This window comes from uncultured Sphingomonas sp., assembly GCF_913778135.1.
GTDB lineage: Bacteria > Pseudomonadota > Alphaproteobacteria > Sphingomonadales > Sphingomonadaceae > Sphingomonas.
The window spans coordinates 1-55,423 of the sequence record NZ_CAJYVU010000091.1 but is presented as its reverse complement, the minus strand read 5'-3'; the positions used below and the strand labels follow the sequence as shown (position 1 = coordinate 55,423).

Annotated in this window: 55 protein-coding genes, 1 tRNA gene and 1 pseudogene (1 of these 57 cut by a window edge); 19 read left to right on the top strand and 38 right to left on the bottom strand. The window is 67.5% G+C overall.

The genetic code is table 11. The features are described from left to right. The 4 genes from QZ847_RS08430 to QZ847_RS08415 form a co-directional block, all read left to right on the top strand. Window positions 1-784, top strand: the 3' portion of a protein-coding gene (locus tag QZ847_RS08430; protein WP_294355369.1) for an ATP-binding protein. It extends 572 nt beyond the left edge of the window; 784 of the gene's 1,356 nt are visible here — the last part of the coding sequence; the start codon falls outside the window, past its left edge; its stop codon occupies window positions 782-784. Window positions 785-879: 95 nt separating this feature from the next. After that, complete coding sequence (locus tag QZ847_RS08425) at window positions 880-1,527, top strand: DNA starvation/stationary phase protection protein (RefSeq protein ID WP_294355368.1); 648 nt, start codon at window positions 880-882, stop codon at window positions 1,525-1,527. After that, window positions 1,527-2,066 (top strand): DUF3833 family protein, encoded by a 540-nt coding sequence (locus QZ847_RS08420; protein WP_294190099.1) that lies wholly within the window; start codon window positions 1,527-1,529, stop codon window positions 2,064-2,066. Before QZ847_RS08425 ends, QZ847_RS08420 begins: the two co-directional genes overlap by 1 nt. Continuing rightward, window positions 2,063-2,800 (top strand): VIT family protein, encoded by a 738-nt coding sequence (locus tag QZ847_RS08415; RefSeq protein ID WP_294355363.1) that lies wholly within the window; start codon window positions 2,063-2,065, stop codon window positions 2,798-2,800. The genes QZ847_RS08420 and QZ847_RS08415 overlap by 4 nt, the downstream gene beginning before the upstream one ends. Before the next feature lie 67 nt (window positions 2,801-2,867). Here the strand turns inward: QZ847_RS08415 and QZ847_RS08410 are convergent. Beyond that, a tRNA-Ser gene (locus QZ847_RS08410) sits at window positions 2,868-2,958 on the bottom strand. 72 nt (window positions 2,959-3,030) lie between these two features. On the opposite strand from QZ847_RS08410, the gene QZ847_RS08405 reads away from it, so the two are divergent. Next, window positions 3,031-4,005, top strand: a complete 975-nt coding sequence (locus QZ847_RS08405; protein ID WP_294355360.1) for a peptidylprolyl isomerase — start codon at window positions 3,031-3,033, stop codon at window positions 4,003-4,005. 182 nt (window positions 4,006-4,187) lie between these two features. Here the strand turns inward: QZ847_RS08405 and QZ847_RS08400 are convergent, their stop codons facing one another. The 7 genes from QZ847_RS08400 to QZ847_RS08370 all read right to left on the bottom strand — a co-directional run bounded on the left by QZ847_RS08400 (window position 4,188) and on the right by QZ847_RS08370 (window position 13,616). After that, window positions 4,188-4,784, bottom strand: a complete 597-nt coding sequence (locus QZ847_RS08400) for an ABC-type transport auxiliary lipoprotein family protein (protein ID WP_294355357.1) — start codon at window positions 4,782-4,784, stop codon at window positions 4,188-4,190. A gap of 2 nt (window positions 4,785-4,786) precedes the next feature. Continuing rightward, window positions 4,787-5,749: an MlaD family protein gene (locus QZ847_RS08395; RefSeq protein WP_093007170.1), complete on the bottom strand. Its 963-nt coding sequence runs from the start codon at window positions 5,747-5,749 to the stop codon at window positions 4,787-4,789. Further along, a complete protein-coding gene (locus QZ847_RS08390; protein WP_294355354.1) occupies window positions 5,749-6,726 on the bottom strand; it encodes an ABC transporter ATP-binding protein in 978 nt (325 codons plus the stop codon). Before QZ847_RS08390 ends, QZ847_RS08395 begins: the two co-directional genes overlap by 1 nt. Next, window positions 6,726-7,823 carry an ABC transporter permease gene (locus QZ847_RS08385; RefSeq protein WP_294355351.1) on the bottom strand — a complete coding sequence of 366 codons (1,098 nt, stop codon included), beginning with the start codon at window positions 7,821-7,823 and terminating at the stop codon, window positions 6,726-6,728. Before QZ847_RS08385 ends, QZ847_RS08390 begins: the two co-directional genes overlap by 1 nt. Window positions 7,824-7,901: 78 nt before the next feature. Beyond that, the gene (locus QZ847_RS08380) at window positions 7,902-9,167 is read right to left on the bottom strand and encodes a DUF445 domain-containing protein (RefSeq protein WP_294355348.1); all 1,266 of its coding nucleotides are present in this window, start codon (window positions 9,165-9,167) and stop codon (window positions 7,902-7,904) included. A 57-nt stretch (window positions 9,168-9,224) separates the two neighbouring features. Then, the gene (locus QZ847_RS08375) at window positions 9,225-12,440 is read right to left on the bottom strand and encodes an efflux RND transporter permease subunit (RefSeq protein ID WP_294355346.1); all 3,216 of its coding nucleotides are present in this window, start codon (window positions 12,438-12,440) and stop codon (window positions 9,225-9,227) included. Between the two features lie 6 nt (window positions 12,441-12,446). Next, window positions 12,447-13,616: an efflux RND transporter periplasmic adaptor subunit gene (locus QZ847_RS08370; RefSeq protein WP_294355343.1), complete on the bottom strand. Its 1,170-nt coding sequence runs from the start codon at window positions 13,614-13,616 to the stop codon at window positions 12,447-12,449. Window positions 13,617-13,799: 183 nt separating this feature from the next. Between QZ847_RS08370 and QZ847_RS08365 the strand changes: the two genes are divergently transcribed. Continuing rightward, window positions 13,800-14,492, top strand: coding sequence for an SIMPL domain-containing protein (locus QZ847_RS08365; protein WP_294355394.1), 693 nt, complete (start codon window positions 13,800-13,802; stop codon window positions 14,490-14,492). A 61-nt stretch (window positions 14,493-14,553) separates the two neighbouring features. Here QZ847_RS08365 and QZ847_RS08360 read toward each other — a convergent pair whose 3' ends face one another. Beyond that, window positions 14,554-14,811 carry a GlsB/YeaQ/YmgE family stress response membrane protein gene (locus tag QZ847_RS08360; protein WP_174194814.1) on the bottom strand — a complete coding sequence of 86 codons (258 nt, stop codon included), beginning with the start codon at window positions 14,809-14,811 and terminating at the stop codon, window positions 14,554-14,556. Between the two features lie 91 nt (window positions 14,812-14,902). Continuing rightward, complete coding sequence (locus QZ847_RS08355; protein WP_019516291.1) at window positions 14,903-15,202, bottom strand: DUF1153 domain-containing protein; 300 nt, start codon at window positions 15,200-15,202, stop codon at window positions 14,903-14,905. Window positions 15,203-15,468: 266 nt separating this feature from the next. Here QZ847_RS08355 and mnmA point away from each other — a divergent pair, with 266 nt between their 5' ends. Then, window positions 15,469-16,569: a tRNA 2-thiouridine(34) synthase MnmA gene (gene mnmA / locus QZ847_RS08350; protein ID WP_294355339.1), complete on the top strand. Its 1,101-nt coding sequence runs from the start codon at window positions 15,469-15,471 to the stop codon at window positions 16,567-16,569. Between the two features lie 135 nt (window positions 16,570-16,704). Here mnmA and nudC read toward each other — a convergent pair whose 3' ends face one another. From nudC to QZ847_RS08335, 3 genes are read right to left on the bottom strand one after another with little or no spacing between them, the layout of a single operon-like run. Beyond that, window positions 16,705-17,595, bottom strand: a complete 891-nt coding sequence (gene nudC, locus QZ847_RS08345) for an NAD(+) diphosphatase (RefSeq protein ID WP_294355391.1) — start codon at window positions 17,593-17,595, stop codon at window positions 16,705-16,707. 2 nt (window positions 17,596-17,597) lie between these two features. Then, on the bottom strand, window positions 17,598-19,007 hold the full coding sequence (locus tag QZ847_RS08340) for a serine hydrolase (RefSeq protein ID WP_294355337.1): 1,410 nt from the start codon (window positions 19,005-19,007) through the stop codon (window positions 17,598-17,600). Continuing rightward, window positions 19,007-20,071 carry an A/G-specific adenine glycosylase gene (locus QZ847_RS08335; RefSeq protein WP_294355388.1) on the bottom strand — a complete coding sequence of 355 codons (1,065 nt, stop codon included), beginning with the start codon at window positions 20,069-20,071 and terminating at the stop codon, window positions 19,007-19,009. The genes QZ847_RS08340 and QZ847_RS08335 overlap by 1 nt, the downstream gene beginning before the upstream one ends. Window positions 20,072-20,127: 56 nt before the next feature. Here QZ847_RS08335 and QZ847_RS08330 point away from each other — a divergent pair, with 56 nt between their 5' ends. Genes QZ847_RS08330 through QZ847_RS08315 form a run of 4 tightly spaced genes read left to right on the top strand, consistent with a single transcriptional unit; the run spans window position 20,128 to window position 25,520 of the window. Then, window positions 20,128-20,640 carry a DciA family protein gene (locus QZ847_RS08330; RefSeq protein ID WP_294355336.1) on the top strand — a complete coding sequence of 171 codons (513 nt, stop codon included), beginning with the start codon at window positions 20,128-20,130 and terminating at the stop codon, window positions 20,638-20,640. 11 nt (window positions 20,641-20,651) lie between these two features. Then, entirely contained in the window at window positions 20,652-21,320 is a 669-nt protein-coding gene (locus tag QZ847_RS08325) for a thioredoxin domain-containing protein (protein ID WP_294355333.1), read from the top strand. Window positions 21,321-21,335: 15 nt separating this feature from the next. Further along, entirely contained in the window at window positions 21,336-22,064 is a 729-nt protein-coding gene (locus QZ847_RS08320; RefSeq protein ID WP_294355330.1) for a thioredoxin domain-containing protein, read from the top strand. 36 nt (window positions 22,065-22,100) lie between these two features. Next, window positions 22,101-25,520 carry an AAA family ATPase gene (locus tag QZ847_RS08315; RefSeq protein ID WP_294355327.1) on the top strand — a complete coding sequence of 1,140 codons (3,420 nt, stop codon included), beginning with the start codon at window positions 22,101-22,103 and terminating at the stop codon, window positions 25,518-25,520. On the opposite strand, the gene QZ847_RS08310 is transcribed toward QZ847_RS08315, so the two are convergent. Continuing rightward, window positions 25,462-26,727 (bottom strand): hypothetical protein, encoded by a 1,266-nt coding sequence (locus tag QZ847_RS08310; RefSeq protein ID WP_294355324.1) that lies wholly within the window; start codon window positions 26,725-26,727, stop codon window positions 25,462-25,464. The genes QZ847_RS08315 and QZ847_RS08310 overlap by 59 nt on opposite strands. 86 nt (window positions 26,728-26,813) lie before the next feature. On the opposite strand from QZ847_RS08310, the gene QZ847_RS08305 reads away from it, so the two are divergent. Beyond that, a complete protein-coding gene (locus QZ847_RS08305; protein ID WP_294355385.1) occupies window positions 26,814-28,061 on the top strand; it encodes a putative DNA modification/repair radical SAM protein in 1,248 nt (415 codons plus the stop codon). 4 nt (window positions 28,062-28,065) lie between these two features. On the opposite strand, the gene QZ847_RS08300 is transcribed toward QZ847_RS08305, so the two are convergent. After that, on the bottom strand, window positions 28,066-28,458 hold the full coding sequence (locus QZ847_RS08300; protein ID WP_294355323.1) for a GNAT family N-acetyltransferase: 393 nt from the start codon (window positions 28,456-28,458) through the stop codon (window positions 28,066-28,068). Between the two features lie 148 nt (window positions 28,459-28,606). Between QZ847_RS08300 and QZ847_RS08295 the strand changes: the two genes are divergently transcribed. After that, on the top strand, window positions 28,607-30,010 hold the full coding sequence (locus QZ847_RS08295) for a UdgX family uracil-DNA binding protein (protein WP_294355320.1): 1,404 nt from the start codon (window positions 28,607-28,609) through the stop codon (window positions 30,008-30,010). 52 nt (window positions 30,011-30,062) lie between these two features. Here QZ847_RS08295 and QZ847_RS08290 read toward each other — a convergent pair whose 3' ends face one another. Beyond that, window positions 30,063-30,857, bottom strand: a complete 795-nt coding sequence (locus QZ847_RS08290; RefSeq protein WP_294355317.1) for an aldo/keto reductase — start codon at window positions 30,855-30,857, stop codon at window positions 30,063-30,065. 93 nt (window positions 30,858-30,950) lie between these two features. On the opposite strand from QZ847_RS08290, the gene QZ847_RS08285 reads away from it, so the two are divergent. Continuing rightward, a complete protein-coding gene (locus QZ847_RS08285; RefSeq protein ID WP_294355315.1) occupies window positions 30,951-31,583 on the top strand; it encodes a DedA family protein in 633 nt (210 codons plus the stop codon). Window positions 31,584-31,609: 26 nt separating this feature from the next. Here the strand turns inward: QZ847_RS08285 and QZ847_RS08280 are convergent, their stop codons facing one another. The 9 genes from QZ847_RS08280 to QZ847_RS08240 all read right to left on the bottom strand — a co-directional run bounded on the left by QZ847_RS08280 (window position 31,610) and on the right by QZ847_RS08240 (window position 38,533). Beyond that, complete coding sequence (locus QZ847_RS08280; protein ID WP_294355312.1) at window positions 31,610-32,062, bottom strand: hypothetical protein; 453 nt, start codon at window positions 32,060-32,062, stop codon at window positions 31,610-31,612. A gap of 9 nt (window positions 32,063-32,071) precedes the next feature. Beyond that, complete coding sequence (locus QZ847_RS08275) at window positions 32,072-32,605, bottom strand: demethoxyubiquinone hydroxylase family protein (protein ID WP_294355309.1); 534 nt, start codon at window positions 32,603-32,605, stop codon at window positions 32,072-32,074. Next, complete coding sequence (locus tag QZ847_RS08270; protein WP_294355308.1) at window positions 32,602-33,096, bottom strand: disulfide bond formation protein B; 495 nt, start codon at window positions 33,094-33,096, stop codon at window positions 32,602-32,604. Before QZ847_RS08270 ends, QZ847_RS08275 begins: the two co-directional genes overlap by 4 nt. Continuing rightward, entirely contained in the window at window positions 33,093-34,478 is a 1,386-nt protein-coding gene (locus QZ847_RS08265; RefSeq protein WP_294355306.1) for a S41 family peptidase, read from the bottom strand. Before QZ847_RS08265 ends, QZ847_RS08270 begins: the two co-directional genes overlap by 4 nt. Window positions 34,479-34,593: 115 nt before the next feature. Beyond that, the gene (locus QZ847_RS08260) at window positions 34,594-35,736 is read right to left on the bottom strand and encodes a peptidoglycan DD-metalloendopeptidase family protein (RefSeq protein ID WP_294355303.1); all 1,143 of its coding nucleotides are present in this window, start codon (window positions 35,734-35,736) and stop codon (window positions 34,594-34,596) included. Between the two features lie 3 nt (window positions 35,737-35,739). Beyond that, on the bottom strand, window positions 35,740-36,162 hold the full coding sequence (locus tag QZ847_RS08255; RefSeq protein ID WP_294355383.1) for a 23S rRNA (pseudouridine(1915)-N(3))-methyltransferase RlmH: 423 nt from the start codon (window positions 36,160-36,162) through the stop codon (window positions 35,740-35,742). Between the two features lies 1 nt (window position 36,163). Then, window positions 36,164-36,577, bottom strand: coding sequence for a ribosome silencing factor (gene rsfS, locus QZ847_RS08250; RefSeq protein WP_294189929.1), 414 nt, complete (start codon window positions 36,575-36,577; stop codon window positions 36,164-36,166). A 23-nt stretch (window positions 36,578-36,600) separates the two neighbouring features. Beyond that, window positions 36,601-37,251: a nicotinate-nucleotide adenylyltransferase gene (locus QZ847_RS08245; protein ID WP_294355300.1), complete on the bottom strand. Its 651-nt coding sequence runs from the start codon at window positions 37,249-37,251 to the stop codon at window positions 36,601-36,603. Between the two features lie 19 nt (window positions 37,252-37,270). Next, the gene (locus QZ847_RS08240) at window positions 37,271-38,533 is read right to left on the bottom strand and encodes a glutamate-5-semialdehyde dehydrogenase (RefSeq protein WP_294355297.1); all 1,263 of its coding nucleotides are present in this window, start codon (window positions 38,531-38,533) and stop codon (window positions 37,271-37,273) included. Window positions 38,534-38,618: 85 nt separating this feature from the next. On the opposite strand from QZ847_RS08240, the gene msrB reads away from it, so the two are divergent. Further along, complete coding sequence (gene msrB, locus QZ847_RS08235; protein ID WP_294355295.1) at window positions 38,619-39,116, top strand: peptide-methionine (R)-S-oxide reductase MsrB; 498 nt, start codon at window positions 38,619-38,621, stop codon at window positions 39,114-39,116. Window positions 39,117-39,122: 6 nt separating this feature from the next. On the opposite strand, the gene QZ847_RS08230 is transcribed toward msrB, so the two are convergent. From QZ847_RS08230 to QZ847_RS08220, 3 genes are all read right to left on the bottom strand, one after another. Further along, entirely contained in the window at window positions 39,123-39,623 is a 501-nt protein-coding gene (locus QZ847_RS08230) for a CHAP domain-containing protein (RefSeq protein WP_294355292.1), read from the bottom strand. 219 nt (window positions 39,624-39,842) lie between these two features. Next, on the bottom strand, window positions 39,843-41,327 hold the full coding sequence (locus tag QZ847_RS08225) for an MFS transporter (protein WP_294355291.1): 1,485 nt from the start codon (window positions 41,325-41,327) through the stop codon (window positions 39,843-39,845). Further along, window positions 41,324-42,151, bottom strand: a complete 828-nt coding sequence (locus tag QZ847_RS08220) for an SDR family NAD(P)-dependent oxidoreductase (protein WP_294355288.1) — start codon at window positions 42,149-42,151, stop codon at window positions 41,324-41,326. The genes QZ847_RS08225 and QZ847_RS08220 overlap by 4 nt, the downstream gene beginning before the upstream one ends. A gap of 158 nt (window positions 42,152-42,309) precedes the next feature. Between QZ847_RS08220 and QZ847_RS08215 the strand changes: the two genes are divergently transcribed. Together QZ847_RS08215 and QZ847_RS08210 are read left to right on the top strand one after the other, a co-directional pair. Beyond that, entirely contained in the window at window positions 42,310-43,455 is a 1,146-nt protein-coding gene (locus QZ847_RS08215) for an acyl-CoA dehydrogenase family protein (RefSeq protein ID WP_294355284.1), read from the top strand. 39 nt (window positions 43,456-43,494) lie between these two features. Continuing rightward, the gene (locus QZ847_RS08210; protein WP_294355282.1) at window positions 43,495-44,283 is read left to right on the top strand and encodes an SDR family oxidoreductase; all 789 of its coding nucleotides are present in this window, start codon (window positions 43,495-43,497) and stop codon (window positions 44,281-44,283) included. 361 nt (window positions 44,284-44,644) lie between these two features. On the opposite strand, the gene QZ847_RS08205 is transcribed toward QZ847_RS08210, so the two are convergent. The 5 genes from QZ847_RS08205 to QZ847_RS08185 all read right to left on the bottom strand — a co-directional run bounded on the left by QZ847_RS08205 (window position 44,645) and on the right by QZ847_RS08185 (window position 48,941). Next, the gene (locus tag QZ847_RS08205) at window positions 44,645-45,610 is read right to left on the bottom strand and encodes a winged helix DNA-binding protein (protein ID WP_294355279.1); all 966 of its coding nucleotides are present in this window, start codon (window positions 45,608-45,610) and stop codon (window positions 44,645-44,647) included. Between the two features lie 90 nt (window positions 45,611-45,700). Then, a complete protein-coding gene (locus tag QZ847_RS08200; protein ID WP_294355277.1) occupies window positions 45,701-47,197 on the bottom strand; it encodes an NAD(P)(+) transhydrogenase (Re/Si-specific) subunit beta in 1,497 nt (498 codons plus the stop codon). A 58-nt stretch (window positions 47,198-47,255) separates the two neighbouring features. Next, complete coding sequence (locus tag QZ847_RS08195; protein WP_019516324.1) at window positions 47,256-47,555, bottom strand: NAD(P) transhydrogenase subunit alpha; 300 nt, start codon at window positions 47,553-47,555, stop codon at window positions 47,256-47,258. Window positions 47,556-47,686: 131 nt separating this feature from the next. Continuing rightward, entirely contained in the window at window positions 47,687-48,811 is a 1,125-nt protein-coding gene (locus QZ847_RS08190; protein ID WP_294355274.1) for an NAD(P) transhydrogenase subunit alpha, read from the bottom strand. Between the two features lie 4 nt (window positions 48,812-48,815). After that, window positions 48,816-48,941, bottom strand: coding sequence for an aa3-type cytochrome c oxidase subunit IV (locus tag QZ847_RS08185; RefSeq protein ID WP_245708525.1), 126 nt, complete (start codon window positions 48,939-48,941; stop codon window positions 48,816-48,818). A gap of 169 nt (window positions 48,942-49,110) precedes the next feature. On the opposite strand from QZ847_RS08185, the gene QZ847_RS08180 reads away from it, so the two are divergent. Both QZ847_RS08180 and QZ847_RS08175 read left to right on the top strand, forming a co-directional pair. Further along, a complete protein-coding gene (locus tag QZ847_RS08180; RefSeq protein ID WP_294355271.1) occupies window positions 49,111-50,526 on the top strand; it encodes a sigma-54 dependent transcriptional regulator in 1,416 nt (471 codons plus the stop codon). Window positions 50,527-50,547: 21 nt separating this feature from the next. Then, window positions 50,548-51,288 (top strand): SDR family oxidoreductase, encoded by a 741-nt coding sequence (locus QZ847_RS08175; protein ID WP_294355264.1) that lies wholly within the window; start codon window positions 50,548-50,550, stop codon window positions 51,286-51,288. 1 nt (window position 51,289) lies between these two features. Here the strand turns inward: QZ847_RS08175 and QZ847_RS08170 are convergent, their stop codons facing one another. The 5 genes and pseudogenes from QZ847_RS08170 to QZ847_RS08150 all read right to left on the bottom strand — a co-directional run. Next, a complete protein-coding gene (locus tag QZ847_RS08170; RefSeq protein ID WP_294355262.1) occupies window positions 51,290-52,174 on the bottom strand; it encodes a bestrophin family protein in 885 nt (294 codons plus the stop codon). Between the two features lie 134 nt (window positions 52,175-52,308). Then, entirely contained in the window at window positions 52,309-53,355 is a 1,047-nt protein-coding gene (gene folP, locus QZ847_RS08165; protein WP_294355260.1) for a dihydropteroate synthase, read from the bottom strand. 9 nt (window positions 53,356-53,364) lie between these two features. Beyond that, a complete protein-coding gene (locus tag QZ847_RS08160) occupies window positions 53,365-54,495 on the bottom strand; it encodes a site-specific DNA-methyltransferase (protein WP_294355258.1) in 1,131 nt (376 codons plus the stop codon). Window positions 54,496-54,646: 151 nt separating this feature from the next. After that, entirely contained in the window at window positions 54,647-55,300 is a 654-nt protein-coding gene (locus QZ847_RS08155; protein ID WP_294355255.1) for a ribonuclease HII, read from the bottom strand. Continuing rightward, window positions 55,300-55,423: pseudogene (locus QZ847_RS08150) on the bottom strand (bifunctional hydroxymethylpyrimidine kinase/phosphomethylpyrimidine kinase); the annotation flags it as partial. The pseudogene QZ847_RS08150 and the gene QZ847_RS08155, both read right to left, overlap by 1 nt.

The window sequence follows — 55,423 nt, the reverse complement described above, 5'->3', positions numbered from 1 at the left end:
GGTGACTGAGCGCGTCGTCGCCGGCAACCTAGCCGAGCGGCTGTCGATCTCGCACCGCCCCGACAGCTTCGACCTGCTGTCGTCGCACATCAACGCTATGCTCGACCGGTTGCAATCGCTCGTCGCCGACGTGCGCGCGGTCGGCGATGACATCGCGCACCAGCTGCGCACGCCGCTCACGCGACTGCGCGCCCGGATCGAGCGCGGCATGCGCGAGGCGGACGACGCGAGGGAGTTTCAGGCAGTGGCGGACGCCGCCCTGGTCGAGATCGACCAGTTGCTCGGCATCGTCGCCGCGCTGCTGCGCATCCGCGAACTGGAGGACCATGAACGCCGCAGCCGGTTCGCGTCCGTCGATCTGGCGCAGATCGCGGCCGACGCGTGCGACCTGTATCGCCCGACCGCGGAGGACCGCGGCGTCCGGCTGCACTGCGCGATCACGCCCGTCGCGATGGTCGAGGGTGATGCCAGCCTGTTGATCGAGGCGATCGCCAATCTGCTCGACAATGCGATCAAGTTCGGTCCGAAGGGTGGTTGCGTTACCGTGGCGACCCGGCAATCGGGTGACGGCGTCATCGTCACCGTTGCCGACGAGGGTGCGGGCATACCGCCGGGCGAGCGCGACCTCGTCACGCAGCGTTTCTACCGCGGGCGGCGCGACTGTCACGGTGTCGGGCTGGGATTGAGCCTCGTCAGGGCGATCGTCGACATGCACGGCTTCACGCTACGCTTCGCCGACCACGGAAGTGCGGTGTCGCTGATTGCGCCAGCGATGCTAACCTGAACGCGAATTTAGACAACCGCGCGAACGCCCGCACGTTCTCTGACCAGTCACCAGCCGGCACGATCCCGTGTCGGCGATCAGCCAGAGGATGATCGATGCGCGCTTCCCTTCGTTCCGCCACGCTGTTTCTCGCAGCGACGCTTGCCACGCCCGCATTGGCGCAAGGTCCGGCACCGACCGGCAGTTTTCCGACGAACAGCGTAACGACGCGTGAACACGGCGGGCCGCAGGCGGGTGCGCAACGCGCGTCGATCCAGTCGTTGCAGCAGACGCTGACCGAGCTCCAGCAGCTGCAATTGCAGACCAAGCAGGCGCATTGGAACGTGTCGGGCACCTTATACTATCCGCTGCACGAGCTGCTGCAGGAGCATTACGAGGGCGTCAGCAAATATGCCGACGAGGTCGCGGAGCGACTGCTCGCGGTTGGCGCATCGGCGGACGGGCGCGCCAACACGATCGTGCGCACCAGCCGCGTGCCCGAATATCCCGGCGGCTTCACCGACGACGCACAGGTGATCGGCTGGTTCGCGCGCTATTACAAGGTGGTGAGCGACGAGGTCGGCCAGGGGATCAAGTCGACCGAGGACGGCGATTCGACGACCTCGAACCTGTTGCAGGAAGTCCAGCACGCCATCGACAAATATCAGTGGCAGATGCGCGCGATGATCCAGCCGACGCCGACCGACCAGAACACCGGCGCCGACCTGAACGGTGGTCGCCCGATCATGGCACCAGGCGGCTGATGACGATCGCGCGTGGTCGGATCACGACCCGATTGATTGTAGCACTGGCCGTTCCGTTCGGAGCGGCCGGTTGCGTCTCGGGCACAGGTCCGCTGCCGCGCGCCGCGCCACAACCGGTGTTCGATCCGGCTGCATTCTTCGCGGACGAAACGCACGGCGTCGGCACGCTGCGCGTCGTGCTGCGCGGCGCGACCAGGACCGACGTGCACGGATTGGGTCGCGTCGATGCTGCCGGTACGATCACGCTTGATCAGGAGGTGGTACAGGGCGATGGATCGCCGAAGCATCGTCGCTGGCGGCTGCGTCACACCGGCCCGCTGCGCTACACCGGCACGCTGACCGACGCTGTCGGCCCGGTGACCGCCACCGCGCGTGGCAATATGCTCGAAATCCGCTTCACGATGCGGCACGGGTTGAAGGTCGAACAACGCCTGTTCCTGCAACCCGGCGGTCAGGTGGCGATCAACCGCATGACGGTTCGCAAGCTCGGCATCGTGGTTGCGCAACTGAACGAACGGATCGAGAAACAGCAGCGATGAACGAAACCGTCACCGTCACGCACGCCGGGTCGGCTGCTTCGCCAGCCTATACCGAGCATCATTTGGTCCATCGCACCGGATGGCTGCGCGCCGCAGTGCTGGGTGCGAATGACGGGATCATTTCAGTTTCCAGCCTGCTGGTGGGCGTTGCCGCCGCGCCGACCGCGACGATGTCGAGCGTCCTGCTAGCGGGCAGTGCGGCGTTGGTCGGCGGCGCGCTGTCGATGGCGGCAGGCGAATATGTCTCGGTCAGTTCGCAGAGCGATACCGAGCAGGCCGACCTCGCGCGCGAGCGACGCGAGTTGGCGCGCGCACCCGAGCAGGAGACGACCGAGCTTGCCGCAATCTACGAGACGCGCGGCGTCAGCGCCGATCTGGCGCGACAGGTGGCCGAGCAGATGATGGCGCACGACGCGCTCGGAGCGCACATGCGCGACGAACTCGGGCTGACGGACGAGCTGGCGGCGCGGCCAATTCAGGCTGCCTTGTCGTCTGCCGCTGCCTTCACCGCGGGCGCGGCGCTGCCGTTGCTGGTCGCAGTGACCGCGCCGCACGGCCTGACCGCAGTCGCGGTATTCGCCGCCGCGCTGGGGCTGCTGGCATTGTTGGGGGCGATCGGGGCGCGGGTCGGCGGCGCGCGCATGCTGCCAGCGATGACGCGGGTGGTCTTCTGGGGTGCGATCGCGATGGGCGTGACCGCACTGATCGGTCATTTCGTCGGGGCGTCAGTGTAGCAACACCTTACGGAAGCTACTCAGAAGCCTTGAGAGCACGCAGATTCATAAAGCTGCGCTTGCAGCATGGCGGAGCGGGAGGGATTCGAACCCTCGATACGGTTTTGCCGTATACTCACTTTCCAGGCGAGCGCCTTCGACCACTCGGCCACCGCTCCGCATATCGCTGGGTGGTGTCGCCTACCGAGCGCTGCGCACTTGTGCAAGCGGTTGCGTGGCATGGAGTGCGGATGCAGGATGCGGGCATGTCGCTCGCCACGCTCCTCGCACTGCTCGCCATGGCGGCCGCTCCGGCCGACACTTCTCCGCCGAGCCCCGGTCAGATTGCGCAGTCTGCCCCTGCGGGCGAGTGGGTGGCGATCCCCGCCGACGAGATGCTGGTGATGACGCTGGCGCCCGCGGCTGGGCAGACGGAGCCGCGCCGCGTGGTGATCCAGCTGGTGCCCTCGCCGCTGTCGAACGGATGGGTCGCGAACATTCGCCGGCTCGCCGCCGCGCACTGGTGGGACGGGACCAGCGTCAATCGCGTCCAGGACAATTACGTCGCACAATGGGGCGACGCGACCGAGAAGAAGCCGCTTCCACCGGGACTGCGGACGATGACGCCGGGTGACTATACGCTGGCGTGGCGGACGCTGGCGGCAGCGTCGCCGAAGTCGCTTGATCCGCTGACTGCTCGTGGGAAGAAGGGTCGCGTTGCCGACGTCTATGCCCCGCACGTCACGTGGTATCGCGACTTCCCGATCGCCACCGATGCCGCACCGGCTGCCAGCCGGCGGGTGTGGCCGATCCATTGCTACGGCAGCGTTGGTGTGGGACGCAATCTGGCGCCGGATGCGGGATCGGGTGCGGAATTGTACGCGGTGATCGGCCACGCGCCGCGCCACCTCGACCGCAACATCGCGGTGGTCGGGCGGGTCATCGATGGGATAGAGCAGCTGTCCAGCCTACCGCGTGGGACCGGCGATCTGGGCTTCTACGAGCAGCCGGCCGAGCGCACGACGATCATGAGTGTGCGGCTTGCAAGTGAATTGCCGGCCGCGGAGCGACCGCATTTCGCGTATCTGTCGACCAGCGGGACGACGTGGTCGCGCTACGTCGCGGCGCGTCAGAACCGTGAGCCGCCATTCTTTGAACAACCCGCCGGCGCCGCGGACGTGTGCAACATACCCGTACCGGTCAGGGCGGAGCCGGCAAACAGGTAGCTCGCCCGGCCGTCGGTTAAGGCACGGCTGGGGCTCCCCTGACACCGCGGACCGGTCCTGACGGTGCTGGCTCTGACGGAACCGTTCCGCGGCTACAGGGGTGCGCGAACCTCAGAGCTCCACCTTTGGGCTAGGTCAAAGCGACGTGCCCTGTCACCCGCCGCACTATCCTGGCCTGATCGTCAGCGCCCTCCGACCCAGGTCGCCACCTCGGCCGCGACCTGATTGGCGGCCTGGTTGAGCGACGGTCCAGCCGATGCCGCGTCGATCGCCGAGACCGGCACGCGCGCCTCGAAGCGGCGCTTCTCCACCGCGGTCGCGTTCACGCGGGTCAGCGCGGCGTCGTAGATCACCACGGCCTGCTGCGTGGTCGCATCGAGCCCGAAGGCGCGTAGTTCCCCTGCGAGATTGCCGCTCGGATCGCTGATCGATTGTACGGGCGAGAGCACGACGATATTCGCCTGCGCGGTCAGCGTGTCGGACAGCAACCGCGCGAACAGACGCGCGGGCGGCTCGGTCCATTGCGCATCCTTGACGTAAGCAATGGTGCCCGCAGTCGCCTGCACCGGCACACGCGCAGTGGACAGTGCGGTCGCAACTGACGGCGTCTGCACCACGATCGAGCGCGCGTCGGCTGAGGATTGCGTCCGGCCCGGCTGCGGCTGCGCGGTCGCGTTCAGCGTCAGCAGCGAGGGTGGCGGCTTCGCACCGAAGCTGATGCACCCCGACAGGGCAATCGCGGTCGCGATGGGCGAGAGACGGAGGAGAGAGTGCCGCACGCTTATTTCCCCTTGTAATCCGGCAGCTTCTGCTGACCGATCAGCGAGCTTGCCCCACCCTGCTCTACCCGTTCCGCGATGGTGGCGAGCGAGGCCGAGGTCACGCGCAGGTCACGCACCAGCTGGTTGATCTGCGGAATCGTCTGTTTCGAAAAGGTGGTTAGCCCCGGCCGCGCATCGCCGATCGCGCTGTTGAGCGTGTCCGCACTCGCCTGCGCCGATTTGATCGCGCCGTTCAGATTCTGGATCGTCGGCTGGATGTCGTTGGCCAGCACGCCGTTGGTCGTCTGCGCCAATTCGCCGATCTGCTGCGCGGCATTGCCCGCCTGCGCGATGGCGACGCGCGTCTGCGCCAGCGTCGCGGCGATCTCGGGTCCGCGATCGGCGAGCGCGGCCGACAACCGGTTGGTGTTGTCGAGGATGCCCGCAATCGACGCCTGGTTGCGATCGGACAGCATGCCGGTCAGTCGCTCGGTCAGCGTCGACAGCCGCTCGAGCAGCTGCGGCGCAGAATTCAGGATCGCGCCCAAACCGCCGGTCTTCGTCGGGATCACCGGCTTGCCGAGCGGGCAGACCTTGTTCGGATCAGGGTCGGGACAGGTGATCGGCGGCTGGCCCTTGACCGCGCCGTCGAGGCTGACCGTGCTGGTGCCGGTGAAGCTGCCCTGGATCGTCGCGGTCGTGCCGCGCAGCACCGGGATATCCTGCTTCAGGCTGACGCGGACGCGGACGTATTGCGGATCGGGCTGCCACAGCGAGATCGACTTCACCTGTCCCGCCGGCACGCCCGAGAAGGTTACCGACGATCCCGTCGCCAGCCCATCGACCGACTGGCGGAAGAAGATGTCGTATTCATGCTCCTCGGTGCCGCCGAAGCGCGCGATCCACACAGTGAAGATCGCCAGCATCGCCAGCAGGATCAGCACGACGGCACCGACGAGGACGTGGTTCGATCGCGTTTCCATCACTTGGTCCCTGTTGTGCGCGCGGCGTCGGTGCGCTCGAGCGTGCGCGCGGGCTCGTCCGCGGGCGCGCCGCGCGCGGCATTGTCGGCGAGCGTGCCCTGGGTGCGTTGGCCATCAACGGTTCGCGCAACCTCGGTCGGGTGCGCGGCCGCGTCGGCGACGGCCGATCGCGCCTGCCCCTCCATCTTGTCTCCGGCCTTCTGCTGCGCGTCCACTGCGGCGCGCCCGCGCGGCCCGTTGAAATATTCCTGTATCCACGGGTGGTCGGTGGCGAGCAGTTCGGGGATCGTGCCGACGGCGATCACCTTTTTATCGGCGAGCACCGCGACACGGTCGCAGATGGCGTAGAGCGTATCGAGATCGTGCGTGATCAGGAACACGGTCAGGCCCAGCGTGCGCTGCAACCCTTGCGTCAGCTGGTCGAACGCCGCCGCGCCGATCGGGTCGAGCCCCGCGGTCGGCTCGTCGAGGAACAGCAGCTCGGGATCGAGCGCCAGAGCGCGCGCCAGCCCGGCGCGCTTGCGCATGCCGCCCGACAGTTCGGCCGGATATTTGGGGCCGGCGTCGGCGGGTAGACCCGTCATCACCACCTTGTACGACGCGATCTCGTCGAGCAGCGCGAGGTCGAGGTCGGGGTAGAATTCGCGCAGCGGCACCTGCACGTTTTCGGCGACCGTCAGCGTTGAGAACAGCGCACCACCCTGGAACAGCACGCCCCAGCGCCGGCGGATGTCGAGCGTCTCTGTCTCGTCGCGGCCGAGCGTCGGCTCGCCGAACACCTCGACCTCGCCCGCCTCGGGCGTCTGCAATCCGATGATCGAGCGCATCAGCACCGATTTGCCGGTGCCCGATCCGCCGACGACGCCCAATATCTCGCCGCGGCGCACGTCGAGGTCGAGCCCGTCATGGACGGTCTGCTCGCCGAAGCGGTTACACAGGTTCTTGATGCGGATGATGTGATCGTCGCTGTTCGCCATCACAGCCACCCGATCTGTTCGAAGAACACGGCGAAAAAAGCATCGAGCACGATCACCATGAAGATCGCCTGCACCACCGCGGAGGTGGTGCGTAGCCCCACCTGCTCGGCATCGCCCTTCACCTGCATGCCTTGGAAACAGCCGGCGATCGCGATGATCGCGCCGAACACCGGCGCCTTGATCAGCCCGACGAACAGGTCGGTGATCGGCACCACTTCGCGGATGCGGGTGACATAGGCGGCGGGCGGGATGTCGAGCGACAGCCAGCACAGCACGCCGCCACCGATGATCGAGATGACCGATGCATAAAACCCGAGCAGCGGCATCAGCACGATCGACGCGATCGTGCGCGGCAGCACCAGCGCCTCCATCGGTGACACCCCGATGACGCGCAGCGCATCGACCTCCTCGGTCAACTTCATGGTGCCGAGCTGCGCTGCGAACGCCGAACCCGACCGGCCCGCGACCATGATTGCGGTCATCAGCACGCCCAATTCGCGCAACGTGATGCGCCCGACCAGGTTGATCGTGAACGCTTCCGCGCCGAATTGCCTGAGCTGCACCGCGCCCTGTTGCGCGATGACGATGCCGATCAGGAAGCTCATCAACCCGATGATGCCCAGCGCGGAGACGCCGACGACCTCGAACCGCTGCACCACCGCGTTGAAGCGGAAACGGCTTGGATGGCGAATCACGGTGCCGAGCGAGATGACGGTCGCGCCCATAAAGCCGAGCAGCCCCATCGCGGTCTGTCCCGCGAGCACCACCGCGTCGCCGATCTCCCCCATCACGCGGCGGAACGGCGCGACGCGGGTCGGGCGCATCTGCACCGGCTGATCGGCCGCCTCGACATGTTCGAACAGGGTGCGGTTGTCGCCGGTCAGTCCCTCGACCTGCGCGTCCTTATCACGCGCGAAGCGGTGGATGACCCAGGCGCCGATCGTGTCGATGCGGTTGATTCCCGACAGATCGATCGTCTTCACCGCGCCGTCGTGCGCGGTCAGCCGTTCGGGCAGGCTGCCGAGCCGCGCCAGCGACAGGTCGCCGGAGAAGCGGATCACGCCCGCGTCGTCGGTGAAATCGGCTGCCGCGCTCATGCGTCAATCCATGCGGCAAAGCTCATCGCGTCACAAGCGTTTCGGGTGAACGATCGTTCCGCTTCTGGAATCACCACGTCAGAGCAGCACGTCGACCGCGTGGATCAGCACGCCGACCAGCCCGCCGACCAAAGTGCCGTTGACGCGGATGAACTGCAGGTCCTTGCCGACCGCATTCTCCAACCGCTCGGTGATCGTCCGCGTATCCCAGCCGCGCACGGTTTCCGACACCAGCCGCACGATCGTGTCGCCGTAATCGGCCGCGGCACCGACGACGGCGCGACGCACGAACCGGTTGATCGTGCGCCCTAGCCGCGGATCGCGCTCCAGCGTGTGGCCGAGCTGCTGCAATGCCTCGCCGAACTTGCCCGAGAGCAATGCCTGCGGGTCGCGTGCCAGACGCAGCATCGCGGCGCGCGCCTGCTCCCACAGGCCGTTGATCCAATCCTGCATGGCCGGGTTTTCGAGCAGCTCGATCTTCAGTCTCTCGACTTTGTCGCGCATCTCCGGCGTGTGCTGGAGGTCGTGTGCCAGTTGCGCGAGACCTTCCTCGGCCTTCAGCCGCAGCGGATGCTCGCGATTCTCGGCGATGTCGCCGATCAGCTTGTCGAGCCCGTCGATCAGCTTGTTGGCGAGCGTTTCGTCAAGCCCGGTCCAGCGCAGGATCGATCCCGCGCGGTCGTGCACCATCGCGCGGATCAGATCCTCGTTGCTGCGCAGTGCGTCGCGACCCCAGCCGATCAGGCTGTCGAGCACGGGTAGGTGCCGGTCCTCCGCGACAGCGGCGGAGAGCGCGCGACCGATCATCGGCGACAGCTCGGTCTCGCGCACGCGCGACACCAGCATCGCGCGCACCATCCCGCCGAGACGCTCCTGATCGAGCTCCTGCAAGATTTCGACGGCCAGCCGCGACGTGCCGCGTGCGAGCCGCCCACCCGACCCTTGCGGGTTGGCGAGCCAGCGCCCGGCGGCGGCAGCGACGTCGATCCGCGCCATCCGCCTGGCGACAACGGAGGGGATCAGGAAATAGTCGCGCAGGAAGGTCGCGAGCTGATCGCCAATCCGATCCTTGTTGCGGGGAATGATCGCGGTGTGCGGGATCGGCAGCGCCAGCGGATGGCGGAACAGTGCGGTAACGGCGAACCAGTCGGCAAGCCCGCCGACCATCGCCGCCTCGCTGAACGCGCGCACGAAACCCCAGGCGGGGTGGAGCGACTGGAGCGACCGCGTGACGACGAAGGTCACCGCCATGAAAACGAGCAGCCCGGTCGCGATCAGCCGCATCCGCCGCAGCCCGGGCGGGACCGGCGGATGCGGCAGTCGGCGGCGGGCAGTAATCGTCATCCCAAGATCAAAGCGCGAGCGAAACGAAGGTTCATGCCGCTTCCCGCGCGCGCACCCTCATTCCGCCGGATGCGTGCCCTCGCCGCCGTAACCGATCCGCCCCGCGGTGCCCGGTAGCGCGCCTGCGGGCGCGTCGTGCTCGATCACCGGCTGCCCATCGTCGCCGGGACGATAGGTGAGCAGGCGGCGCCCGATCCACGGACCGATCCGCCGCTCCGCCCCGATCGCGAGGCTGAACGCCGCGGGCACGATCAACAGCGTCAGAAGCGTCGACAGCGTGAGGCCGCCGATCACGACGACGCCCATCGGCGCGCGGAACGAATTATCACCCGACAAAGACAAAGCGGTCGGCACCATGCCGGCGACCATCGCGATCGTCGTCATCAGGATCGGCTGCGCGCGCTTGTGCCCGGCATCGATGATCGCAGCGCGCAGCGGCACGCCTGCCTGCATCTCCTCCAGCGCGAAGTCGATCAGCAGGATCGAGTTCTTGGCGACGATGCCGAGCAGCATCAGCAGGCCGATGAACACCGGCAGCGACAAGGGCTGGCCCGCGATCATCAGCGCGATCAGGCCGCCCAGTGGTGCCAGCAGCAGCGATCCCATGTTGACGACCGGCGGCAGCAGCCGGCGGTAAAGCAGGATCAGCACCGCGAAGACGAGGAACACGCCCGCCAGCACCGCGAAGACGAAGTTGACCAGCATCTCCATCTGCCACTTGGCCTGCCCGACCTGCAGTTCCTGCACGCCGATCGGCAGGTTCTTCATCACCGGCAGCGTCTTGACCTTCGCCATCACCTCGCTGGCGACGAGACCGGGCGCGAGGTCCGCGCCGACGGTCAGCTGACGCTGCTGGTTGAGGCGCGTGATGCGCGTCGGACCCGAACCGAAGCCGATTTCGGCGACGAGGCCGAGCGGCACCGAACCCCCGGTGGCGGTCGGCACCGGCAGGTTCTGGATCGTATCGAGACGCGAGCGCGACGATTGCGCCAGCGCGACGCGAATCGGAATCTGACGGTCCGACAGCGAGAAGCGCGCGCTGTTCTGATCGAGGTCGCCCAAGGTCGCGATACGGATCGCGCTGGACAGCGCAGCGGTCGTCACACCCAGATTGGCAGCGAGGTCGAGCCGCGGACGGATCTGGATTTCGGGCCGGTTGAGGTCACCCGCGACACGTGGGGCGACCACGCCACGCACGCCCGCCATCTGCTTGACCAGGGTATTGGCGGTCTGCGCCAATTGCGCGGGATCGTCGCCCGCGAGCGTCACCGACAGGTCGCGGTTGTTGTCGCCCCAGCCGAACTGCGACTCGAAATTGACGCGTGCGTCGGCGATCTTGGCCAGCTCGGGCGTCAGTTCGCGCTCGAACTCGGTCGAGGTCTTGTCGCGCGGCTTCTTGAGCTGCAGGTTCAGGCGACCCGAGCCGACGTTCGTCGTCGCGTAGACGCTTGCGACGAGCGGCTGGCGGTGCATCAGCTCGTCGACCTGCTCGACCACGGCCTGCGTCGCCTCCAGCGTCGAGCCCGGCGGCATGGTGACGGTGACGACGCTGCGGTCGCGGTCCTGCGCCGGTTGGAACGTCATCGGGATCTGCGTGAACAGGAACAGCGTCAGCGCGAAGGCGAGCGCGCCGATGCCGACCGTCCAGACGCGGTGGTCGCGCAGATAGCCTGCCGCGCGCCGCAGCCTGCCGCGCGCGCGCGCCGCCGGTGTCTTTCCCTCCGCCAGCGTCCAGACGAGCACACGCTGATAGACGTCGAGCCAGCGTCCGCCGCCGTGCTCCGCGTGACCCGACGCTTTAAGGAAATAGGCCGCGATCATCGGCGTGATCAGGCGCGCGACCGCGAGGCTCATCAACACCGCGACGACGACGGTCAGGCCGAAATTCTTGAAGAACTGACCCGAGATGCCGGGCATCAGGCCGACGGGAAAGAACACCGCGACGATCGCCATCGTGGTCGCGAGCACGGCGAGGCCGATCTCGTCCGCGGCATCGATCGAGGCCTGGAACGCCGATTTGCCCATCCGCATGTGGCGCACGATGTTCTCGATTTCGACGATCGCATCGTCGACCAGCACGCCCGCCACCAGGCTCAATGCCAACATGGTCATGTTGTTGAGCGTGAAGCCCAGCATGTCCATGAACCAGAACGCGGGGATCGCCGACAACGGGATCGCGAGCGCGGCGATAAAGGTGGCGCGCCAGTCGCGCAGGAACAGGAACACGACCAGCACCGCCAGCAGCGCGCCCTCGATCATCGAGTGGATCGCGGCCTTGTACTGGACCAACGCATATTCCGATCCGTCGACGCGCAGGCGGAACTTGACCTTCGGGTTGCGCTTCTCAAGCGCCTCGAGCTTCGCCTTCGCCTCGCGGAAGACGGTCACGTCTGAGGCGCCCTTGGCACGCTTGAAGTCGAACGAGATGACCGAGCGGCCATCGACCGCCGCCGCGCTGCGCCGCTCTCCATACAGGTCACGCACGACCGCGATGTCGGCGAGGCGGATGGTGCGCCCGCCGCCGACGTTGATCTGCGTCTGGCTGAGTTGATAGGCGGTGTCGGCGTTGCCGATCACGCGGACCGACTGTTCCGCGCCCGCGATCTCCGCGCGGCCGCCCGGCGCATTCAGGTTCACCTGACGCAATTGCTGGTTGATCTGGCTGGCGGTCAGCCCCTGCGCCGCGAGCTTCGCGGGATCGAGGATGACGCGGATCTCGCGATCGACGCCGCCGTTGCGCGTCACGCTGCCCATGCCCGACACCGACAGCAGCTCCTTTGCCACCGTGTTGTCGATGTACCAGCTCAGATCCTCGATCGACATGTCGGTGCCGGTCGCGGTGAAGCTGCCGAGCGTGAAATCGTTCGCCTTGATGCGGCTGACCTGCGGCTCGGTGATGCCGTCGGGCAGATCGGCGCGGATTTGCGTGATCGCGTCACGCGCCTCGTTGACCGCGCGGTCGATCGGCGTGCCGATCGCCAGCTGCACCACCGTCGTCGAGTCGCCTTCGCTGACGTAGGAGTTGATCTCGTCGATCCCCTCCAGGCTGCGCACCGCCGCCTCGACGCGCTGCGTCACCTGAGTTTCGAGCTCGCTGGGCGCCGCACCCGGCTGGTTGATCGAGATCACCACGCCGGGGAAATCGATGTCCGGCTGCTGGTTGATGTCCATGCGGATGAAGCTGACCACGCCCATCACGGTCAGGATCAGGAACAGTACGATCGACGGTACCGGGTTGCGGATCGACCAGGCCGAGATGTTGCGGAAACCCATGAGCCGTCAGCTCCCCTGGCGCCGCAGGATCGGCGTCACCTTCTGCCCGGGATTGAGGAAGGCACCAGCGGAGAGCACGACACGCTCGTTGCCGGTCAGCCCGGTCGCGATCGCGACCTTGTTGTTGTCGACCGGACCCAGCGTCACGTTGCGGCGCTGCGCCTTGTTGCTCGCATCGACGACATAGACGTAATTGCCCTGCTCGTCGCTCTGCAACGCCGACTGCGGCAGCTCGGGCGCGTTGCCCGCGTTGGCGGTGATCGTGGTCGAGGCGAAGCCGCCGGGGCGGAGCGCGGGATTGTACGACAATGCAACGCGCGCGATACCCTGCCGCGTCTGCGGATCGATGATCGGCGATACCTGCCACACTTGCCCGGAGAACTGCCGCGTGTCGCCGACCGGGGCGACGGTCGCGGGCGACCCGACGTGGATCGCCTGCAGGTCGGCTTCGGACAATTGCGCGCGCATCTCCATCTCGCCACCCTTGGCCATGCGGAACAGCACGCCCGAGCCTGAACTGACGATCTGACCCGGCTCGACCCCGCGCGTCAGCACCAGCCCCTCCGCGGGCGCGCGAATGTCGAGCCGTGCATTGCGCGCGCGTTGTTCGGACAAGGCGGCGCGAGACACCTTCAACCGGGCAGCAGCCGCGTCGCGCGTCGCAATACGGCGCTGCACGTCGGCCTTGGAGATGAAGCCGCGGTCGACCAGGCTCTGCGCGCGCTCCAGCTCCGCCTGCGCGAGCGTCAGGTCGGATTGCGCGACGCCGATCTGCGCGGCGAGGCTGGCGGCGGTCTGCGCCTGGACCGAGCGGTCAACCGTTGCGAGCACCTGCCCCGCCTTCACCCATTGCCCCGGTTCGACCAGCACGCGCGACACCATGCCGCCCTCGCCCGCGACACCGACCGGCATCTCGCGCCGGGCCGCGAGCGTTCCGGTCGCGCTGACGGTGCGGTCGACCAACTGATTGCCGGGCACGATCACGGTAACGTTGGGCCCGCCCGCATCCGAAGACTGGGCGGCGGGCGGCGCTGCCTTCTCATGCTTGAACACGAACCACCCGCCGACGAGCGCGAGTGCTACCAGCGCGGCGATGATCCAGCGCCGGCGCCGACGCGGCCGATCATCGGTCAGCAACAGCCGTTCGCCTTCCAAAGTCCCCGGCTCGTACGTCATGCGCGCTTCTTGTCCCTCAACCCCGCGCTGTATTATCCAGCTACGTCACCGCGCGCAAGCCCGCGCATCATTCAGCTTGTGTTGGTTTCGGTGAGCCTAGACGATCAAGCGTTAACGAACGGGAGGTTTTTGATGCGATCAACTTCACACGCCGCCATGTGGCTCGCCGGAGCAGCGGCGATCATGCTACCAACCAGCGTGATGGCACAGATGAACACGGCGCAGGCGGCGCCGATCGACGGCACCGTGCTGGAGGTGAGCGCGACCGGTCGCGTGACGCGCACGCCCGATCAGGCGGTGATCCGCGCGGGCGTCGTGACACAGGCGCCGACCGCGGCTGCCGCAACGCAGGAAAATGCGTCGCGCATGGCGCAGGTGATCGCCAGCCTCAAATCCGCCGGCATCGCCCAGCGCGACCTGTCGACCAGCAACGTGTCGCTCCAGCCGCAATATCGCTACGCCGACAACCAGCCGCCGGTGGTGACTGGATATCAGGCGAGCAACAGCGTGTCGGTCAAGTTCCGCGACATCGCGCGCAGCGGCGCGGTGCTCGATGCGCTGGTAAAGGCAGGCGCGAACCAGATCGACGGACCGTCGCTGTCCTTGTCGCAGCCCGACGCTGCATTGGATGCGGCGCGCACCGACGCCGTGGCGCGCGCCAAGGCACGCGCGGCGCTGTATGCGCAGGCGGCGGGTCTTCGGGTCGACCGCATCCTGTCGATCAACGAAGCAGGAGAGAATGACGGCGGGCAGCCGCAACCGCCGGTGATGTTCCGCGCCCGCGCGATGGCGGCGGATAGTGCGCCCGCGACGCAGGTGCTGCCCGGTGAGACCGAAGTGTCGGCGACGATCAACGTTCGCTTCGTGCTGAAATAAACGCGAAACGGCCGCCCGATCGCTCGGGCGGCCGTTCTGCTTGTACCGTTAGGAAGTGCGGTTAACGCACGCGACCGCGACGGAACAGGTTGACGATCGCGAGCAGGACGACGGCGCCCAGCAGCGAGATCAGGAACGAGTAAAGGTTAAGCGGTGCGTTGTTGATCGAGCCACCGGTGAAGATCAGGCCACCCAGGAACGCGCCGACGATGCCGACGATGATGTTCAGGAAGATGCCCTGCTGAGCGTCGGTGCGCATGATGATGCTGGCCAGCCAGCCAATGACACCGCCAACAATAAGCCAGATAATGAGGTTCATCGCAAACACTCCCCTTGGTTACTCGCCCAAGCCGGGCGCTGGGGGAAAGACGCTTGACAACGAAATATTGTTCCGCAGGCGAAACCTCGGCTTAGAATTTCTGCTGGCGTTCGTACAGCGACTTGTAATGCTGGATGCGCGTCACCCGAAGACCCGGCATGCCCGAACGATCGATCGCGCGCTGCCAACCGGCGAACTCTTCGACGGTCAGGCCGTAACGCGCGCACACGTCGTCGACCGACAACAGCCCGCCGTTGACCGCCGCGACGACCTCCGCCTTGCGCCGCACGACCCACCGCGTCGTGTCCGCCGGCGGCAACGTGTCCAGCGTCAGCGGCTCGCCCAGCGGGCCGATGACTTTAGCGGGACGAATCTTCTGGTTCTCGATCATTCCTAAACCTCGGCTGGGAACTTGTGTCCCCGTTCCATCGTGCGACCCTTGTAGGGTGATGGCCTTGAACGGTGTTTAAAGCGGCGCGGTAAACAGGGTCTTCACGGCTTGGCCCGGTCTTCTGATATGCTGTTCACGCATGGCCACCCCGACACCGTCGTTTGTTACAATCCCGCTTAGGCCCGAGAAGCTGAAGGAGCGGTAAAGCACGCGCCCGGCTGCGGCGGCGAGTGGCGGGCGAGCGACGAACTGCCTATAACAAGGCCATGCAAGATCTCGCCGATTTCCAGTTGCCCCCGGGCGCGCGCCGCATCGTCGTCGCGATGTCGGGCGGGGTCGACAGCTCGGTCGTGGCAGCACTTGCCGCGCGCACCGGCGTCGAGACGATCGGCGTCACGTTGCAACTCTACGATCATGGCGAGGCGACGAAGCGCGCCGGCGCGTGCTGCGCCGGGCGCGACATTCGTGACGCGCGCGCGGTGTGCGACCGGCTGGGCATCGCGCATTACGTGTTCGACCACGAAACGAGCTTCCGCGAACAGGTGGTCGACCGTTTCGCCGACGAATATCTCGCCGGGCGTACCCCGATCCCGTGCGTCCAGTGCAACATGGGGCCGAAGTTCACCGACCTGTTAGCGCTCGCGCGTGACCTAGGCGCCGACGCGCTCGCGACCGGACATTACGTCCGCCGCATCGAAGGCGAGCGTGGTGCCGAGCTGCACCGCGGTGCCGATCCGGCGCGCGACCAGAGCTATTTCCTGTTTGCCACCACGGCCGCGCAGCTCGATTTCCTGCGCTTTCCGCTCGGCAATTTGCCCAAGTCGCGCGTGCGCGAAATCGCGGCCGAACTGGAGCTGCTCGTCGCGGCCAAGCCCGACAGTCAGGACATCTGCTTCGTGCCCGACGGCGATTACGCCGGGCTGGTGAAGAAACTGCGTCCGCAAGCCGCGCAGGGCGGCGAGATCGTCGACCTGTCGGGACGCAAGCTAGGCGAGCATCGCGGCATCATCCACTACACCGTCGGCCAGCGCCGCGGGCTGGAGATCGGCGGCAGTCCCGAGCCGCTCTACGTCGTGCGTGTCGAGGCCGAAGCGCAGCGCGTCGTCGTCGGTCCCCGCCGTGCGCTGGCGGTCGCGGCGGCGCGGTTGGAGGATATGAACGTACTCGGTCCGCTCACCGGCGCGCTCACCGCCAAGGTGCGGTCGATGGCGAAGCCGGTACCGGCGCGGATGCTGGGCGACCGGCTGGTGTTCGACGCGCCCGAATACGGCGTTGCCCCTGGGCAGGCGGCGGTGCTGTACGACGGCGACCGCGTGATGGGCGGCGGCTGGATCGCGGAGACGGAGGCGGCGATGGCCGCGGCGTGAGCCGTTGGCGCGCCTCGCCACGATTTCGCCTGCCGCCCTACCCCTCGGTCACGCCCGGCGCGGAGCCTGTACGATCATCACGCAGCTGCCCCGCGCTCGGAGCGCAGGCACGAATGCTCGCCGGACCGACGCGCGCTATGCCAGTTCGTGCGCCCAGGCGTGAAGTAGCGTATGCGCGATCGCGTAGGGCGGCGGTGCGAGGAAGGCATCGCCGCTGCCATCCAATGCCGCGAGCACCTCGTCGCGGGTGACCCACTTGGCGTCTTCGAGCTCGTTCTCGTCGAGCGTGATCTCGGCACTCAGCGCCTGACCGACGCAGGCGATCATCAGCTGCGAGGGGAACGGCCACGGTTGGCTGGCGACGTAGCGCACAGAACCGACCGCAACCCCGGCTTCTTCGCCGATCTCGCGCCGAACGGCTTCCTCGATCGCTTCGCCGGGTTCGAGAAAGCCGGCGAGCGCGGAATAGCGCCCGGCGGGCCAGCTCGGCTGGCGACCGATCAGCGCGCGGCCCTCGTGCTCGGCGAGCATGATGACGACTGGGTCGGTGCGCGGGAAATGCTCGGCGTGGCAGTTCGGGCATTTGCGGCCCCAGCCGGCGCGGAAAAGCGCGGTCGGCGTACCGCAATTGGCGCAGAAGCGGTGCCGCGCATGCCAGTCGAGCAGCGAGCGCGCGGTGGCGAACGTCGCCGCCTCGCCGGGCTGGAGTTGATCGAGCACGCCGAACAACGTCGGCGAACGGAAAGGCGGCGGCGCGCCCTGCCCCGGCGGCAAGGCAGCGAAGCGCGGGCGGCCGTTGTCGAGCCCGAGCAGCACGAACTCGGCGTCGTCCGCCGCCTCGGTCAGCATCGTCCAGCCGAGCCGGCCGTCGTCGGTAACCTCTGGCTCCCAATTGTGCAGGACGAGCAATCGCGCCTGCCAGTTACCCATCGCGGCAGCAAGCGCGGCATCGTCGTGGCGCATCGCATCGGCGCGGTCGAGCGTACCGCCGGTGAAGCCGGGAGTGAGTTTACTGCCTAAGCCCATTGTCACCGCCGGCCCTGCTGTTCGGCGCGTCGTTCGGCATCGCGTCGAAGTGCCTCACCGACCTGCTTGGCGAGATCGAGGCTGCCGGGCGGGAAGATGTTGGTCATCGCGGTACCGCGCGTCCGCTGCAACGGATTGACGAACGCGATCGTGTTGGCCGCACCGCTCCACGCATAGGTGCCGCGCGGTGCGCCGCCGGGCGCGTCTTCCAGCTGCACGTACCCCCCCGCGCCGAACCCTGCGCCGGGCTGCGTACCGGGATTATAGCCGGTGAAGCTCACGCCCGCGGGCAGCAGGTTGGAGGTCGCGAGGCGTACCGTCTCCGGCTTCATCACCTCGACCCCGTCGAGCGTTCCGCCGTCCTGGATCATGTGCAGGAAACGGTCATAATCGCGCGCCGACGACACCAGCCCCGCGCCGCCGTAGGGAAAGCTGGGACGTTCGAGATAGGGCGAAGTCGAGGCGGGATCGAACGGCATCAGCCGCCCGGCGGCGGCGACATAGAGCGTGGCGAAGCGTGCGCGCTCGCCAGCGGGAACCTGCCACCCGGTCGAGGTCATGCGAAGCGGGGTGAGCAGCCGCGTCTGCACGAAGCGTTCGAACGACATGCCGCTCGCGCGCTCGATCACGGCGCCCATCACGTCGAGCCCGATCGAGTAGCTCCACTTCGTACCCGGCTGTGCGATCAGCGGCAGTTGCGCGGCGCGCTCGGCGAATGCCTGCAGGCTGGTGGGGCGGGTGCGCCGCGCCTCGCGCTCGACCTCGGCATTGACCTGCGCGGGCACGACGCCCAGCCGCTCGGTCTCTTTCAGCAGCGGTCCCTTGGCGAGGATGTTGTAGCTCAGCCCCGCCGAATGGGTCAGCAGCATGCGGATGGTGATCGGACGTACCGCGGGCACCGTGTCGAGCGAAGTGTCGGGATTGGTCAGCACCCGCATCTTCGCGAATGCCGGAATGTATTTGGAGACGGGATCGTCGAGCTTGATGCGTCCGTCCTGCACCAGCAGCATCGCAGCCATGCCAGTGATCGGTTTCGTCATCGAATAAACGCGCCACAGGCTGTCGGGGCCGGCGGCAGGGGCGCCAGCGTCGGTGGCGATCCGGCCGGCCGACAGGTAGAGCGTCGGACCGTCGCCGTGCCCGAAGGCGCCCGCGATGCCGGGCGCGCGACCGTCAGCGACGATACGGTCGAACAAGCCTTGCGTGTCGGGCAGGAAGATACGCCCGAGTGTTTCTCCGTTCGGTACCGGTATGCGCGGACGCGGCATGGCCGACTGGCGCGACGGAGCCGCCGGACGAGGGTTCGCCTGCGATGCCGCCTCGCGCGCCACCGTCAGCCCGGCGACGAGCGCCAATGCCGCGCCGCTCGCGACCATTCCCGCACGGCGTCCACGTGACCAACGAACCAGCATCACCCTGCCTCCATCCCCATCGCCGCACGCGCCGCCTTGGCGAAGACGGTCGGCAGACCGGCCTTGTCCAGCGATGCGATCGACCACCATTCGCCGGTGGTTTCGACCGTGCCATGCGCCTCGCCCGTTACCAGCGCAAGATCGAGCGTGAAGTGGGTGAAGCCGTGGCTGACGCCTGCGTTGAGCGAGCGCCAGTCGGTTTGGATGGGTGCACCCGTGAGGCCGGGTTGCTCCTCTTCCCACGGCCCGGTCGGCAGCGCGCGCATGCCGCCGAGCAGCCCCTTGTCGGGGCGGCGGACGAGCAGCACCTCGCGGCCACTCACGCCTTCTCGCGTCAGCCAGAATATCATACCGTGCCGGTGCGGACGCTCAGCCTTCGGCTTCTTGACCGGAAAACGCTCGGGCTCACCGCTCGCCTGAGCGGCGCAGTGCGCGTTCAATGGGCACAGCAGACATTTGGGACGGCGCACGGTGCAGACCGCCTGCCCCAGATCCATCATCGCCTGCGCGAAGTCGCCGGCGCGCTGCTCGGGCGTGATGTGGTCGGTGGCGGCGCGGATCGCCGGCCGCGCGGCGGGCAGTGGCGTGGAGATCGCGAACAGTCGCGCGACGACGCGCTCGACATTGGCGTCGACCACCACCGCGCGCTCCCCGAACGCGATCGCGGCGACCGCGGCAGCGGTGTAGGCGCCGAAACCCGGCAAGCGTCGCAGCGCATCCTCCGTCCGCGGCAGCGCCCCGCCGTGCTCCGTCGCGATCACGCGCGCGGCGGCGAGCAGATTGCGGGCGCGCGCATAATAGCCGAGCCCGGCCCAGGCAGCCATCACGTCGGCCTCGTCAGCGGCGGCAAGATCGGCGAAGGTCGGCCAGCGCCGCGTCCACGCGACAAATCGCGGGCGGACCGTGGCGACCGTCGTCTGCTGCAGCATCACCTCCGACAGCCACACGCGGTACGGATCAGGCGCCTCGCCGGGCTTCGCGCGCCACGGCAGGTCGCGGCGGTGACGGTCGTACCAGTCGAGCAGCGCGGGCGCCACGGCGCTCGGATCGGCGGGCTTGCTCAGCAACGGCGCGATCGAATCCTTGGCGTCCACGGGTCCGCTATGGCATGGGCGGGCGGATGAGCAAGCGCCCACGCGCCCCCCTGCCCCCGCCCGAGCGTCAGAACCGGTCACGCGCCGTGTCAGAACTGCTGCCCGCAATCGGTGGTGCGGCGTTCCGACGCTTCGGCTTCGTGCAATCGGCGGTGGTGTCACGCTGGCCCGAGATCGTCGGCGAGCGGCTCGCGGCGGTCAGCTCACCTGAATCGATCCGCTTTCCAATGGGAAAGAAGCAGGACGGCACGCTGACGCTGACGTGCCGTGGCGCGCACGCGGTGATGATGCAGCACGTGCTGCCCGAGATCACCGAGCGGGTGAACCGCTTCTTCGGCTATCAGGCGGTAGCGCGGATTGCGATCCGCCAAGGCGAGATCACCAAGCGCGCGCCGCGCCGCGTGATGCCCGAACTCGCGCCCGCACCCAGCGAACTCGGCGCCAGTTTGAAGACGATCGCCGACCCCGAGCTGAAGGCGGTGCTGGAGGCGCTTGCTTCCGGCGTCGCCAACCATCCCAGCCTGCCCCAGATCAAGTGAAAACGGCCGACATGAAGACGCTCCTGCCCCTGCTCGCCGCAACGATGTTTGCCGCCGCGCCCGCCGGCGCGGCCCCGCGACCGTGGACCGCGGTGGCAGCTCCGGTCGCGACCGGTAGCTATCTGATCGGCAATCCCAAGGCCAAGGTGCGGCTGGTCGAGATCCTGAGCTACACCTGCCCGCACTGCGCGCATTTCGCCGCCGAGTCGGAGCCTAGCATCAAGGCGATGGTCCGCTCGGGCACGCTCGCGGTCGAAGTGCGCAACCAGCTGCACGACAAGACCGATCTTGCCGCCGCGACGCTGGCCCGGTGCGCGGGACCGAAGGCCTTTCCAGCAGTGCATGCGGCGTTCCTTGCCCGACAGCAGGACTGGATCACCCGCGCGATCGAGTGGGACGGCGCCAACGCCGCGCGGATCGCGAGCTACCCGCAGACCGCGCAGCTGCGCGCGCTGGCGGACGGGGCCGGGCTGACGGCGATCGCGCGGAAGGCGGGCGTCGCTCCGGCGGCAATCGACGCGTGCTTCGCCAACGAGACTGCGCTGAACGCTGCGCTCAAGGTGTCGCAATCGACCGAGGTGGCGGCGGGCACGCCCGCGTTCATCCTGAACGGCAAGTTGATCCAGACGGTGACCTGGGCGCAATTGCAGCCGATGCTGCGCGCGGCCGGCGCGAAATAAGAAGCGGAGTTGATCATGAAGCGTATCGCACTTCTCGCCGGCGCGCTGGCGCTGATGACCGGCTGCAGCGGCAGCAACGACGCGCCAAGCGCACCCGCCGGCTCGGTCAAGGCAGCCGCTGCGCCGACCGGACAGGATTGGACGCAGACGGTGTCGCAGACACCTGAGGGCGGCTTCGTCGCGGGCAACCCGAATGCACCGCTCAAGCTGGTCGAATATGGCTCACGGTTGTGCCCGACGTGCGGCGCGTTCGCCAACACCGGCATGCGCCCGCTGATGGACAATTACGTAAAAACCGGAAAGGTCTCGTACGAATTCCGCGAGTTCCTGGTCCACGGCGCACCCGATTTCCCGCCCGCGTTGCTCGGCCGTTGCGGCGGGACACAGCCGTTCTTCCCGTTGCTGGAGGAAATGTTTGCGGCACAGCCGACCGTGCTGCCCAAGATGGAGGATGCGGGCGCGTTCCAGCAGGCGCAGCAGGGCAAGAAGCCGGGTCAGATCTTCACCGCCTGGGCCGAGAAGCTGGGCTTCATCGATTTCGTCAAGCAGCGCGGGATCCCCGAGGCGCAGGCGCGCGCGTGCCTAACCGACGAAAAGCAGATCGAGGCGCTGACCAAGTACATGGACGCAGGCACCGAAAAGGGCGTGCAGGGAACGCCGACGTTCTTCCTGAACGGCAACAAGCTCGACAATGTCGTGACGTGGGACGGGGTCCAGGGCGCGTTGAAGAACGCGGGCGCCTGACACCCACCTCACGCGCGTAAAAGGGAGCGTCCGCGCGTGCAGATCAAGCGGCTGCGGTTGACGGGGTTCAAGAGCTTCGTCGACCCGGCCGACCTGGTGATCGAGCCGGGGCTGACGGGCGTGGTCGGCCCGAACGGCTGCGGCAAGTCCAACCTGCTCGAGGCGCTGCGCTGGACAATGGGGGAGAACTCCGCCCGGTCGATGCGCGGCGCCGGCATGGAGGACGTGATCTTCGCCGGTACCGCCACGCGGCCGCCGCGTGATTTCGCCGAGGTGTCGATTCTACTGGAGCAGGACGCGGGCGAAGAAACCGAAGTCGTGCGGCGAATCGAACGCGGCGCAGGCTCGGCTTACCGGATCGATGGGCGCGACGTACGCGCGAAGGACGTGCAGCTGCTGTTCGCCGATGCGGCAACCGGCGCGCACAGCCCCGCGCTGGTGAGCCAGAACCGCATCGGTGCTGTCATCGCCGCCAAGCCCGCTGATCGCCGCGCGATGCTGGAGGAGGCCGCGGGAATCGCGGGTCTGCACGTCCGGCGTCGCGACGCGGAGGCGCGGCTGCGCGCGACCGAGGCGAACCTGGAGCGGCTCGACGCGGTGATCGCCGATACCGACGCGCGCGTGAATGCGCTCAGGCGACAGGCACGAACTGCCGAACGCTATCGCGCGCTATCCGGGGCAATTCGGGTGGCGGAGGCGCGGACCATCTTCGCGCAGTGGCGCGACGCCGATCAGGCCGCGATCTCGGCGCGCGACGAGGCGCGGATGGCCGACGCCGCGGTTATTGCGGCGCAGGACGCGCATGACACGGCCGCAGCCGCGCAGGACGCCGCGATCGCGGCGCTAGCGGAGGCGCGCGCCATCACGCTCGCCGCGCGCGATCATGCCAGCGAGGCCGCGCACATTCTCGCGGCGTTGCGGGGCGAAGCCACCGCGGCCGAGCGGCGCAGGACCGAGCTGGAACAGGCAGCTGCAGCGATTGCGAGGGATCGGGATCGCGAAGGAGCGCTCGCGAACGAAGCGGCAGCAGCGCTCGCAACGCTCGGGAGCGACACCAAGGCACTCGAGCGCGCTGCCGCGGAGGCCGAAGCTGGATTGCCCGGACTGGAGGCGGCGCTGAGTGCGGCGGAGCGGCTGGGGCGCGATGCCGAAGTCGCGCTGGCGCAGGCGCTCGCGGCTCAGGCGAGCGAGCAGGCGGAGGCGCGGATTGCGCAAGCGGCGCTCACGCAAGCGCAGGCGCGGCTCGCTCGCGCCGATCACGAGCGCGCTGTGGCGGCCGAGGCGCTGAACGCGATCGCGCGAAGCGAGCCGGTCGTGGCCGAGCGTGAGGCGGCGATTAGCGCGCAAACAGTTGCGCGCACGGCCCGCGAGCAAGCGCGCGGCTTATTGACTGCGGCAGAGGGGGCCGAACGTGCCGCCTTCGCAGACCGCGATACCGCCGAACAGGCACGCGCGTCGACGCATGCCGAACAGGTGGCGCTTGAGGCGGAGCAAGCAACCCTCGCACGCGCACTCAAGCGCGGCGGACGCGAGCGGTTGCTCGATCGCGTGACGGTCGCATCGGGTTACGAGCGCGCCCTAGCCGCGGCGCTGGGCGACGATCTGGAAATCGGGCTCGCTGTCGGCGACGCTGCCTATTGGGCGGGTGCGGAGCGGCGCGGCGATGATCCCGTCGCACCCGCCGGTGGCGAACCGCTGAGCCTGCACGTCGAGGCACCAGCGGTGCTCGCGCGACGGCTGGCGCAGGTGTTCGTGGTCGCGGCGGACGACGGCACGGCGCTCGCGGTAGGTCAGCGCCTGGTGACGCGGAACGGCAAGATGCGGCGGTGGGATGGCCTGATCGTCACCGGCGGTGGTTTGGCTGCCGCCGAGCGGCTGACGCGGCAGAACCGACTATCCGCGATCGAGGCGGCCTTGCCGGCGGCGCAACAGGCAGCAAGCGAGGCGGCGGCATCGCTCCGCTCGGTAAACGGGGCGATTGCTGCCGCGCAGGGCGATGCGCGCGCGGCGCGGAGTGCGATCACGCGGGCGGAGGCTGACATACGCGAGGCCCAGGCTGGTCAGGCACGCGCGGAGACGATGCTCGAGCGGATCGAGGGGCAGCGGGCCGACGCCGCCGCGCGCGAGCGCCGCGCGGCGCGCGACCGCGACGAGGCGGCAACCGATGTGGCGCGCGCCGAGGTGGCGGTCGCGGAACTCCCGGATTCGAGTGCGACCGCCAGCACGATCGCGGCGCTGCGACGCGACGATGCAGCGCGGCGACAGGCGGTCGATGTCGCACGCGGGGCGAGGCAGGCGAGCGAGCGGCAGGCGGCAGTGCTGCGCGAACGGCTCGCGGGCATGCTGGGCGATGCCAAGAGCTGGCGGGCGCGCGCGGGCGACGCCGCGCGGCGGATTGCCGACATGACGAAGCGCGAGCGCGAGATCGCGCGCGAGCTCGCCGTTATCGTGCCAAAGCTGCCAGAGCTTGCCCATGCCGTCGAGCAGGCGGTTGAGACACATGGCGCGGCTCGTGCCGAAATGACGCGGGCCAGCGCGGACGAGCAGGCCCACGAGCGGACGCTGCGCGATGCGGAGAGTAATGCGCGGCAGACGGGCGAGACGCTGTCGGTCGCGCGCGAGCGACGTGCGGGCGCTGCCGCGCGCGCCGACCATCATGAATCGCGCCGTGTCGACCTCGGGCGCCGCGCGGGCGAGCGTTTCGAATGTCCCGCGCCCGTACTGCCTGAGAGGATCGGCTTCGCGCCCGCTGAAGTCGGATCGCCAGAGATCGAGGCGACCGCGTACGAGCGGCTGACGCGCGAGCGCGAGCGGATCGGCCCGGTCAATCTGGTTGCCCAGCAGGAACTGGCCGAGCTGGAAGCGTCAGGCGCGGGCAACGCCGCCGAGCGAGCCGAACTTGGGCAGGCGGTCAACCGCCTGCGCGGATCAATTGGCACGCTCAACCGCGAGGGGCGCGAGCGGCTGCTCGCCGCGTTCGAGGCCGTCGACCGGCATTTTCGCCGGCTTTTCGCGACGTTGTTCGATGCCGGGTACGGCGTCAGCGGCCAAGCCCATCTCGAATTGATCGACTCGGACGATCCGCTCGAAGCGGGCCTCGAGATCATGGCGCAGCCGCCGGGCAAGCGGCTGCAATCGCTGACCTTGCTATCGGGCGGTGAGCAGGCGCTGACCGCGGTGGCGCTGATCTTCGGACTGTTCCTGACCAACCCGGCACCGATTTGCGTGCTCGACGAGGTCGATGCGCCGTTGGACGACGCCAATATCGATCGCTTCTGCGCGCTGCTCGAGCGGATGACGCGCGAGACGCGGACGCGCTATCTGGTCGTCACGCACAATGCAGTGACGATGAGCCGCATGCACCGCCTGTTCGGCGTGACGATGATCGAGCGCGGGGTCAGCCGGCTGGTATCGGTCGACCTGGGGAGTGCGGAGCGGCTGCTCGCGGCGGAGTAACGCGGCTGATCCACGCGGGCGCAGGGTCGCGCACCGCCGCCCAGATGATCCACAGGACGGCGACGCCGCGGACGGCAGCGGCGGTGGCGACGTCGACCTGGCTGGCGGAGGGCCACGCTCCCTCCAGCCCGGCGAAGAGCCAGAACTCGGCGAAATAGGCGAGCAGATCGCCGAGCAGGAACAGTGCGAGCGGTCGCGCGCGCGTGCCGGTCAGGACCAGGAGCGGCCACAGCCACAGGTCGAACTGCGGCGACCATACCTTGTTGGTGAGCAGGAACCACGCGAGGACGGGCGTGAACAGTACCCACAAATGCGCCGCGTGCCGCCGCCAGCCCGCAAGCACGATTCCGGTGGCGCCGACGAAAAAGGCGATCAGCGCCAGCCGATTGCGCGCCGGAATGTCGGTCGGGTACCAGTTGAAGGTATTGGCAAGCTCCCACACGCTGGCCGCGGTGCCGCTGCGCTGACTGGAAAAGGCGTAGAACTCGCTCCAGTTGGTGAAGGCGGTCGCCGCGACCGGCAGGTTAACCGCGCCCCAAGCAGCGAGCGCGACCGCGACGAGCGATGCCGCGCGCGTAACGTTGGCGCCGATCGTACCTCCTCGCCGCAGCAGTGCGGCGAGGCCCAGCAGCGGGAGCAGCAACAGCGGAAACAGCTTCGCCGCGCCGCCAAGCGCTGCGAGCGCGGTCGCGCGTACGTCCTGCCCGCGTGATGCCGCGAGCACCGCCGCAACCGCGAGGCTGCCGGCGAGCAAATCCCAATTATGCGCGACGTACAGCACCAGCGGGGGAGCGAGCGCCCAGGCATACTGGCGCAACCGGCCGACGCCTGCCCGCTGCATCAGGTGGAGGATCAGATAGGCGAAAGCGGTGTTGCCGAGCCACACCGCGGTCAAAAAGTCGGCCGCGTCGGGTCGCCCGAGCCCCAGCACGCGCGCGACCAATCCCTCGACCCAGATCAGCGCGCCGGTGAGCACGGGATATTCCATCCGCGCCTGAAAATACGGCACCTGCCCCGCCGCGACCCCGCGCAAGCCCCAGAACGGCACCGCGTCGCTGTAGCAGCCGGTGGTATATTGCTCGGTGCCCAGCCAGTACGCCCCGCAGTGGAGCTTAAATGCGAGCCCGGCGAGACAGGTGAGCGCGAGCGCCCAATAGGGTGCCTCGTCCCCCAATCGGGGGGACCATCGATCGATCACGTCGCGCATCGCGCCACGTCTTGGCCGAGCACGAGCAGGCCGGCAAGCGACGGCACAAGCTCGACATTTCGGTCACGCGAACATATATCGAACGCATGGCGCAGCTCGATGTCAAACAGAAGCTGGCAATCCTGGCCGATGCGGCGAAGTACGACGCGTCATGTGCCTCCTCGGGCACGTCGAAGCGCGACAGTCGCGATGGTAAGGGGCTTGGTTCGACCGAGGGGATGGGCATCTGCCATGCCTATGCGCCCGATGGTCGCTGCATCTCGCTGCTCAAGATTCTGCTGACCAACAGCTGCATTTTCGACTGTCATTATTGCATCAACCGCAAGAGTTCGAACGTGCGGCGCGCGCGCTTCACCGCGCAAGAAGTCGTGAACCTCACGCTGTCCTTCTACCGTCGCAACTACATTGAGGGGCTATTTCTGTCGTCGGGCATCATCTCGTCGCCCGATTATACGATGGAGCAGATCGTCGAGGTCGCGCGCAGCTTGCGCGAGGATCATCATTTCCGCGGCTACATCCACCTCAAGACGATCCCCGATGCCGACCCCGAGCTGGTCCATCAGGCGGGACTTTACGCGGATCGCGTGTCGATCAACGTCGAGCTGCCGACCTCGTCGGGGCTAAAGCGGCTCGCGCCGGAAAAGGACGAAGTGCGGATCGAGGGGGCGATGCGCGGGGTCAAGGCGTCGATTGCCGACCTGTCCGACGCGAAGGCCAAGTACAAGTCGGCGCCGCGCTTCGCGCCTGCCGGTCAGTCGACGCAGATGATCGTCGGCGCGGACGCGGCGACCGACGGTGATATCGTCGGCAAGGCTTCGCAATTGTACGACCGCTTCAATCTGCGGCGCGTCTATTATTCGGCGTTCAGCCCCATCCCGGACGCGAGTGCGGTCCTGCCGCTGCAGCGTCCTCCGCTGATGCGCGAGCACCGGCTGTATCAGTCCGACTGGCTAATGCGCTTTTACGAGTTCCAGCCGCACGAAGTCGTCGCCGCGACCGATGCCGCGACGGGCATGCTGCCGCTCGACATTGATCCCAAGCTCGCTTGGGCGCTGAAGTTTCGCGAGCACTTTCCCGTCGACGTGAACCGTGCGCCGCGCGAGGCGCTGTTGCGCGTGCCCGGGCTGGGTACGAAGGCAGTGAAGAACATTCTTGCCTCGCGGCGCTGGCGACGGCTGCGGCTAGACGATGTGGCGCGACTGACCGTCTCTATTGCCAAGATCAGGCCGTTCATCGTCACCGACGACTGGCGCCCGGTGTCGCTGACCGATCGTGCCGAGTTGAAGCCACTGGTCGCACCCAAGAAGCAGCAGCTTGAGCTTTTCGCGGCCTGACCCGTCACCAAAGCGAGCGTATCATTCGGTGATTATCGATCGGCATGCCATTTAGGGAGAAGTCGCGTCGGTGCGCCAACGTGAAGCCGTGCCGCTCAAACAGACCGCGCGCCAATTTGCTCGCCTCGACATGCAGATCGGGCATGCCCGCGACCTGCGCGTGGTCGATCAGCGCCGCGACGATTCCTGATGCGACGCCGGTGCCGGCTGCGTCGGAATGGCAGTAGAGCAGGGCAATATGGCCGTTTGCCTCCACGTTGTCGAAGCCGATCACCGCGCCCTCACTGTCACAGCCGACAGCGTTCGCCGTCCATCGACGGCGCGCGCCACGAAGTATTCGGGATCGGGTTCGTCGGGTGCCCAGCGCGTACACCGCGATGAAGTAGATACGCGCCATCACGGGTGCGTCGCCGGCGCGATAATCACGGATCGTTACTGCGCTGGGCTTGTCATCCAGCCTGACTAGCGCGCCACTCAAGTGCGTGTCACCGCCGCTCGAACGCCGATCCGCAACCGGTGCGGGCGGTTGCGGGTTGTGTGAGGGCATGCGCGTGGTCACCCTCCCCTTGCCCGACGATTTCGACGCCTGGCGCGACGCGGCGCGCGGGTTGGCCGTCGATGGCGTCCCGCCCGATGAAGTGGTGTGGCAGGTCGGCGACGTGCCCGGCGACCTGTTCGCCGCGGCCGGCGGGGACGCGCCTGCGCCGCGCCACGATTCGACGGCCCCCGCGCTCAAGGTGTCACGTGCGTTCCTTGATCTCGCGCGCAGTGCGGTGCTGCATAGCGACCCGGAGCGGTTTGCCTTGCTCTACACCACGCTCTTTCGCCTGCGCCGCGAACCCAGGCTGGTGGAGGATCAGGCCGATCCGCTGGTGCGCCGGCTCGATGGTCTCGCCAAGCACGTGCGACGCGACATCCACAAGATGCGCGCGTTCCTGCGCTTTCGCGAGGTAGAGGAGGACGGCGCCGCGCGTTTCGTCGCGTGGTGGGAGCCCGACCATCACATCGTGCGCGCCAACGCGGCGTTCTTCGTCAACCGCTTCGCCAGCATGCGCTGGTCGATCCTGACGCCCGAGGTCTCGCTCCACTGGGACGGGGCGGCGCTGTCGCAAGGACCGGGTGCGCAGCGCGGCGACGCCCCCGACGGCGATCCGATCGAGGACGTGTGGAAGACCTATTACGCCAGCATCTTCAATCCCGCGCGCGTCAAGGTCGGCGCGATGCTGAAGGAGATGCCGCGCAAATATTGGAAGAACATGCCGGAAACCGCGCTCGTGCCCGAGCTGCTGGCGACCGCGCAGGCACGGGAGAGCGGGATGATCACGCAGGCACGCAGCAGCATCGGCGGCAATGCGCAAGCGGCGTGGGAGGCGCTGCGCGAGGAAGCGATGAGCTGCACGCGCTGCCACCTGTACAAGCATGCGACGCAGACGGTGTTTGGCGAGGGGCCGGTTTCGGCTTCGATGATGTTCGTCGGTGAGCAGCCGGGCGATCAGGAGGATCTGGCCGGGCATCCCTTCGTCGGTCCGGCGGGTCAGGTATTCAACCGCGCGCTTGCCGAGGCCGGAATCACGCGCGATGAAACCTACGTCACCAATGCGGTGAAGCATTTCAAATTCGAGCCGCGCGGCAAGCGGCGCATCCACGCCAAGCCCGACGCGGGCGAGATCACCGCATGCCGCTGGTGGATCGAACAGGAGCAAATGCTGCTCCGCCCCAAGGTGACAGTAGCGCTGGGCGCCACTGCAGCACGCAGTCTGTTCGGCAAGGTAATGACGATCGGGCGCGAGCGCGGCCGGGCGCTGACGTTACCCGGCGAAGGCGGTGGCACCGCGTGGATAACGGTGCACCCTAGCTACCTGCTCCGCCTGCCCGACGAGGCGGCGCAGGAGAGTGAATATGCGAAGTTCGTCGAAGACCTGAAAGCCGCGCACGCACTCACGGGATGAACGACGCAGCGGATCACAAGCCCATGCGGCGCCGTCGCTGTCCGAACCGGCGTCAGCCGCTCGCCGGATCTGGTCCCATGCGGCCGTCAGCGTCGTCCATCGCGTCGATCGCCGCAATGTCATCGGCCGAGAGCGTTATCTCTCGCGCAGCAAAATTGCTAGCGAGGCGATCGACGTTGCCCGTCTTCGGAATGACCGAGAAGCCTTTCGCCAGGTGCCAGGCGATAATGACCTGCGCCGGGGTCGCGCCGATGCGATCCGCGATGCCGACGATCCGCTCGGCGTTGAGCGTCTCGCCCTGCCCGAGCGGGCTCCAACTCTGCGTCACGATCCCGTGATCGGCGTTGTAGGCAGCGCAGTCGCGCTGCTGGAAGGTCGGGTGGAGCTCAATCTGGTTGACCGCGGGCGTGACGCCGGTCGCTTCGATAATGCGGTCGAGGTGTTCGGGCATGAAGTTCGACACGCCAATTGAGCGTGCCTTGCCGGCCTCGCGAAGGTCGACCAGCGCCTTCCACGCATCGACGTAATCGTCAGCCGCCGGGCACGGCCAGTGGATAAGGTACAGATCAATCGCGTCGCGGCCGAGCAGGGCCAGACTCTCGTCGAGCGCCGCGGCCGCGTCGGTATGGCGGTCGTTCCAGAGCTTGGTTGTCAGGAACACGTCGTCGTGTACCAGCCCCTCACCCACGCCGCGCTCATTATGGTAGATCGCGGCAGTGTCGACGAGGCGGAAGCCTGCGTCGAGCCCGGCGCGGACGATCGTCGCGACCTGCGCATCGGGAATCTGGTAGGTGCCCAGGCCAAGCTGCGGCATCGTACGGCCGTCGTTCAAGGTAAGATTGGTCATGCCGTGACGAACCGTTGCTGCACGGCACGGTTCCGAGAGGAGAGTTCCGAAAGCGGCTTCCTTTCGACCGGCGTTTCGCGCAAGCGCGCGAACATGGTCGAGAAGATCCTGGCAACGCTCGCGGCATTCGCCATCGCCGTTATTTCCGGCATGGGCTATTTCGGCATCGTGCTGCTGATGGCGATCGAGAGCGCGTGCATTCCGCTCCCTTCCGAAATCATCATGCCATTCGCTGGTTATCTGGTCTCGACCGGGCGGTTCGAGCTGTTCGCCGCCGCGACGGCGGGCGCGATCGGGTGCAATCTGGGGTCGATCGTCGCGTACGAGATCGGCAAGCGCGGCGGCCGGCCGCTGGCGGAAAAGTTCGGGCGTTACGTGCTGATCGGACCGGGCGAGCTCGACCTGGCCGATCGCTTCTTCAACAAATGGGGCGGTTTCGCGATCCTGATCGGGCGGATGCTGCCCGTCATCCGCACCTTTATCGCGTTCCCAGCGGGCGTCGCACGGATGAAGCTGATCCCGTTCCACGTCTATACGTTCGTCGGATCATGGCCGTTCTGCCTGCTGCTGGCGTGGGTCGGCATGAAGCTGGGCAACCAGTGGAACAGCGATCCGCGGTTGAAGGCGTTCTTCCACCGCGCCGATGCAGTGATCGGCGTGGTGCTGGTCGCGCTGATCGCCTTCTACATCTGGCACCGCGTGCGAGGCGTGAAGAAGCACGGCTGATCGAGCGCTGATAGCAGCGCCCGCATTTACGGCAGGTCAGGCGTTTCGGCCTTCTTGACCGCCTGACGCTCGCGCTTCCACGCCGACAGGTCCTGCACGTTGCACCCGGTAGCGCCTGCCGCGCCGACCGCGGAGCAGGTGCCGACACCAGTGTTGCCGACGGTGCGATTGGCCTGTTCCTTGACCGCCCAACTCGCATTCTCGGGCGTCACCTCGAAATTGCGGAGTTCTTTGGGGATACGGAACTGCTCCTCGGCGGAGCGGCGGACGCAGACGACGATTTCCTCGTTGTTCGCGTTGGTCGGGCAACGCTCGTTGCCGTAGAGGACGAGCACGCCGTTGACGGGTGCGCTCTTCGACACGCCTTCCGCCGCGGTCACCTTTGCGATGCGCGGCGTCGTCGGCGCGGGCGGGCCGGAGCCTTGTGCCAGCGCAGTGTTCGCCGCGAGCATCAGCGGCAGGGCAATCAGAGCACGCATGAGCCTTCCTCAGATACGTTTCGCTGCGGCGATTGCGACGCGGCAGCCGAGCCGGATCGCAGCCGACATGATCGGATAGCCGAACGCCTGCTCGGCCCCGTGCGCTAGCGCGGTGTCGCGGTGCTCGAGCTCCTCGGCCTGAAACTCGCGGATCGCGTCGGACAGCTCGGGATCGCTGTCGCCCAGTTCGGCGAGCTGATCCTCGTAATGCTTGTCGATCTCGGTCTCGACCGCCGCCGTGCACGCCATCGCCGCATTGGGCCCGATCGCGGCGGTCACCGCGCCGAGCGCGAAGCCCGCCGCGTCCCAGAACGGCGCGAGCAGCGTCGGGCGCACGCCGCGCTCCGCGATCATGCGGTCGAAGAAAGCGCGGTGCTTTTCCTCCTGCAACGCCATGCCCGCGATCTCGCGCGCGACTGCGGTGCGGTGGCCCATCACCGCGAGTTGCCCGGCATAGATGCGCGTCGCGCCGAACTCGCCCGCCTGATCGACGCGGATCATCGACTCACTCTTCGCGGGACGATCACCAGGCTTCCACGTCATACACGCCTCCTGAGCAGCCAGCCGATCACGCCAGCACCGACGAGCGACACCGCGGCGTTCCACCCTGCGAGCGAAACACCGAACAGCGTCCACTGCGCTGCGTCACATCGAACGATGGGGGCGGCGAGCAGATCCTTCAACATCGCGTCGGTCGATCGCCCTGCACCACTGATCGTCATCGTGCAGGCGGTGATCCCCTGCCACCAATGATATTCGACCCCGGCGTGGAAGACGCCGATCAGCCCAGAGATCGCGATCAGCGCCGCGGCGCCGGCGACCAGCGTCGCCTTCGTCCGCGCGCCGCCCGCGACGAACGACAGGACGGCGAGCACGAGCGCGCCATAATGCGGCCACCGCTGCCAATGGCACATCTCGCACGGGTAAAGATGCCCGATCAGCTGGAAACTCCAGGCCCCCGCGAGCAGTGCGGCGGGGACGAGGAACGCGAGGATGCGCGCGCGGCGCTGCGAGGCGTTGAGGATCGCGGTCACTTGCGCGGGGTTCCGGGCGCGCGCGTCGGGGTGGCGCCGGGTGCAGGCTTCGCCATCGACGCGGTGACCGCAGCGACCTGCTGCGCGCCGCCGAGCCGCGCGACGGTCTTGAGCGCATACCAGAGCTGGAAGTCCTTGATTCCTTGCTTCTCAAGGCTCGCCGGCGTGGCGGTGAAGCGGGGGTCTTCCTTGGTGTCCTCCTCCAGCACCGCATTGTCGGGCGACTTGATCTCGTTAATCAGGTGGCGGCGCAGATCGGCCTCGCGGAACACGGGGCGTGTCTTGTAATCGGGGTCGGACAGCTGCGGCACGCGGATGTCGGGTTCGATCCCACCCTCCTGCACGCTGCGCCCCGATGGCGTGAAATAGCGCGCGGTGGTGAGGCGCAGCGCGGTGCGCGGCCCGAGCGGCAGCAGCGTCTGCACCGAACCCTTGCCGAACGTCTTCTCGCCCATGATCAGCGCGCGGTGATGATCCTGCAACGCGCCCGCGACGATCTCGCTGGCCGACGCAGTGCCTGAGTCGGTCAACACGACAACTGGCAGCCCCTTGGCATCATCACCGGGCTTGGCGAAGTAACGCTCGATATCGGCCTTGTCGCGCCCGCGCTGCGAGACGATCTCGCCGTGGTCTAGGAACGCGTCGCTGACCGCAATCGCCTGCGTCAGCAGCCCGCCGCCGTTCTCGCGCAGGTCGACCACGTAGCCGAGCGGCTTATGCCCCAGCGCCTTGTCGATGCCCATGATCGCCGCGCGCGTGTCCGCGCCGGTATTCTCGGAAAAGGTGTTGATGTTAATGTAGCCGACATCGCCCTTTACCTCCCATTTGACCGGACGCTGGACGATCACCTCGCGTACCAGGGTGACGTCGATCGGCTTGTCGCGACCTGGACGGATCAGCGTCAGCGTCACCTTCGATCCGGGCTTTCCGCGCATCTGCGACGTCGCCTCGTCGAGCGTGCCGCCGTAGATCAGCTTGCCGTTGATGTGGGTGATGTAATCGCCCGACTTGATCCCAGCGCGCCCCGCGGGCGTATCCTCCTGCGGCGCAACGACCTTGACCGCGCCATCCTCCATCGAGACGGTCAGGCCAAGACCACCGTAATTGCCCTCCGTCATGATGCGCAGGTTGTCGAAATCGGACGCGTCGACGTAGCTGGAATGTGGGTCGAGCGCGGCGAGCATGCCGTCGATAGCGCCCTTTACCAGCTGCTCGTCGGTGACCTTGTCGACGTAATCCGCCTTTACGCGGTTGTAGACGTCGAGGAACTTGTCGAGTTCGCGGTAGGTGCTGGTGTCGGCCGCGGCCATCGCGCCGGTGGCGACCGGCACGAGCGCGACCGTGGCGACGAGTGCCGTGGCCTGGAGCAGTTTCGACTTCATGCGGTGAGCGCTTGATCCTCGAGGGCGTAGGGACGGCGGTGTAGCGGAAAACCGAGGTGTATCAAAGCAGCACGGGGCTTAACCGCGGCTGAGCGGACCTGCGCCGGTTCCCGCGTCAGATCAGCAGGGTGAGGTCGACCGGGCGACCGCGACGGCGCAGCTCCACGGTGACCTGCGGCGCCTCGTCGCCAGCCTTTGGGGACCCCGCCACACCGATCAGCGCGCCGGCCGCGACCTGCTGCTCGCGCGTGACCGAGAGCTGGGCAAGCCCGGCCAGCAGCGTGACCCAACCTTGCCCGTGATCGATGATAACGATCGTGCCGAAACCGCGAAATGGTTGCGCGAAGACGATCCGCCCGGCCGCGGGAGCGATGACGCACGCGGCCGGCGCGACCGCGAAGGTCAGCCCGCGCGCGCGCACGCCATTGTCGGACAGCTCACCGAAGCCGGTCACGAGCCGCCCCTTCACCGGCAGGCGGTAAGGCGCCGCCATCTCGGCCGACATCGCCGGGATCGGCGGGCCGGGCAGCGACACCAGGCTGGCGAGCGTCGCCTGCGCATCACCTGCACCGCGCAGGCGGTCGACCGCATCGCGCGCGCGCTCTCCCAGAGCCAACGCGCGGTCGGACGCGGTACCGGCGTCGAGCGGCTCGTCGCGCAGCGCCGCGAGGGCGCGTCGTGCATCCAGCAGCTGCGTGCGCCCGGCGCCGAGTTCCGCCTGCGTGGCCGCCGCACTGGCGTGAAGCGCGCGGGTCTGCGCCAACTCGCTGCGGATCGCGGCAGTCCGCCGGCGCACCACCGGCAACGCGGCGTCGAGCACCGCGCGCACGTGAACCAGATCGTCGAGGCTGCCCGGCTGAACGATCGCGATCGCGGCGGGGCGGCGCGCGAGTGCGGTCAAGCCGCTCAACAATCGTGCGATCGGTCCCTGCTGCGCGGCGAGTTGTTCGCGCTGTCCGGCGAGTGCCTTGTCGGTCGCGGCGGCGCGAAGATCGGCGAGCGCGATCTCGGCTTCGGCTACCTCGACCCGCGCCTCCAACGCAGCCTCGCTGAAGCGCGCGCGGCGGGTCGGGTTGCCGGTCGCGGCGGCGGCGCGATCGGCCTGCGCGGCGCGCGCCTGTGCGGCGGTGCGGTTCGCGCGGGCGGTGCGTAGCGCGGCGCTGGTCGTCAGTTCGGGTGCCGCGGTCGCCTGTGCGACAAGCCCGAGCAGGCTTCCACTGAGCAACAGCGCGGCAACCGCCGACAGGAGCCGACGCACGCCCTAACCCTCGCGGTGATAGGGATGGTTGGCGAGGATGCTGGTCGCGCGGAACAGCTGTTCGGCGAGCATCGCGCGCGCGAGCAGGTGCGGCCAGGTCGCGCGCCCGAACGAGACGAGCAAATCGGCCTCCGAGCGCTCGGCGTCGCCGAAACCGTCGGCGGCGCCGAGCAGAAACCTCGCCTCGCGCACGCCGTCGTCGCGCCAGCGGCCGAGCGTCTGCGCGAAAGCGGTCGAGCCGAGCACCTCGCCCTTCTCGTCGAGCAGCACGCGACGGCTGTGCGCGACGCGGTCGGGCTCACGCCCGCCCATATCTGGCAGCTCGGTCACCCGCGTCGGCCAGGCGATCCGTTTCAGGTAGCGCTCGACCAGCTCCGCCTCGGGCGAGCGGCCGATGCGGCCCCGCGCGACAATGTGGAGCAGCAGGTCAGGCGTTCCCCAATGCAGGCGCCCCGGTGTCGGCGGGCGCCGCGGGCGCGTCGCCGAACGACCACATGCGTTCCAGATTGTAGAAGGTGCGCACCTCGGGCCGGAACAGGTGGACGATCACGTCGCCCGCGTCGATCAGCACCCAGTCGGCGGTCGGCAATCCCTCGATCCGCGCGGAACGACCCGTTTCAGCCTTGATCTTCTCTGCGAGCTTCGCCGCCATCGAGGCAACCTGCCGCGTCGAGCGGCCCGACGCGATCACCATGTGGTCTGCGATCGACGACTTGCCCGCGAGCGGGATCGTGATCGTGTCGACAGCCTGATCGTCGTCGAGCGATTGGAGAACAAGCCGATGCAGCGCCTCGACATGGTCGGGATCGAGCGATCGGTTTGCAACGTGAGTGGCGGGCAAGGTTGCTCCTAAGGTTTGCCGGTTCAGTTGAAGATATGGGAGGCACGAACCGTTGGTGCCATGTCTTTCTCAGAGTCTTTGTGCGGCATGAACCGTTCATGCCAATGCGGGTCGGCGGCGCGTTTCAGCGTCGCGGAGGTCGGGTCCGGGCGGAAACGCAGCAGCACCAGTGCCGGCACACTCCAGTCGGTCCAGTCCCTGGCACAGGCAGACGGGTGAGCGAAGCGCCTGAGCCACGCCATCGCGGGGGCCGCCATAGCGCGTGCATCATATCCGGGGCGCGCGACAACCGCAATCGGCATCGTGCGCGCGATCTCGCGCCAGCGCCGCCAGGCGGAGAATTGCAGCAGATTGTCCGCGCCCATGATCCAGACGAAGCGGTCGCGCGGGTAGCGGCGAGTCAGAACGCGCAGCGTATCGACGGTATAACGCGTGCCGAGCCGCGCCTCCACGTCGGTCGCGCGAATAAGGCTGCGCCGCGCCATCATCTGTGCCGAGGCGAGCCGCGCGGCGAACGGCGCCATGCCCGCGGTGGGCTTGAGCGGGTTTCCCGGCGAGACGAGCCACCACAATTCGTCGAGACCTAATGCCTCGATCGCGGCGAGCGAGATGCGGCGGTGCCCTGAATGCGCCGGGTTGAACGATCCGCCGAGCAGGCCGATGCGGCGCGTCATCGCCGCCTGCACCATCTGGTCAACCGCGGACCTGCCCGCTGCCGCGACCGACCCATTTGTACGTCGTCAGCCCTTCGAGCGCGACGGGCCCGCGCGCGTGCAGCCGCCCGGTGGCGATACCGATCTCGGCACCCAGCCCGAACTCGGCGCCATCGGCGAATTGCGTCGAAGCGTTCCACAGCACGATCGCGCTGTCACAGCGGGCGAGGAAATGCTCCGCGACGCGCTCGTCGGCGGCGACGATCGCGTCGGTGTGGCCCGAACCGTGGCGCGCGATGTGCGCCAGCGCCGCATCGACGCCGTCGACCAGCGCGACCGAGCAGATCGCGTCGAGATATTCGGTGTCCCAATCGGACGAAGCAACGGGCTTCACGATCTCGCCGATCGACGCCTCGATCGGATCGCCGCGCACCTCGCATCCGGCCTGCTGCAATGCCTCGACCAACATCACGGAATCGACGAACTCGCGATCGATCAGCAGCGTCTCCATCGCGCCGCAGATGCCGGTGCGCCGCATCTTGGCGTCGAGCACGATACCGCGCGCCATCTGCGGGTCGGCAGAGGCGTGAACGAAGACATGGTTGATCCCGTCGAGGTGCGCCAGCACCGGCACGCGCGCCTCGGCCTGAACGCGCGCGACCAGGCTCTTGCCACCGCGCGGGATGATGAGGTCGATCAACCCGTCAGCGGCGAGCATCGCGCCGACCGCGGCACGGTCGGTCGTCGGCACCAGTTGCACCGCCTCGGCGGGGAGCCCCGCCTGCATCAGCCCGTCGATGAGGGCGGCGTGGATCGCACGATTGCTCTCGATCGCCTCCGTCCCGCCGCGCAGGATCACTGCATTGCCCGAACGCACGCACAAGGCCGCCGCATCGGCGGTGACGTTGGGGCGGCTTTCGTAGACGATACCGATGACACCGATCGGCACACGCACCCGCGACAGCTCAAGCCCGTTGGGCCGGGTCGCCGCGTCGATCACTTGCCCGACCGGATCGGCAAGCTCGGCGACCGCGGCGACGCCGGCGGCGATCGCCTCCACCCGTGCGGCGTCGAGCCGAAGACGATCGAGCATCGCCGCCGACAGCCCGGCATCCTGTCCGCGCGCCACATCGATCGCATTGGCGGCGAGGATTGCATCGCTGGATGCGCTGAGTGCCCGCGCGGCGTACCGCAACGCGTCGGCGCGACGCGCATCGGGCGCGCTCGCCAGCACGCCGGCGGCGTCGCGCGCATGCGCACCCATGCGCGCGATCAACGTGGTCGAGGCCTCGAGGTCGAGCATCGGCGTTCCGCTAGCACAAAATCGCCGACTACACACAACGCGCGCTTCCTATGGCGGCAGCGTCACGACGACTTACATAGGTTGCATGACATACCAGCCTGTCGATCGCCGCCGCTTCCTTGCTCTCACCGGCATCGGTGCCGCTGCCACCACGCTGATGGCGTGCGGCGCGCGCTCGGCCGCCGCAGCCGAGCATTTCCCCGTGACCAAGACCGATGCGCAGTGGCGCGCGCAGTTAGGTCCCGCGGCCTATCAGGTGCTGCGTGAGGAAGGGACCGAACGCCCCTATTCCAGCCCACTCAACAGCGAACATCGCGCCGGCATCTTCGCGTGCAAGGGCTGCGCGCATCCGCTCTATTCGAGCAAGACCAAGTTCGAGAGCGGCACCGGCTGGCCGAGCTTCTGGGCGCCGTTGAAGGGTGCGGTCGCGACGCGGCGCGATTCGACGCTGGGGATGGTCCGGACCGAGGTGCATTGCCCGCGCTGTGGCGGGCACCTGGGTCACGTGTTCGACGATGGTCCGAAGCCGACCGGCCTGCGCTATTGCATGAACGGCGTGGCGATGACGTTTCGCCCCGCCTGAACGCGATCAGTTGATCGCGACGCCGCCGGTTACGTGAACCGGCGCGTTGGTGGCGATGGTGACGGTCGGCATGGCCGGCTCTTCAACAGCCGGCGCGACGCTGCGCGAACCGTGCGCGTAGATGAAACCTGCCACCGGGTTCACTGACGTACCGAGATCGTGGTTGGCGGCATACCAGACGCGCACCTGGCTCCAGTCGCCCGCGGGCGACACGTCCACCGCGCGCACGTCGCGCTCGATTCCGCCGCGAGTCGACCAATTGGCGTGGGTCAGCAGCACTTCGCGATCGTTGACGATCCGGCTGACCATCGCGACGTGACCGACACGCATCCGCGCGGTCGCCTTGAACGCCATCACCGCACCGACCTGCGGTGTGTTGCCGCGATCGTAGCGGCCCGCTGCCTGACCCCACCAGGTGTTCGCATTACCGCGTATGTCGATGCCCGACACCTCGCGCGCGAACGGCACGCACTGCAGGACCTTCGCCGAAGCAGGAACCGCCGTCATCAGGGCGCACGAGGCCACCAGCGCAAAGCGCGCTGCGAAATTCTTCACGTTCAAGGGATGACCCCCCGGTCAAATGAGTAACTTGAGGTTCAGCTAGCGAAGCGTTTTCGAAAGAACAAACGCCTGCGGAACCTTTTCCGATGAAGTGAGTAAGCGCGGCGATGAGCCGCATTTCGGCGTATCAAACGCGCAGAAACACTGACCTTTTTTCGTGTCGAATCAGGCGACGGGTTCGCGCGGGGCAGCGTCGACCACCGACGCGCCGGTCAGTCGCTCCATGCGCAGTGCGTGCTCGGCGCGGCCGAACGGAAAGCGTGAATAGAAGAAGGCGGCGAGGCAGCCGAGAACGACGTAGCAGCCCGCGTAGATCAGCGTCAGTCGGTCGAGCACCGCGACCGGCACCTGTCCGGGCTGCGCCTTGGCCGGAAAGTTCGCAGCGGTCAGGATCAATCCGCCGAGAAAGATGCCGACGCCGCTGGTGCATTTCTGGATGAAGAAACCGCCGGAGAAGAACACGCCCTCCGACCGCCGACCGGTGGTGATCTCCGAATCCTCGACCACGTCGGCGAGCATCGAGGCGCCGAGGATGAAGGCGGTGACGCCGCACGCGGTGGCAGCGGCGGCGAAGGTGAACAGCAGCGGCAGCGTGACCGGCGCGCCGACCGGCGGGAACAGGCCGGCCAGGCGGAGCCAGTAAGGCGTCGTGCCGATCGCCATGCCGAGCAGCGCCGCGGATGCCGCCCCGAGCGGCTTGCTGCCGATTGCGCCGATGCGCGGTGCCGCAACGAAGGCGATCGCGACACCCGCGAATAACGACACGCTCAGCCACACGAACGCCAAGCCGCGCAGACCCCACACGTAGCTGTAGAGATAGTTGGTCATCGCATAGGTGATGCCCTGCGACGTGTAGGCGAACAGCCCGGCGAGCATCAGGATCGCGAAGGCGCGGTTCTTCACCGTCTGGCGCATCTCGCGAAAGTTGTCGGCGAGCGACTGCCGCTCCACCGGTGGCTTCGGCAGGTTCGGTATTTCCTTGTGCGTGCCCACTGCCGAGATGAGGATCGTCGCGCCCATGAACAGCGCGCCCGCGATTGCGAACCCCTTGTAACCGGCGCGGTTGAGCAGGCCGTTTGTAAAATCGGGCGTCGGCGCCAGGAACAGGACATACGCGCTCACCAGCATCAGCAGCCCGCCCGCCCAGCCGAACAGGTAGCGGTACGCCATGATGCGCGTGCGTTCGTCATAATCGCCCGAGAGTTCGGCGGCGAGCGCCTGGCTCGGCACCTCGTACGCGCTGACCGCCGAGCGGACGAGCACCGCGACCACGAAGAGCCAGCCCAACACGACCTGCTCCGACGCCTGCGGCGGGTTCCACAGCATCAGCCAGCCGAGCATGATCGGCAACGCGGCCCCATACATCCACGGATGGCGCCTGCCCCAGTGCGTGCGCGTGCGGTCGGAGAAGAACCCCACGGTCGGGTCGACGAACGCGTCGATAATCAGCGCGCACATGATGACGAGCCCGACGGTTGCCGCAGACACGCCGACCACCTGGTTGTAGAACAACAGCAGGAACGTGCCGAAGCCCGAGTCCTTCACCCCGTAAGCCGCCGCACCCACGCCGTAGCTCGCCATCGTCGCGGGGGTGAGCCGGCGCAGTTTGGGCGCGCTGCTTGCACCGGCCGGTGCGGCGGCCCGCGTCACTGAAACGCGTCCAGCGCGGCGAATAGCGACGGCTGCGTCGCGTCCCAGCTCGCGCGCGTGCCGATCGTCAGGCCGCCGTCGACGACGATCGAGGTACCGGTGACGAAGCTCGCGTCATCGCTGGCGAGATACGCGACCGCCGCCGCGACATCCTCGGGCCGCCCGGCGCGCTTCACCGGTTGCGCGTGCGCGGCCATGCCCGCGATCGCCTGGTTCGCTCGCGCGCGCTTTTCCTCGGTGACGCCCAGGTGACGCGTGAAGATGTTGGTGGTGATGAAGCCCGGCACGACTGCGTTGACGCGGATGCCGTGCTGCGCGAGATCCGCGGCGGCGAGCTTGGTCAGGTGGAGCACGCCTGCCTTCGCGGTCGAGTAAGCCGTCGGCGCGTAGCCGCTGCCCAGCGCCGAGACACTCGACGTGTTGATGATCGCGCCGCCACCGCGCTTCGCCATCATCGGCGCGGCGTAGCGGATACCGAGCGCGACCGAGCGCAGCAGCAGCGCCTGCGTATGGTCCCAGTCCTCGGTCGTGATCGCGTCAATCGCCTCGCGCGCGCCGCCGGCGCCCGCGTTGTTGAACAGGATGTCGAGCCCGCCAGCCTCATGAGTGGACTGGAGCAGCGCGGCGATCGCATCGGCGCTGGTCACGTCGGTGTGCTGGAAGCGGATGCGCCCGTTCGATGTCGCGGCAAGCTCCTCACCCGCGGCGCGGTCGATGTCGCCGATCCACACCTCGGCACCCTCCTCGATCAGCCGGAGCGCGGTTGCGCGACCGATGCCCGATGCGCCGCCCGTTACGACCGCACGCTTGCCCTGCAACCGCATTCCACTCTCCTCTTGCCAGGTCGCGCCGGCGTTTTTCAGCATCATAGTATGGGGCATTTGCCCGTCAACTCACGACAGTTCGAATGTTCGGTTTGCCGGCCTTGTCTCTCCCGACATCGCACGATAGAGCGCGGAAGCTTCTTTACGGCGGGCAGGACATGGCTCTCGACACCGAAACCTTCGACGCGCTGATCAACCATCTGCGCCGCTTCGTCGCCGACCGGCTGCGCCCGCTCGAGGGCGAGGTGGAGGCGAACGACGCCATCCCCGATGCAGTCGTGCAGGAGATGCGCGAGATGGGGCTGTTCGGCCTGTCGATCGCGGAGGAGTATGGCGGGCTCGGCCTCACCATGCTGGAGGAAGCCAAGGTCGCGATCGAGATGGGGCGCACGACCCCGGCGTTCCGGTCGACCTTCGGCACCAATGTCGGGATCGGCAGCCAAGGGCTGGTGATGGCGGGGACCCCGGAACAGAAGCGCGAGTGGCTGCCGCGGATCGCCAGCGGCGAGATCGTCACCAGCTTCGCCCTGACCGAGCCCGATGTCGGGTCCGACTCCGGCAGCGTGAAGACGCGCGCGGTGCGCGACGGCGACGTGTACCGGCTGACGGGCACCAAGCGCTACATCACCAATGCCGACAAGGCCGACCTGTTCACCGTGATGGCACGCACCGGCGACGAGCCCGGCGCGCGCGGCGTGTCGGCGTTTCTGGTGCCCAAGGCGCTCGCCGGTGTGACGATCGGCGAGCCCGAAAAGAAGATGGGGCAGAAGGGCGCCAAGGTCGCCGACGTCAATTTCGACGATGTCGCAGTACCAGTCGCCAACCGGTTGGGTGCGGAGGGCGAAGGCTTCAAGATCGCGATGCGCGTGCTCGACCGCGGACGGTTGCACATCAGCGCGGTCTGCGTCGGCGTCGCCGAGCGGCTGATCGCCGATTGCGTCGCCTACACCGCCGAGCGCCGCCAGTTCGGCAAGCCGCTCGCCGATCATCAGCTGATCCAGGCGATGATCGCCGACAGCAAGACCGAGGCGCTCGCCGCGCGCGCGCTGGTGCTGGAAACCGCCAAGTCGAAGGACGAGGGCAAGGACGTGGTGATGGAGAGCGCCGCGGCGAAGTATTTCGCCTCCGAGATGGTCGGCCGCGTCGCCGACCGCGCGGTGCAGATCTACGGTGGGGCGGGCTATATCGCCGATTACGGGATCGAGCGGCTGTACCGCGACGTGCGGCTGTTCCGCATTTACGAGGGCACGAGTCAGATCCAGCAGATCATCATCGCACGCGAGACGATGAAGCGCGGCGGCTGACCGCGTTTGGGCCGATCATCAGAAAAAAGGGATTAGGTGATGGATACGAGCAAGCTGTTCCGTCTGGACGGCCGCGTCGCGCTGGTGACCGGCGGCAGCCGCGGCATTGGCAAGATGATTGCCGCCGGCTTCATCGCGCAGGGCGCGACCGTCTACGTATCGAGCCGCAAGGCGCCGGCGTGCGACGAGACCGCGGCGGAGCTGGGCGACAAGTGCATCAGCCTGCCCGCCGACGTATCGACAGTGGAAGGCTGCCGCGATCTGGCGGCGAAGTTCGCCGAGCGCGAGCAGCGGCTGGACATTCTGGTCAACAATGCGGGCGCCGCTTGGGGCGCACCCTTCGTGGAGTTTCCCGAGAGCGGCTGGGACAAGGTGATGGACCTGAACGTCAAATCACCCTTCTTCCTGACGCAGGCGCTGCATTCGCTGCTCAAGGCAGCGGCGAGTCACGAGCGGCCTGCCAAGGTGATCAACATTACGTCGATCGACGGGCTGCGGCTCAACCCTTGGGACACGTACAGCTATCATGCGTCGAAATCGGCGCTGATCTACCTGACCAAGCGGATGGCGGCCGAACTGGTCAAGGACGCGATCAACGTCACCTCGATCGCGCCGGGCGCGTTCGCGAGCGAAATGAACCGCGCAGCCCGCGACCACGGCGACGCGGTGGCGAAGCGCATTCCGGCGCAGCGGATCGGCGTCGACGAGGATATGGCGGGCACCGCAATCTTCCTCGCCAGCCGCGCAGGTGACTACGTGATCGGCGACACGATCGCGGTCGATGGCGGTGTCGTCAACGCGAGCCTTGGCGGGTCGATCGACGCTTGAGGCGGTAAGATCGCAGGGCGCAGTGCGTGGTGGCCGATCATCGATCGCTCCGCCAACTTCGTCCTGCATCTGGCAGTCAGATGCGCAATCAATCGGTCCGACTTATCGCCGTCATGCAACTGAATGATTGCGACCTCGTGTCATCAGGTCCGGCATACGTTTGTCAGCAGCACGCTTCGCTGTTGGTGAGCGTCGGGCGCGCTGGGCGCGCATTGCGCGATATCGCGCGTGCTGCACGGACGCAGCAAGAAAGGTCCGGGCGCCTGTAATACTCAGGCCTTCGACTCAGGGCGACCGAATGACCTCGCTCGATCGAATGCCGCCCCACGCATACCGAGAACGACTGCAATCGCAGCCAGTCCTAGACGAACGGCAGCTTTGTCTCGCGCACCGCGGCGACATAGCGGTGCATCGCGTGGCCGCCCTGTGGCGACAATTTGAGAAATGCGCGTCGCTTGTCGAACGGGTCGGCCTCGCGCTCGATCAGGCCGGCGTCGGTCAGCTTGCTGATCCAGCGCAGCGCCGTTGTCGGCGGCACCGCGGCCGCGATGCACAGGCTCGATACCGACACCTGGCCGCGTTCGAGTTGCGCGCCGAGCAGGTCGAGCAGCATGTCCCACGCCGGGTCCTCGAATAATCCGCCTTCGAAGAAGCGGTCGCGCAGCCGGCGCGCTCGGATGACCTCTCGCACCTGCGCGGCGGAGATGTCGTAATCGGGTGTCGCCGTCGTGAACGAGGAAGTGCGACCGTCGTCCTGTCGCCGCCTCGTCGCCTCGCTCTGCCGGCTGAGCCGCGCGACCACCTCCGCGATCCGCGCGACTTCGGCGTTCAGCCGGTGTAGCCGCGCCGACTCGCTCTCACCGACGCGTTCGCTCAAGCCCGGGGCGGCGTCACCCTCGGCCGCGATCGCGAGCGTCGCGATCCACTCCGACACCTCGGGCGCGCATAGCAGGTGCGTGTTGGAGCGGCCGCAGATTGCGGCGACAGGGTCGAGCTGTTCGGGCGTAAAGGCGACGACCAGCGGCCATGCACGCATGGCGGCAAGCTCGTCGATACGCTCAAGCACGTCGACCGGCATCGTCGTTTGCGCGGTCAGGTCGACGATCAGCACGGGATGGCCCGCGTGCTCGGTCAAGGCCGACCGGTCGCTGTCGAGCGGCAGCTCGCTAGTTACCCGCGCGCCCAGCGCGTCGAGCGCGGCGGAGCGGGCATCGGCGTCACGCGCGCCGCGGCCGATGACGACCACATCGAAACGGGCGGCGAGGTCAGCGGAGAACGCCGCCTCCCATCCTGCCCGCGCATCGGCACGGTCTGCGCCCATTCTCATGTCCTGACCTCCCGTGATCCGTGACGATGACACCAAGGTAACGCGAAACGCTCCATCACGCGCAGAAAGCCGCCATAATGGAGCAAATCGTCAGTCAAGCGACTTCACGATCTCCTCGACCATCTTCTTCGCGTCGGCGAGCAGCATCATGGTGTTGTCCATGTAGAAGACGTCGTTGTCGACGCCGGCGTAGCCGACGCCGCCCATGCTGCGCTTGACGAACAACACGGTCTTGGCCTTTTCCACGTCGAGCACGGGCATGCCGTAGATCGGCGAGGTCTTGTCGATCTTCGCTGCCGGGTTGGTTACGTCGTTCGCGCCGATGACGAACGCCACGTCGGTCTGTGCGAACTCGGAGTTTATGTCCTCAAGCTCGAACACCTCGTCATATGGCACGTTCGCCTCGGCGAGCAGGACATTCATGTGGCCGGGCATACGACCCGCGACCGGGTGGATCGCGTATTTAACGCGGACGCCGTGTTCCTTGAGCTTGTCCGCCATCTCGCGCAGCACGTGCTGCGCCTGCGCCACCGCCATGCCGTAGCCGGGTACGATGATGACCTGTTCGGCCTGGCTCATCAGAAAGGCCGCATCCTCGGCTGAGCCACGCTTCCAAGGGCGATCGACCTTGGCGCCGCCGCCACTGCCCGCCTCGGCGCTCTGGCCGAAGCCGCCCGCGATCACGCTGATGAAGGAACGGTTCATCGCGCGACACATGATGTAGCTCAGGATCGCGCCCGAGCTGCCTACCAGCGCGCCGGTAATGATCATCGCGGTGTTGTGGAGTGTGAACCCCATCGCCGCCGCCGCCCAGCCCGAGTAGCTGTTGAGCATCGAGACGACGACCGGCATGTCCGCGCCGCCGATCGGCACGATCAGCAGGAAACCGATCGCGAAACTTAAAAGCACGACGAGCCAGAAGTCGAACGGCGACTGCGTCAGCCAGAAATGGAACGCGAACCACGCGATGGCGAGGCCAACGCCGAGGTTGATCGCGTGGCGCGCGGGCAGCAGGATCGGCGCGCCACCCATGTTGCCGTTGAGCTTGAGGAAGGCGATCACCGAACCCGAGAAGGTAATCGCACCGATCGCTACCCCTAAGATCATCTCGATCCGGCTGAGCGCGTGAATGACCGCGAACGGCTGCCCGATCAGCGGGGTCACGACATCGGCGATCCCGAACGCGACCGGGTTGAGATACGCGGCGACCGCGACGAGCACCGCGGCCATACCCACGAGGCTGTGGAAGGCGGCGACGAGCTGCGGCATCGCGGTCATCGCGATCCGGCGCGCGGTGACGATGCCGATCGCAGCGCCGACACCGATGGCGGCGAGAATCTCGAACACCGCCGACTTGTCGACGCGCGAGAAGATCGCCGCGTAATCGTCACCTTCGACGATCAGCGACACTGTGGGAACGTGCGTCAGAAGCGTGGTCACGACCGCTACGCCCATTCCGATCATGCCGTAGCGGTTACCCCGCTGGCTGGTCGTCGGGCTGGAGAGGCCACGCAGCGCCAGGATGAAGCACACGCCCGAGACGAGGTAGGCGAGCGCCACCCAGGGATTGACCGCGACCTGTTCCACTTGCCCTTGCTCCCCCGATTATTCCGTCACCCGACCGCGTGGTCGCGGGCGGCGCGTGTCAGTGCTTGGCGACCGCGGGCCGCTCCTTTTTCTTGTACATCGCCAGCATTCGGCTGGTGACCGCGAATCCGCCGAAGATGTTGATGCTGGCGAGCACGACACCCAGAAGCCCCAGCCACTTGGAGCCCGTGCTCCCCGCCGCGGCACTCGCGATCAGCGCGCCGACGATGATGACCGAGGAGATTGCGTTGGTCACCGCCATCAACGGCGTGTGCAGCGCGGGCGTCACCGACCAGACGACGTAATAGCCGACGAAACACGCCAGCACGAAGATCGACAGGATCGCAACGAAGTCCATCTTCTCACCCCCGAATGGTTAGCGCCGGAAAGTCACAAAGGTCACACCCCAACGCATGTGCGCGCGAGGAACCGTGACCATCGGCCCGTGCATCCGCCATGCAGCGTGGCGCGCATGTAGGGCAGCGCGGGTCACGCACCGAGAAGCCGCTGGTTCACGATCTGCCCGCCCTTGGTCAGCCGCACCGCGTCGCCGATTTCCTCGTCGAGCACCGGGCGCCCCTGCTCCTTGTCCCAGAAGGTCGAGAGGAAATTGTACAGGTTGCGCGCGAATAGCGCCGATGCGTCGGTGGCGAGCCGGCCGGCGACGTTCCGGTGGCCGATGATCTTCACACCGTGGCGCGTCACGATCTCGCCCGCGACCGCGCCCTCGACATTGCCACCCTGCTCGACCGCGAGGTCGACGATAACGCTGCCGGGCCGCATCGTCGCCAGCTGCGCATCGCTGACGAGCCGTGGCGCCGCCCGACCAGGGATCAGCGCGGTGGTAATGACGATGTCCTGTTTCGCGATGTGCGCGGAGACGAGCTCGGCCTGCGCCGCCTGATACTCGGGCGACATTTCCCCGGCGTAGCCGCCCGAACCTTCGCCCTCGATGCCTTTCACATGCTCGACGAAGATCGGCTTGGCGCCGAGCGACTGGATCTGCTCGCGCGTGGCCGAACGAACGTCGGTCGCCGACACCTGCGCACCCAGACGACGGGCGGTCGCGATTGCCTGCAAGCCAGCAACGCCGACCCCCATCACGAACACCTTGGCGGCGCTGACCGTGCCCGCCGCGGTCATCATCATCGGAAAGGCCCGGCCATATTCCGCCGCGGCGTCGAGCACCGCCTTGTATCCTGCCAGGTTCGACTGCGACGACAGGATGTCCATCGACTGCGCGCGCGTGATGCGCGGCATGAACTCCATCGCCAGCGCCTCGAACCCCGCATCGGCGTAGCTCTCGACCCGCGCGCGCTCACCAAAGGGATTGAGGCCGGCGACGATCCACGCGCCGGGTGCCGCGCCCGCGATCGTCGCGACGTTGGGGCCCTGTACGCCGAGCAGGATGTCCGCACCCGCGACCGTGGCCGTGCGATCGCCGACGATCGCACCCGCCGCGGCATAGTCGTCGTCGGCATAGGACGCCCGCGCACCAGCCCCCGCCTCTACCGCAACCTCGGCGCCCAAAGCGGCGAACTTCTTCACCGTCTCCGGCGTCGCAGCAACGCGGCGCTCGCCGTCCGCCCCCTCGGCCAGGACCGCGATCTTCATCGCGTCAGGCGATCAGCCAGATGACGAAGAAGGCGATGATGAAACACGCCACCGCGCCCCATTTCAGCATCCCGATTACGCGATCGTAGGTCGAGACGCGCGCCTTCATCTCCGAGGGTAGGGCAGCCATGAGGGTCCTCTTCTAACGATGTCGTTTCAGGTCCGACCCTATGCACGCCTACGCGCGCTGGCAACGGGCGATCTGCGCGCGCCGGCATGTCTAATCATGGGACGGTTTAAGCTCAGCTTTACTCCATTACGCTATTTACATGCTCGAAAAACCGGTCGGGGACGAGAGAATGACGCGCAACGGGCAGCGCCTATTGATGCTGATCGATGAGGAACCGGCGCAGCGGCGGCTGGTCGCGGCGCTGGCCGCGCGCGGCGGATGGCGCACCTTGTTCGCGAACGACGGTGAGATGGCGCTGGCGATGCTGGGCACGCACGAGGGCATGCAGCTCGACGCGATCCTGCTCGATCACTGGTCGGACGATGCCGCAGCCGCCGCGCTGATCGCGGAGCTGCGCGCCAATCGCCCGTCGTTGCCGATCCTGATGCTGACCGCGAACGGATCGGTCGCGCACGCCGTATCGGCGATGCGCGCGGGCGCGACCGACTTCCTGGTCAAGCCGCTCGCGCCCGAGCGGCTGCTCCAGGCACTCGACGCGGCAGTTGCCGGCAGCGCGACCGGCGAGCTGCGCCCTTTGACCGAGAAGATCCCCGCGATGCTCGGTTTCGACGAGATCGTCGGCTCCGCGCCCGAATTCCGCGCCGCGCTCGCCATCGCGGCCAAGGCGGCGCGCGCGCGTGTCTGCGTGCTGATCGAGGGTGAGGCGGGCGTCGGCAAGGAAGTGGTGGCGGAGGCGATCCACAACGCGTCCCCGCGTGCCCGCACGCCGATGGTGACGATCGACTGCGGCGCACTGCCTGCCAATCTGATCGAGAGCGAGCTGTTCGGGCACGAGAAAGGCGCGTTCACCGGCGCGTTCGAACGCAAGATCGGCAAGTTGGTCGAGGCGGACGGCGGCACGGTGTTCCTCGACCATGTCGACGCCATCCCGCTCGACGCACAGGCAAAGCTGCTTCACGTGCTGCAAACCGGTGAGGTCCACCCGATCGGCGCGCGCCACCCGCGCGAGGTCGACGTGCGCGTGCTGGCGGCGAGCGACAAGAATCTGGCCGAGGAGGTCGAGGCCGAGCGGATGCGCGAGGACCTGTTCTACCGGCTGAACGCCGTGCAGGTCGCGATCCCGCCGCTGCGCGCGCGGCCGGGCGACATCCCCGCGCTGTCACGCCACCTGCTCGCGCGGATAGCCGGGCAGCCGGGCTTGCGCGAACTGGGGATCACCGACGATGCGCTGGCGCTGCTGGTCGATTATCACTGGCCAGGCAACGTGCGGCAGTTGCAGGACGCGCTGTTCCGCGCCGCGGTGCTGTGCGAGGGCGACGCGCTGACCCGCGCCGACTTCCCACAGATCGCGCAACTGGGCGGGCGCGCGATGCGCGGGACCAAGCCGGTCGCGCAATCGGGCGGCGTGACGCTGTTCCTGGCCGATGGCAATCTGCGCCCGCTTGAGCAGATTGAGGCCGACGTAATCCGCCTAGCGATCGGGCATTATCGCGGGCGGATGACCGAGGTCGCGCGGAGATTGGGGATCGGGCGGTCGACCTTGTACCGCAAGTTGAGCGAATTGGGGATCGACAGTGCGGCGTGACCGGCTGCTAGGATCGTCGGCATGGCCAGGCACATCCTCATCACCGGCGCAGGCTCCGGCATCGGGCTCGCCTGCGCGCAGCATTTCGCGTCGCACGGCGCGGAGCGGCTGGTGCTGGTCGACCGCGATGATGCCGCGCTGGCGCGGGTCGATCTGCCTGTTGCGATCGATCGCATCGCCGGCGATGTGCGTGACGAGGCACTATGGGACCGCGCGGCGCCGCTGCTCGCCGGGATCGACGCGGCGGTGGTCAACGCGGGGGTGGCTGGCGCGGGTGCGATCACCGACCTGTCGCTTGCCGAGTGGCAGCAGATCGTCTCGGTAAATCTCGATGGCGCGTTCCTGACGCTGCGTGCCGCGATGCGTGCGATGAAGGATACGGGCGGGGCGATCGTCGCGACCAGTTCGGCCGCTGGAATCAAGCCCGAGGCGGGTGTGTCCGCGTACGGCGCGTCGAAGGCGGCGTTGCTCCACCTGGTCAAGGTCGCGGCCAAGGAAGGAGCGCCCGATCGTATCCGCGTCAACGCGGTCGCACCAGCGGGCGTCGAGACACCGGTGTGGGACGCGGTGCCGATGTTCGCGGACCGCGCCGCCGAGATCGGGCGCGATGCAGCCTTCGCGGAGCTGGCGGCGATGGCGACTCCGCTTGGCCGCTATGCGAAGCCTGAGGAGATCGCGGCGCAGGTCGCCTTCCTGCTGTTCGACGCCGCGGCGCTGATCACCGGCGCGACATTGGTGTGCGACGGCGGCTACACGCTCTAGCTTACCAGAGCACGCCCTTCTCGGGCTGGAGCGGCTTGGGCGCCTCGTCGCCGATCGATTGCAGCAGGTCGATCTCGATCGTGCGGCACATGCCCGTCAGCGGCACGTCGTGAACGGTGTTGGCGAACGGATCGACCAGATCCTCACCGATCGCGAGCACGGCCAGGAACATGAGGCTCGCCACTGTCGAGCCGAGCGGGGTCGCGTAGCCGAGCGTCTCGACCAGCCCGATCGGCAGCAGGATCGCGAAGACGTGTGTGAACAGCGTCGGCAGAAAGCGGTACTGGTTCGGTAGCGGCGTGTTCTTGATCCGCTCCATGCCGCCCTGCGCATTGGCGATGTCGACCAGTACCGCCTCCATCTGCGTCTGCTGGATGGTGTCGATCCAGCCGTTCTGCCGCGCGATGTCGATGCGGCGACCGGTGCCGTCGAGCAGGCCGTTGGCAACGTTGGTCCGCTTGAGCGAAGGATGCGCCTCGTCCTCCGAAAGATATTTCAGCACGACCTCGTCGACCGGCTGCTTGCGCAGCTGGCAACGCAGCGCGTTGACGTAGGCGATCTGGCGCAGGACGATCGTGCGGATCATGTCACGCGCTTGCGGGTCGGGCAGGAAGTTGCGCGCCGCACGCGCGATATTGCGCGACGCGTTAATCATCGCGCCCCAAAGCGTGCGCGCCTCCCACCAGCGGTCGTAGGCGGAGTTGACGCGGAAGCCGAGGAACAGCGCCAGCACTGAACCGAACAGCGTCAACGGCAGCGACGGCGCGCGGAAAGGAAAGCGCATGTAGATGATCGTGACGATCACGTCCCAGATGAACAGGACGGTGAGCGGTTTCCAGACTTCACGGAAGATCTGCTTGGCGCGGGGAACGGAGGTGACGATCATGACGCGCCCATAACCGGCGGACGCGCAATCGGATGCATGCTTATTGCCGTTGGACGCTCGCAGAAACGTATTGAAACGGCCCGATCGGAAAGCGACAACCAGGCGGCAAGACCGCAGCCAACTTGTGTGGCCGGCTAGCTGACGAGCGCGCGGTCGCGCAGGCCCCGCCAGACGCGCAGCGCCTGCACCGTTTCCGCCACATCGTGGACGCGCAACAATTGCACGCCGGCTTCCGCCCCCTTTAACGCGAGCGCGACTGATCCGCCCAGCCGTTCGGCCACCGGCGCCTCGTTCGACAGTGCGCCGATCAGCCGCTTGCGGCTGGCACCCAGCATGATCGGGCAACCGAGCGCGTGGAAGATGGTCAGGTTGTTGAGGAGCGCGAGATTGTCCGACAGCGACTTGCCGAAACCGACGCCGGGATCGACCATGATCCGCGCACGATCGACGCCGCCTGCCACCACCGCGTCGACGCGCGCCTCCAGCCAGTCGAACACCTCCGTCACGACATTGGCGTAGCCCGGCCCACCGTGCGGACCCGATTTCGGATCGGGCGAGTGCATCAGGATGACGGGCGCACCGCTGCGCGCAACGACCTCGATCGCGCGATCGTCCCACAACAAGGCCGCGACATCGTTGACGATGGCCGCACCCGCCGCGAGTGCGGCCTCCATCACCACCGCCTTGCGCGTGTCGATCGAGACGAGCACGCCCGCGCTGGCAAGCCGCTCGACGACGGGCGTGACACGCCGCGCCTCGTCCTCTTCCCACACCAGTGCGGCACCTGGCCGCGTCGATTCGCCGCCGACGTCGACCAGCGCCGCGCCCGCCCCCGCCATCGCGACGCCGGCCGCCGCAGCAGCCGCGGGATCATCGACGCGCGCGCCGCCGTCGGAGAAGCTGTCGGGGGTAACGTTCAGGATGCCGGCGACCTGCGGCTGGTCGAAGCGCAGCGTGCGAGACCCAAGCTGCCACGCCGGCCGCGGCGCGGTGACGCGCGCGTGGAGCGTCGCGGCGCGGTCACCCAGTTTGCCAACTTCAGACACCGGCACGGTGAAGCGCCGCCCAGCGTCGAGCACCTCATAGGCGCCAAACCACTGCATCCCGCCCGCGAGCCGCGCGACCTCGCCGTCGTCGTGTGCAGCGGGGGTGTCGACGAACTGTACCGGGCGCAGGTGCATCGCGGATCTCTACGGCTGGGTGGCGAGCAGGTAGGTCTGCCTGACCGCGTCGATCGGCTGTAGCGCGCCGTCGACCTCCTGGTGCCAAAAGGTCCAGCCGTTGCACGCGGGCGCATTCTGTACCGCCGAGCCGAGCTTGTGGATCGATCCGCTGGCGCCGCACGCCGAAAGCAGGCTGCCATCGGCGCGGACGGTAGCGGTGAACCGGCGCTTGGCGTCGAACAGCATTGTGCCAGGGTTCAGATAGCCGTTTTCGACCAGCACGCCGAACGCGACCTTGGGCGCGCTCCTCGGGCTCTGCATGGTGGCGAGCGCGGATTCGTCGAGCGGCAGCGCCGCGGCGATCCGCTCCATCGCGGCATCGACGTAACCTAGCTCACGCTCGATCCCGATCCAGCGCCGCCCGAGCCGTCGTGCGACCGCGCCGGTGGTACCGGTACCGAAGAACGGGTCGAGCACGACATCGCCGGGCTTGGTCGAGGCAAGCAGGATGCGGTACAGCAATGCCTCGGGCTTCTGCGTCGGATGGACCTTGACCCCGCCCTTCTTCAATCGCTCCTGCCCGCCGCAGATCGGGAATTCCCAATCGGAGCGCATCTGCAATTCGTCGTTCAGCGTCTTCATGCTGCGATAGTTGAAGGTGTATTTCGCCTTCTCGCCCTTCGACGCCCAGATCAGCGTCTCGTGCGCGTTGGTGAAGCGGGTGCCGCGGAAATTGGGCATCGGATTGGCCTTGCGCCAGACGATGTCGTTGAGGATCCAGTAGCCGAGGTCCTGCACCGCCGCGCCGACGCGAAAGATGTTGTGGTAGCTACCGATCACCCACAGCGTGCCGTCGTCCTTCAGGATGCGGCGCGCCTCGGTCAGCCACGCGCGGGTGAACGCGTCATAAGCGGCGAAGCTGTCGAACTTGTCCCAATCGTCGGTGACCGCGTCGACGTGGGAACCGTCGGGGCGGTTTAGGTCGCCGCCGAGTTGCAGGTTGTAGGGCGGATCGGCGAAGATCATGTCGACCGACTTCGCGGGCATGGCGCGCATCGCCGCGACGCAATCGCCCATCACGATCTGGTCGAGCGGAAGTGCCGACTCCGCCGCGTCAGCCGCGCGCCCGGTCGGCGCGACCTTTGTTAACACACCCATCACCCAGGCCCCCTTGAACGACCCCTATCGTGCGGGAAAGCAGGACTCCGTCAAGCACACTTTGTTGACGAAGATGGTTGAGACTTCGTCAACGCGGCGGAACGGAAGCGGACCGCGGCCAGATGTTGAGTCAAGCGAGTGCTCGCAGACTCTAGCTATTGTGGTGTGGCCCGAAAGACTCAGCCGCGCCGCGACGTGCGAACGGCAGCTCGGCCTGCGCAACGGGTGCGAAGCTGCGGCGATGAATCGGTGCGGGACCATGCTCGCGCAGCGCGCGCAGGTGCGCGACGCAGCCGTAGCCCTTGTTCGAATGCCAACCGTAATGCGGGTAAGCCTCCGCGTGCGCGATCATGATCCGGTCGCGCGTGTGCTTGGCGACGATCGAGGCGGCGGCGATGGATGTGCTGACCGCGTCGCCGCCGACGATCGGCGTTGCGGCATAGCTCCAGCGCGGCAGGCGGTTGCCATCGACCAGCACGTGGCCGGGCACGCGGCCGAGCAGCGCCGTCACCTGATCGACCGCGAGCGTCATCGCCTTCATCGTCGCCCAGTAGATGTTGAGCCGGTCGATCTCTTCCGCCTCGACCACGCCGATGCCAACGATCGCGCAGTCCAGCAGCCGGTCGTGCAGCCGCTGACGCTCGACCGCGGGCAGCTTCTTCGAATCGTTGATACCGCGCGGGATGCCCCTGGCCGGCAGCACGACGGCCGCGGCGACGACGGGACCGGCGAGCGGCCCCCTGCCCGCCTCGTCGACACCCGCGACCGGGGGTAAGCACAGCTTCTCGTGTTTGAGCCCCGGCATTACAGCCGCCACGGTGGGAAGCGGCGCTGCTCGCCCGCGGTGTAGAGGCGCAGCGCGTTCCCCGCAGGATCGGTGAGCGACGCCTCGCGCCAGCCCCACGGCTGATCGACCGGATCGGCGATC

Excerpts from the sequence above, each read along its gene's own strand:
- QZ847_RS08425 (WP_294355368.1), top strand. The coding sequence starts at position 880 with ATGCGCGCTTCCCTTCGTTCCGCCACGCTGTTTCTCGCAGCGACGCTT.
- QZ847_RS08420 (WP_294190099.1), top strand. The coding sequence starts at position 1,527 with ATGACGATCGCGCGTGGTCGGATCACGACCCGATTGATTGTAGCACTG.
- QZ847_RS08415 (WP_294355363.1), top strand. The coding sequence starts at position 2,063 with ATGAACGAAACCGTCACCGTCACGCACGCCGGGTCGGCTGCTTCGCCA.
- QZ847_RS08405 (WP_294355360.1), top strand. The coding sequence starts at position 3,031 with ATGCAGGATGCGGGCATGTCGCTCGCCACGCTCCTCGCACTGCTCGCC.
- QZ847_RS08395 (WP_093007170.1), bottom strand. The coding sequence starts at position 5,749 with ATGGAAACGCGATCGAACCACGTCCTCGTCGGTGCCGTCGTGCTGATC.
- QZ847_RS08390 (WP_294355354.1), bottom strand. The coding sequence starts at position 6,726 with ATGGCGAACAGCGACGATCACATCATCCGCATCAAGAACCTGTGTAAC.
- QZ847_RS08385 (WP_294355351.1), bottom strand. The coding sequence starts at position 7,823 with ATGAGCGCGGCAGCCGATTTCACCGACGACGCGGGCGTGATCCGCTTC.
- QZ847_RS08380 (WP_294355348.1), bottom strand. The coding sequence starts at position 9,167 with ATGACGATTACTGCCCGCCGCCGACTGCCGCATCCGCCGGTCCCGCCC.
- QZ847_RS08375 (WP_294355346.1), bottom strand. The coding sequence starts at position 12,440 with ATGGGTTTCCGCAACATCTCGGCCTGGTCGATCCGCAACCCGGTACCG.
- QZ847_RS08370 (WP_294355343.1), bottom strand. The coding sequence starts at position 13,616 with ATGACGTACGAGCCGGGGACTTTGGAAGGCGAACGGCTGTTGCTGACC.
- QZ847_RS08365 (WP_294355394.1), top strand. The coding sequence starts at position 13,800 with ATGCTACCAACCAGCGTGATGGCACAGATGAACACGGCGCAGGCGGCG.
- QZ847_RS08360 (WP_174194814.1), bottom strand. The coding sequence starts at position 14,811 with ATGAACCTCATTATCTGGCTTATTGTTGGCGGTGTCATTGGCTGGCTG.
- QZ847_RS08355 (WP_019516291.1), bottom strand. The coding sequence starts at position 15,202 with ATGATCGAGAACCAGAAGATTCGTCCCGCTAAAGTCATCGGCCCGCTG.
- mnmA (WP_294355339.1), top strand. The coding sequence starts at position 15,469 with ATGCAAGATCTCGCCGATTTCCAGTTGCCCCCGGGCGCGCGCCGCATC.
- nudC (WP_294355391.1), bottom strand. The coding sequence starts at position 17,595 with ATGGGCTTAGGCAGTAAACTCACTCCCGGCTTCACCGGCGGTACGCTC.
- QZ847_RS08340 (WP_294355337.1), bottom strand. The coding sequence starts at position 19,007 with ATGCTGGTTCGTTGGTCACGTGGACGCCGTGCGGGAATGGTCGCGAGC.
- QZ847_RS08330 (WP_294355336.1), top strand. The coding sequence starts at position 20,128 with ATGAGCAAGCGCCCACGCGCCCCCCTGCCCCCGCCCGAGCGTCAGAAC.
- QZ847_RS08325 (WP_294355333.1), top strand. The coding sequence starts at position 20,652 with ATGAAGACGCTCCTGCCCCTGCTCGCCGCAACGATGTTTGCCGCCGCG.
- QZ847_RS08320 (WP_294355330.1), top strand. The coding sequence starts at position 21,336 with ATGAAGCGTATCGCACTTCTCGCCGGCGCGCTGGCGCTGATGACCGGC.
- QZ847_RS08310 (WP_294355324.1), bottom strand. The coding sequence starts at position 26,727 with ATGCGCGACGTGATCGATCGATGGTCCCCCCGATTGGGGGACGAGGCA.
- QZ847_RS08305 (WP_294355385.1), top strand. The coding sequence starts at position 26,814 with ATGGCGCAGCTCGATGTCAAACAGAAGCTGGCAATCCTGGCCGATGCG.
- QZ847_RS08300 (WP_294355323.1), bottom strand. The coding sequence starts at position 28,458 with ATGGCGCGTATCTACTTCATCGCGGTGTACGCGCTGGGCACCCGACGA.
- QZ847_RS08295 (WP_294355320.1), top strand. The coding sequence starts at position 28,607 with ATGCGCGTGGTCACCCTCCCCTTGCCCGACGATTTCGACGCCTGGCGC.
- QZ847_RS08290 (WP_294355317.1), bottom strand. The coding sequence starts at position 30,857 with ATGACCAATCTTACCTTGAACGACGGCCGTACGATGCCGCAGCTTGGC.
- QZ847_RS08285 (WP_294355315.1), top strand. The coding sequence starts at position 30,951 with ATGGTCGAGAAGATCCTGGCAACGCTCGCGGCATTCGCCATCGCCGTT.
- QZ847_RS08280 (WP_294355312.1), bottom strand. The coding sequence starts at position 32,062 with ATGCGTGCTCTGATTGCCCTGCCGCTGATGCTCGCGGCGAACACTGCG.
- QZ847_RS08275 (WP_294355309.1), bottom strand. The coding sequence starts at position 32,605 with ATGACGTGGAAGCCTGGTGATCGTCCCGCGAAGAGTGAGTCGATGATC.
- QZ847_RS08265 (WP_294355306.1), bottom strand. The coding sequence starts at position 34,478 with ATGAAGTCGAAACTGCTCCAGGCCACGGCACTCGTCGCCACGGTCGCG.
- QZ847_RS08245 (WP_294355300.1), bottom strand. The coding sequence starts at position 37,251 with ATGACGCGCCGCATCGGCCTGCTCGGCGGATCGTTCAACCCGGCGCAT.
- QZ847_RS08240 (WP_294355297.1), bottom strand. The coding sequence starts at position 38,533 with ATGCTCGACCTCGAGGCCTCGACCACGTTGATCGCGCGCATGGGTGCG.
- msrB (WP_294355295.1), top strand. The coding sequence starts at position 38,619 with ATGACATACCAGCCTGTCGATCGCCGCCGCTTCCTTGCTCTCACCGGC.
- QZ847_RS08230 (WP_294355292.1), bottom strand. The coding sequence starts at position 39,623 with ATGACGGCGGTTCCTGCTTCGGCGAAGGTCCTGCAGTGCGTGCCGTTC.
- QZ847_RS08220 (WP_294355288.1), bottom strand. The coding sequence starts at position 42,151 with ATGCGGTTGCAGGGCAAGCGTGCGGTCGTAACGGGCGGCGCATCGGGC.
- QZ847_RS08215 (WP_294355284.1), top strand. The coding sequence starts at position 42,310 with ATGGCTCTCGACACCGAAACCTTCGACGCGCTGATCAACCATCTGCGC.
- QZ847_RS08210 (WP_294355282.1), top strand. The coding sequence starts at position 43,495 with ATGGATACGAGCAAGCTGTTCCGTCTGGACGGCCGCGTCGCGCTGGTG.
- QZ847_RS08205 (WP_294355279.1), bottom strand. The coding sequence starts at position 45,610 with ATGAGAATGGGCGCAGACCGTGCCGATGCGCGGGCAGGATGGGAGGCG.
- QZ847_RS08195 (WP_019516324.1), bottom strand. The coding sequence starts at position 47,555 with ATGGACTTCGTTGCGATCCTGTCGATCTTCGTGCTGGCGTGTTTCGTC.
- QZ847_RS08190 (WP_294355274.1), bottom strand. The coding sequence starts at position 48,811 with ATGAAGATCGCGGTCCTGGCCGAGGGGGCGGACGGCGAGCGCCGCGTT.
- QZ847_RS08185 (WP_245708525.1), bottom strand. The coding sequence starts at position 48,941 with ATGGCTGCCCTACCCTCGGAGATGAAGGCGCGCGTCTCGACCTACGAT.
- QZ847_RS08180 (WP_294355271.1), top strand. The coding sequence starts at position 49,111 with ATGACGCGCAACGGGCAGCGCCTATTGATGCTGATCGATGAGGAACCG.
- QZ847_RS08175 (WP_294355264.1), top strand. The coding sequence starts at position 50,548 with ATGGCCAGGCACATCCTCATCACCGGCGCAGGCTCCGGCATCGGGCTC.
- QZ847_RS08170 (WP_294355262.1), bottom strand. The coding sequence starts at position 52,174 with ATGATCGTCACCTCCGTTCCCCGCGCCAAGCAGATCTTCCGTGAAGTC.
- folP (WP_294355260.1), bottom strand. The coding sequence starts at position 53,355 with ATGCACCTGCGCCCGGTACAGTTCGTCGACACCCCCGCTGCACACGAC.
- QZ847_RS08160 (WP_294355258.1), bottom strand. The coding sequence starts at position 54,495 with ATGGGTGTGTTAACAAAGGTCGCGCCGACCGGGCGCGCGGCTGACGCG.
- QZ847_RS08155 (WP_294355255.1), bottom strand. The coding sequence starts at position 55,300 with ATGCCGGGGCTCAAACACGAGAAGCTGTGCTTACCCCCGGTCGCGGGT.